The sequence below is a fragment of the Mesorhizobium sp. B2-3-15 genome, from assembly GCF_006442875.1.
Taxonomy (GTDB): Bacteria; Pseudomonadota; Alphaproteobacteria; order Rhizobiales; family Rhizobiaceae; genus Mesorhizobium; species Mesorhizobium australicum.
In genome coordinates this window covers 1-52,040 of the sequence record NZ_VFVO01000022.1, presented here as the reverse complement: position 1 = coordinate 52,040, position 52,040 = coordinate 1, and the positions used below count along the sequence as shown (strand labels likewise).

At 62.8% G+C, this 52,040-nt stretch carries 66 protein-coding genes, 1 tRNA gene, 4 pseudogenes and 1 riboswitch (1 of these 72 running past the window's edge); of the genes and pseudogenes, 23 read left to right on the top strand and 48 right to left on the bottom strand.

What is annotated here, in order from left to right; translation table 11 throughout:
* On the bottom strand, window positions 1–323 hold the beginning of the coding sequence (locus tag FJ954_RS30860) for a carbohydrate ABC transporter permease (protein ID WP_015317068.1). Its footprint begins 538 nt before the window's first position; the window shows 323 of its 861 coding nt (coding positions 1–323); it begins with the start codon at window positions 321–323; its stop codon lies off the left edge, out of view.
* Between the two features lie 73 nt (window positions 324–396).
* On the bottom strand, window positions 397–2,010 hold the full coding sequence (locus FJ954_RS30855) for an extracellular solute-binding protein (RefSeq protein ID WP_140665836.1): 1,614 nt from the start codon (window positions 2,008–2,010) through the stop codon (window positions 397–399).
* Between the two features lie 355 nt (window positions 2,011–2,365).
* On the opposite strand from FJ954_RS30855, the gene FJ954_RS30850 reads away from it, so the two are divergent.
* Complete coding sequence (locus FJ954_RS30850; protein ID WP_140665834.1) at window positions 2,366–3,394, top strand: LacI family DNA-binding transcriptional regulator; 1,029 nt, start codon at window positions 2,366–2,368, stop codon at window positions 3,392–3,394.
* Between the two features lie 156 nt (window positions 3,395–3,550).
* On the opposite strand, the gene FJ954_RS30845 is transcribed toward FJ954_RS30850, so the two are convergent.
* The 11 genes and pseudogenes from FJ954_RS30845 to FJ954_RS30795 form a co-directional block, all read right to left on the bottom strand.
* Window positions 3,551–3,997: a DUF126 domain-containing protein gene (locus FJ954_RS30845; RefSeq protein ID WP_140665831.1), complete on the bottom strand. Its 447-nt coding sequence runs from the start codon at window positions 3,995–3,997 to the stop codon at window positions 3,551–3,553.
* Window positions 3,994–5,244: an aconitase X gene (locus FJ954_RS30840; RefSeq protein WP_140665828.1), complete on the bottom strand. Its 1,251-nt coding sequence runs from the start codon at window positions 5,242–5,244 to the stop codon at window positions 3,994–3,996. Before FJ954_RS30840 ends, FJ954_RS30845 begins: the two co-directional genes overlap by 4 nt.
* Before the next feature lie 77 nt (window positions 5,245–5,321).
* A pseudogene (locus FJ954_RS32405) lies at window positions 5,322–5,438 on the bottom strand (spermidine/putrescine ABC transporter ATP-binding protein); the annotation flags it as partial.
* A 57-nt stretch (window positions 5,439–5,495) separates the two neighbouring features.
* A pseudogene (locus tag FJ954_RS32400) lies at window positions 5,496–5,664 on the bottom strand (ABC transporter permease); the annotation flags it as partial.
* Window positions 5,665–5,901: 237 nt separating this feature from the next.
* Window positions 5,902–6,066: a DUF3309 family protein gene (locus FJ954_RS30825; RefSeq protein WP_023769518.1), complete on the bottom strand. Its 165-nt coding sequence runs from the start codon at window positions 6,064–6,066 to the stop codon at window positions 5,902–5,904.
* 230 nt (window positions 6,067–6,296) lie between these two features.
* Window positions 6,297–6,941, bottom strand: coding sequence for a hypothetical protein (locus FJ954_RS30820; RefSeq protein WP_015317055.1), 645 nt, complete (start codon window positions 6,939–6,941; stop codon window positions 6,297–6,299).
* 405 nt (window positions 6,942–7,346) lie between these two features.
* A complete protein-coding gene (locus tag FJ954_RS30815; protein WP_224531680.1) occupies window positions 7,347–8,033 on the bottom strand; it encodes an isoprenylcysteine carboxylmethyltransferase family protein in 687 nt (228 codons plus the stop codon).
* A gap of 204 nt (window positions 8,034–8,237) precedes the next feature.
* Window positions 8,238–9,254, bottom strand: coding sequence for an ABC transporter substrate-binding protein (locus FJ954_RS30810; protein WP_015317053.1), 1,017 nt, complete (start codon window positions 9,252–9,254; stop codon window positions 8,238–8,240).
* Window positions 9,247–10,014 carry an ABC transporter ATP-binding protein gene (locus FJ954_RS30805; protein WP_140665825.1) on the bottom strand — a complete coding sequence of 256 codons (768 nt, stop codon included), beginning with the start codon at window positions 10,012–10,014 and terminating at the stop codon, window positions 9,247–9,249. Before FJ954_RS30805 ends, FJ954_RS30810 begins: the two co-directional genes overlap by 8 nt.
* Window positions 10,011–10,874 carry an ABC transporter permease gene (locus tag FJ954_RS30800; protein WP_181171275.1) on the bottom strand — a complete coding sequence of 288 codons (864 nt, stop codon included), beginning with the start codon at window positions 10,872–10,874 and terminating at the stop codon, window positions 10,011–10,013. Before FJ954_RS30800 ends, FJ954_RS30805 begins: the two co-directional genes overlap by 4 nt.
* Window positions 10,837–11,445 carry a YkoF family thiamine/hydroxymethylpyrimidine-binding protein gene (locus FJ954_RS30795; RefSeq protein ID WP_140665822.1) on the bottom strand — a complete coding sequence of 203 codons (609 nt, stop codon included), beginning with the start codon at window positions 11,443–11,445 and terminating at the stop codon, window positions 10,837–10,839. Before FJ954_RS30795 ends, FJ954_RS30800 begins: the two co-directional genes overlap by 38 nt.
* Window positions 11,436–11,549, bottom strand: a riboswitch (TPP riboswitch). (Overlaps the previous gene by 10 nt.)
* Before the next feature lie 273 nt (window positions 11,550–11,822).
* On the opposite strand from FJ954_RS30795, the gene FJ954_RS30790 reads away from it, so the two are divergent.
* Window positions 11,823–12,128: a hypothetical protein gene (locus FJ954_RS30790; RefSeq protein ID WP_140665819.1), complete on the top strand. Its 306-nt coding sequence runs from the start codon at window positions 11,823–11,825 to the stop codon at window positions 12,126–12,128.
* A gap of 58 nt (window positions 12,129–12,186) precedes the next feature.
* On the opposite strand, the gene FJ954_RS30785 is transcribed toward FJ954_RS30790, so the two are convergent.
* The 4 genes from FJ954_RS30785 to FJ954_RS30775 form a co-directional block, all read right to left on the bottom strand.
* Entirely contained in the window at window positions 12,187–13,239 is a 1,053-nt protein-coding gene (locus FJ954_RS30785; RefSeq protein WP_140665816.1) for a formyltransferase family protein, read from the bottom strand.
* 98 nt (window positions 13,240–13,337) lie between these two features.
* Entirely contained in the window at window positions 13,338–13,427 is a 90-nt protein-coding gene (locus tag FJ954_RS31875) for a putative RiPP precursor (RefSeq protein WP_210161496.1), read from the bottom strand.
* A 150-nt stretch (window positions 13,428–13,577) separates the two neighbouring features.
* Window positions 13,578–14,096: a peptide-methionine (S)-S-oxide reductase MsrA gene (gene msrA / locus FJ954_RS30780; RefSeq protein WP_140665813.1), complete on the bottom strand. Its 519-nt coding sequence runs from the start codon at window positions 14,094–14,096 to the stop codon at window positions 13,578–13,580.
* Window positions 14,097–14,269: 173 nt separating this feature from the next.
* Window positions 14,270–15,817, bottom strand: a complete 1,548-nt coding sequence (locus FJ954_RS30775) for a glycosyltransferase family 39 protein (RefSeq protein WP_246681179.1) — start codon at window positions 15,815–15,817, stop codon at window positions 14,270–14,272.
* Between the two features lie 197 nt (window positions 15,818–16,014).
* Here FJ954_RS30775 and FJ954_RS30770 point away from each other — a divergent pair, with 197 nt between their 5' ends.
* Window positions 16,015–16,647, top strand: coding sequence for a hypothetical protein (locus tag FJ954_RS30770; RefSeq protein ID WP_246681178.1), 633 nt, complete (start codon window positions 16,015–16,017; stop codon window positions 16,645–16,647).
* Window positions 16,648–16,879: 232 nt separating this feature from the next.
* Here the strand turns inward: FJ954_RS30770 and FJ954_RS30765 are convergent, their stop codons facing one another.
* Genes FJ954_RS30765 through FJ954_RS30745 form a run of 5 tightly spaced genes read right to left on the bottom strand, consistent with a single transcriptional unit; the run spans window position 16,880 to window position 18,575 of the window.
* Window positions 16,880–17,197: a hypothetical protein gene (locus tag FJ954_RS30765; protein ID WP_140620677.1), complete on the bottom strand. Its 318-nt coding sequence runs from the start codon at window positions 17,195–17,197 to the stop codon at window positions 16,880–16,882.
* A gap of 25 nt (window positions 17,198–17,222) precedes the next feature.
* Window positions 17,223–17,417, bottom strand: coding sequence for a hypothetical protein (locus tag FJ954_RS30760; RefSeq protein ID WP_140665807.1), 195 nt, complete (start codon window positions 17,415–17,417; stop codon window positions 17,223–17,225).
* Window positions 17,402–17,641, bottom strand: a complete 240-nt coding sequence (locus FJ954_RS30755; RefSeq protein ID WP_023769504.1) for a hypothetical protein — start codon at window positions 17,639–17,641, stop codon at window positions 17,402–17,404. The genes FJ954_RS30760 and FJ954_RS30755 overlap by 16 nt, the downstream gene beginning before the upstream one ends.
* Entirely contained in the window at window positions 17,638–17,838 is a 201-nt protein-coding gene (locus tag FJ954_RS30750) for a hypothetical protein (RefSeq protein WP_140665804.1), read from the bottom strand. The genes FJ954_RS30755 and FJ954_RS30750 overlap by 4 nt, the downstream gene beginning before the upstream one ends.
* A gap of 2 nt (window positions 17,839–17,840) precedes the next feature.
* A complete protein-coding gene (locus FJ954_RS30745) occupies window positions 17,841–18,575 on the bottom strand; it encodes a glycosyl hydrolase 108 family protein (RefSeq protein ID WP_140665801.1) in 735 nt (244 codons plus the stop codon).
* Between the two features lie 186 nt (window positions 18,576–18,761).
* On the opposite strand from FJ954_RS30745, the gene FJ954_RS30740 reads away from it, so the two are divergent.
* Genes FJ954_RS30740 through FJ954_RS31780 form a run of 3 tightly spaced genes read left to right on the top strand, consistent with a single transcriptional unit; the run spans window position 18,762 to window position 20,760 of the window.
* The gene (locus tag FJ954_RS30740) at window positions 18,762–19,592 is read left to right on the top strand and encodes a class I SAM-dependent methyltransferase (protein ID WP_140665798.1); all 831 of its coding nucleotides are present in this window, start codon (window positions 18,762–18,764) and stop codon (window positions 19,590–19,592) included.
* A complete protein-coding gene (locus FJ954_RS30735) occupies window positions 19,589–20,584 on the top strand; it encodes a hypothetical protein (protein WP_140665796.1) in 996 nt (331 codons plus the stop codon). Before FJ954_RS30740 ends, FJ954_RS30735 begins: the two co-directional genes overlap by 4 nt.
* The gene (locus tag FJ954_RS31780; RefSeq protein ID WP_181177953.1) at window positions 20,584–20,760 is read left to right on the top strand and encodes a hypothetical protein; all 177 of its coding nucleotides are present in this window, start codon (window positions 20,584–20,586) and stop codon (window positions 20,758–20,760) included. Before FJ954_RS30735 ends, FJ954_RS31780 begins: the two co-directional genes overlap by 1 nt.
* On the opposite strand, the gene FJ954_RS30730 is transcribed toward FJ954_RS31780, so the two are convergent.
* From FJ954_RS30730 to FJ954_RS32200, 6 genes and pseudogenes are all read right to left on the bottom strand, one after another.
* On the bottom strand, window positions 20,761–23,127 hold the full coding sequence (locus FJ954_RS30730) for a right-handed parallel beta-helix repeat-containing protein (RefSeq protein ID WP_140665793.1): 2,367 nt from the start codon (window positions 23,125–23,127) through the stop codon (window positions 20,761–20,763). It abuts the gene before it with no gap.
* 11 nt (window positions 23,128–23,138) lie between these two features.
* Window positions 23,139–23,426 (bottom strand): annotated as a pseudogene (locus tag FJ954_RS30725) (terminase family protein); the annotation flags it as partial.
* 131 nt (window positions 23,427–23,557) lie between these two features.
* Window positions 23,558–23,899: a hypothetical protein gene (locus tag FJ954_RS30720; protein WP_210243335.1), complete on the bottom strand. Its 342-nt coding sequence runs from the start codon at window positions 23,897–23,899 to the stop codon at window positions 23,558–23,560.
* A 126-nt stretch (window positions 23,900–24,025) separates the two neighbouring features.
* A pseudogene (locus FJ954_RS30715) lies at window positions 24,026–24,715 on the bottom strand (terminase family protein); the annotation flags it as partial.
* Entirely contained in the window at window positions 24,642–25,031 is a 390-nt protein-coding gene (locus tag FJ954_RS32205; RefSeq protein WP_246681177.1) for a hypothetical protein, read from the bottom strand. The pseudogene FJ954_RS30715 and the gene FJ954_RS32205, both read right to left, overlap by 74 nt.
* Complete coding sequence (locus tag FJ954_RS32200) at window positions 25,024–25,398, bottom strand: hypothetical protein (RefSeq protein ID WP_246681176.1); 375 nt, start codon at window positions 25,396–25,398, stop codon at window positions 25,024–25,026. Before FJ954_RS32200 ends, FJ954_RS32205 begins: the two co-directional genes overlap by 8 nt.
* A gap of 305 nt (window positions 25,399–25,703) precedes the next feature.
* Here FJ954_RS32200 and FJ954_RS30705 point away from each other — a divergent pair, with 305 nt between their 5' ends.
* Window positions 25,704–25,973, top strand: a complete 270-nt coding sequence (locus tag FJ954_RS30705; protein ID WP_015317042.1) for a hypothetical protein — start codon at window positions 25,704–25,706, stop codon at window positions 25,971–25,973.
* A 98-nt stretch (window positions 25,974–26,071) separates the two neighbouring features.
* Entirely contained in the window at window positions 26,072–26,377 is a 306-nt protein-coding gene (locus tag FJ954_RS30700; protein ID WP_015317041.1) for a hypothetical protein, read from the top strand.
* 48 nt (window positions 26,378–26,425) lie between these two features.
* Here the strand turns inward: FJ954_RS30700 and FJ954_RS30695 are convergent, their stop codons facing one another.
* Window positions 26,426–26,854, bottom strand: coding sequence for a DoxX family protein (locus tag FJ954_RS30695; RefSeq protein ID WP_140620672.1), 429 nt, complete (start codon window positions 26,852–26,854; stop codon window positions 26,426–26,428).
* A gap of 606 nt (window positions 26,855–27,460) precedes the next feature.
* Here FJ954_RS30695 and FJ954_RS30690 point away from each other — a divergent pair.
* The 4 genes from FJ954_RS30690 to FJ954_RS30675 all read left to right on the top strand — a co-directional run bounded on the left by FJ954_RS30690 (window position 27,461) and on the right by FJ954_RS30675 (window position 28,949).
* Window positions 27,461–27,640, top strand: a complete 180-nt coding sequence (locus FJ954_RS30690) for a DUF3606 domain-containing protein (RefSeq protein WP_015317039.1) — start codon at window positions 27,461–27,463, stop codon at window positions 27,638–27,640.
* Between the two features lie 247 nt (window positions 27,641–27,887).
* Window positions 27,888–28,331, top strand: a complete 444-nt coding sequence (locus FJ954_RS30685; RefSeq protein WP_140618065.1) for a GFA family protein — start codon at window positions 27,888–27,890, stop codon at window positions 28,329–28,331.
* Window positions 28,332–28,443: 112 nt separating this feature from the next.
* Window positions 28,444–28,680, top strand: coding sequence for a DUF982 domain-containing protein (locus FJ954_RS30680; RefSeq protein WP_023782817.1), 237 nt, complete (start codon window positions 28,444–28,446; stop codon window positions 28,678–28,680).
* A 23-nt stretch (window positions 28,681–28,703) separates the two neighbouring features.
* Window positions 28,704–28,949 carry a DUF982 domain-containing protein gene (locus FJ954_RS30675; protein WP_140618063.1) on the top strand — a complete coding sequence of 82 codons (246 nt, stop codon included), beginning with the start codon at window positions 28,704–28,706 and terminating at the stop codon, window positions 28,947–28,949.
* Window positions 28,950–29,016: 67 nt separating this feature from the next.
* On the opposite strand, the gene FJ954_RS32330 is transcribed toward FJ954_RS30675, so the two are convergent.
* Window positions 29,017–29,151 (bottom strand): hypothetical protein, encoded by a 135-nt coding sequence (locus tag FJ954_RS32330; RefSeq protein WP_015317035.1) that lies wholly within the window; start codon window positions 29,149–29,151, stop codon window positions 29,017–29,019.
* 92 nt (window positions 29,152–29,243) lie between these two features.
* Window positions 29,244–29,540: a hypothetical protein gene (locus tag FJ954_RS30670; protein ID WP_015317034.1), complete on the bottom strand. Its 297-nt coding sequence runs from the start codon at window positions 29,538–29,540 to the stop codon at window positions 29,244–29,246.
* Window positions 29,541–29,728: 188 nt separating this feature from the next.
* Between FJ954_RS30670 and FJ954_RS30665 the strand changes: the two genes are divergently transcribed.
* The 7 genes from FJ954_RS30665 (at window position 29,729) to FJ954_RS30635 (ending at window position 33,097) form a co-directional block, all read left to right on the top strand.
* Window positions 29,729–30,637 (top strand): alpha/beta hydrolase, encoded by a 909-nt coding sequence (locus FJ954_RS30665; protein ID WP_140665781.1) that lies wholly within the window; start codon window positions 29,729–29,731, stop codon window positions 30,635–30,637.
* 383 nt (window positions 30,638–31,020) lie between these two features.
* Window positions 31,021–31,317, top strand: a complete 297-nt coding sequence (locus tag FJ954_RS30660) for a hypothetical protein (protein ID WP_140618060.1) — start codon at window positions 31,021–31,023, stop codon at window positions 31,315–31,317.
* 35 nt (window positions 31,318–31,352) lie between these two features.
* Window positions 31,353–31,426: transfer RNA gene (locus tag FJ954_RS30655), tRNA-Gln, on the top strand.
* Window positions 31,427–31,629: 203 nt separating this feature from the next.
* On the top strand, window positions 31,630–31,875 hold the full coding sequence (locus tag FJ954_RS30650) for a hypothetical protein (RefSeq protein WP_140618058.1): 246 nt from the start codon (window positions 31,630–31,632) through the stop codon (window positions 31,873–31,875).
* 208 nt (window positions 31,876–32,083) lie between these two features.
* Window positions 32,084–32,374: a hypothetical protein gene (locus FJ954_RS30645; RefSeq protein WP_140665778.1), complete on the top strand. Its 291-nt coding sequence runs from the start codon at window positions 32,084–32,086 to the stop codon at window positions 32,372–32,374.
* A 139-nt stretch (window positions 32,375–32,513) separates the two neighbouring features.
* The gene (locus FJ954_RS30640) at window positions 32,514–32,720 is read left to right on the top strand and encodes a hypothetical protein (RefSeq protein ID WP_140665775.1); all 207 of its coding nucleotides are present in this window, start codon (window positions 32,514–32,516) and stop codon (window positions 32,718–32,720) included.
* Window positions 32,721–32,830: 110 nt separating this feature from the next.
* Window positions 32,831–33,097 carry a DUF982 domain-containing protein gene (locus FJ954_RS30635; protein ID WP_140618055.1) on the top strand — a complete coding sequence of 89 codons (267 nt, stop codon included), beginning with the start codon at window positions 32,831–32,833 and terminating at the stop codon, window positions 33,095–33,097.
* A 27-nt stretch (window positions 33,098–33,124) separates the two neighbouring features.
* Here FJ954_RS30635 and FJ954_RS30630 read toward each other — a convergent pair whose 3' ends face one another.
* Complete coding sequence (locus FJ954_RS30630; RefSeq protein ID WP_041163410.1) at window positions 33,125–34,201, bottom strand: PAS domain S-box protein; 1,077 nt, start codon at window positions 34,199–34,201, stop codon at window positions 33,125–33,127.
* 93 nt (window positions 34,202–34,294) lie between these two features.
* On the bottom strand, window positions 34,295–34,537 hold the full coding sequence (locus FJ954_RS30625) for a hypothetical protein (RefSeq protein ID WP_015317026.1): 243 nt from the start codon (window positions 34,535–34,537) through the stop codon (window positions 34,295–34,297).
* A gap of 265 nt (window positions 34,538–34,802) precedes the next feature.
* Between FJ954_RS30625 and FJ954_RS30620 the strand changes: the two genes are divergently transcribed.
* Window positions 34,803–35,111, top strand: a complete 309-nt coding sequence (locus FJ954_RS30620; RefSeq protein WP_140665772.1) for a hypothetical protein — start codon at window positions 34,803–34,805, stop codon at window positions 35,109–35,111.
* Between the two features lie 320 nt (window positions 35,112–35,431).
* Here FJ954_RS30620 and FJ954_RS30610 read toward each other — a convergent pair whose 3' ends face one another.
* The 10 genes from FJ954_RS30610 to FJ954_RS30565 form a co-directional block, all read right to left on the bottom strand.
* Window positions 35,432–37,414 (bottom strand): AI-2E family transporter, encoded by a 1,983-nt coding sequence (locus tag FJ954_RS30610; protein WP_140665769.1) that lies wholly within the window; start codon window positions 37,412–37,414, stop codon window positions 35,432–35,434.
* A 122-nt stretch (window positions 37,415–37,536) separates the two neighbouring features.
* Window positions 37,537–38,616, bottom strand: a complete 1,080-nt coding sequence (locus FJ954_RS30605) for a D-alanine--D-alanine ligase family protein (RefSeq protein WP_140665766.1) — start codon at window positions 38,614–38,616, stop codon at window positions 37,537–37,539.
* A 22-nt stretch (window positions 38,617–38,638) separates the two neighbouring features.
* Window positions 38,639–39,256, bottom strand: a complete 618-nt coding sequence (locus tag FJ954_RS30600) for a C39 family peptidase (protein ID WP_140665763.1) — start codon at window positions 39,254–39,256, stop codon at window positions 38,639–38,641.
* An 82-nt stretch (window positions 39,257–39,338) separates the two neighbouring features.
* Window positions 39,339–39,797 (bottom strand): hypothetical protein, encoded by a 459-nt coding sequence (locus FJ954_RS30595; RefSeq protein ID WP_224642243.1) that lies wholly within the window; start codon window positions 39,795–39,797, stop codon window positions 39,339–39,341.
* 509 nt (window positions 39,798–40,306) lie between these two features.
* Entirely contained in the window at window positions 40,307–41,131 is an 825-nt protein-coding gene (locus FJ954_RS30585) for a hypothetical protein (protein WP_140665760.1), read from the bottom strand.
* Window positions 41,132–41,178: 47 nt separating this feature from the next.
* Window positions 41,179–41,895, bottom strand: a complete 717-nt coding sequence (locus FJ954_RS30580; protein ID WP_140618048.1) for an outer membrane protein — start codon at window positions 41,893–41,895, stop codon at window positions 41,179–41,181.
* 228 nt (window positions 41,896–42,123) lie between these two features.
* The gene (locus FJ954_RS30575; protein ID WP_224583711.1) at window positions 42,124–42,771 is read right to left on the bottom strand and encodes an outer membrane protein; all 648 of its coding nucleotides are present in this window, start codon (window positions 42,769–42,771) and stop codon (window positions 42,124–42,126) included.
* A gap of 219 nt (window positions 42,772–42,990) precedes the next feature.
* Window positions 42,991–43,326 (bottom strand): helix-turn-helix domain-containing protein, encoded by a 336-nt coding sequence (locus tag FJ954_RS32195; RefSeq protein WP_246681175.1) that lies wholly within the window; start codon window positions 43,324–43,326, stop codon window positions 42,991–42,993.
* Window positions 43,241–44,080 carry an AraC family transcriptional regulator gene (locus FJ954_RS30570; RefSeq protein ID WP_246681174.1) on the bottom strand — a complete coding sequence of 280 codons (840 nt, stop codon included), beginning with the start codon at window positions 44,078–44,080 and terminating at the stop codon, window positions 43,241–43,243. Before FJ954_RS30570 ends, FJ954_RS32195 begins: the two co-directional genes overlap by 86 nt.
* Before the next feature lie 226 nt (window positions 44,081–44,306).
* A complete protein-coding gene (locus tag FJ954_RS30565; RefSeq protein WP_015317017.1) occupies window positions 44,307–44,735 on the bottom strand; it encodes a VOC family protein in 429 nt (142 codons plus the stop codon).
* A 155-nt stretch (window positions 44,736–44,890) separates the two neighbouring features.
* Here FJ954_RS30565 and FJ954_RS30560 point away from each other — a divergent pair, with 155 nt between their 5' ends.
* Complete coding sequence (locus FJ954_RS30560; protein WP_224683893.1) at window positions 44,891–45,145, top strand: hypothetical protein; 255 nt, start codon at window positions 44,891–44,893, stop codon at window positions 45,143–45,145.
* Window positions 45,146–45,237: 92 nt separating this feature from the next.
* Here the strand turns inward: FJ954_RS30560 and FJ954_RS30555 are convergent, their stop codons facing one another.
* From FJ954_RS30555 to FJ954_RS30545, 3 genes are all read right to left on the bottom strand, one after another.
* Window positions 45,238–46,407: a PLP-dependent aminotransferase family protein gene (locus FJ954_RS30555; RefSeq protein WP_181171350.1), complete on the bottom strand. Its 1,170-nt coding sequence runs from the start codon at window positions 46,405–46,407 to the stop codon at window positions 45,238–45,240.
* Window positions 46,408–46,583: 176 nt separating this feature from the next.
* On the bottom strand, window positions 46,584–47,042 hold the full coding sequence (locus tag FJ954_RS30550; RefSeq protein WP_140618044.1) for a GNAT family N-acetyltransferase: 459 nt from the start codon (window positions 47,040–47,042) through the stop codon (window positions 46,584–46,586).
* Window positions 47,043–47,139: 97 nt separating this feature from the next.
* Complete coding sequence (locus FJ954_RS30545) at window positions 47,140–47,634, bottom strand: hypothetical protein (RefSeq protein WP_246681173.1); 495 nt, start codon at window positions 47,632–47,634, stop codon at window positions 47,140–47,142.
* A 106-nt stretch (window positions 47,635–47,740) separates the two neighbouring features.
* On the opposite strand from FJ954_RS30545, the gene FJ954_RS30540 reads away from it, so the two are divergent.
* A complete protein-coding gene (locus tag FJ954_RS30540) occupies window positions 47,741–48,337 on the top strand; it encodes a DUF922 domain-containing Zn-dependent protease (RefSeq protein ID WP_140665861.1) in 597 nt (198 codons plus the stop codon).
* A 52-nt stretch (window positions 48,338–48,389) separates the two neighbouring features.
* On the opposite strand, the gene FJ954_RS30535 is transcribed toward FJ954_RS30540, so the two are convergent.
* Window positions 48,390–49,925 carry an acid phosphatase gene (locus FJ954_RS30535; protein WP_140665752.1) on the bottom strand — a complete coding sequence of 512 codons (1,536 nt, stop codon included), beginning with the start codon at window positions 49,923–49,925 and terminating at the stop codon, window positions 48,390–48,392.
* Between the two features lie 195 nt (window positions 49,926–50,120).
* Here FJ954_RS30535 and FJ954_RS30530 point away from each other — a divergent pair, with 195 nt between their 5' ends.
* The gene (locus FJ954_RS30530; protein WP_140665749.1) at window positions 50,121–51,389 is read left to right on the top strand and encodes a cytochrome-c peroxidase; all 1,269 of its coding nucleotides are present in this window, start codon (window positions 50,121–50,123) and stop codon (window positions 51,387–51,389) included.
* Window positions 51,390–51,500: 111 nt separating this feature from the next.
* Here the strand turns inward: FJ954_RS30530 and FJ954_RS30525 are convergent.
* Window positions 51,501–52,040 (bottom strand): integrase core domain-containing protein (locus tag FJ954_RS30525; RefSeq protein WP_140665747.1); only part of this gene is annotated, 540 nt, incomplete at its 5' end.

The window sequence follows — 52,040 nt, the reverse complement described above, 5'->3', positions numbered from 1 at the left end:
GACAGGCCATAGGCGGCGGCGGTGCCCGCCGACATGGCGATCGCGGTGCCGAATACCGCCGACAGAAGCGACGATAGGATCGGCTTCAGCGCGGTGCGGTCGAGCGCGACGATCAGATTGTTGGTGGACTCGCCGAACACGAACTGGAAATTGCTGAGCGTCGGGTTCTTCGGCCACCATGTCAGGTCCGCTCCCGTCGCCGACCATTCGGCGATCGGCTTGAAGGCCATCGACACCATCCACAGGATCGGCACCAGCGTGACGGCCATCGCCGCGAGGATCGCGGCGTAGCGGAATATCTCGAAGGGGACGGAACGCTTCATCTGGCTGCTTTTGCTGGTGGCGCCGGGGAAGAGCGGATGCTCCTCCCCTCCGGCTTTGATCCAGGGAGATGGATCAGCTGATCGGATCGAGAACGGTCGGCCATGCCTCCTTGTTGGTCCTGATGGCTTCGAGCAATTTGTCCTCGCCAATGCGCCGGGCGATCTTCTTCCACTCGGCTTCCGTGTCGGCCATCGCCTGCTCCGACGTCTTGGCCTTGGTCAGCGAAGCCATCAGGTTTTCGTCCAGCGCATTGTGGAAGGCGGTGGCGCCGGGATAGTTGATGGTCGGCACCGTACGGGCGACCGTCTCGCGCACCACGTCCATGTGGTAGGCGTGGTAGGTCTGGCGCACCAGCGGATCGGAAAAGTCCGAAAGCCGGAACGGATCGAGATAGCCGCCGGGGTTGGCGCTCATCCAGGCATAGATGCGGGCCGAGCCCAGCCATTGCAGCAGGAGATAGGCGACCTCCTGGTTTTTCGACTGCGACGAGACCATGCCGGTCAGCGAGAACCACAACACGGAGCGGCTGATGAGTTTGCCGTCGATCTCGCGGCCGGGCGGCAGCATCGTGCCGATCTTGCCGGTGACCTTGGAGTCCTTGTTGCTGGCATTGTCGAGGAATTTCGGCAGGTTGGAGAACGCACAGGTCATCGCCGCGCCCCCCTTGGCGAAATTGCCGTACTGCTCCGGCCAGCCCCACGAGATCGCGTCCGGCGAATGATGGACCAGCGATTCGACATATTCGTTGGTGGCGGCGATGCCATGCTCGGAATTGATCAGCGGCTTGCCGTCGTCGCCGAACAGGAACTGGTTGGGCGAGGCCATCGACACATAGCGCTGGTACCAGTTGGTATAGCCCCAGCCCTGGTTGCGCAGGTCGGTGGAGCCGAACAGGCCCTTGTCCGGACGCTGGAAGAAGGCGGCGATATCGCCGTGCTGCTTCCAGGTTTTCGGCGGCGCCAGATCGTAGCCGTATTTGTCCTTGAAGGCCTTCTTCTCGGCTTCGTCACCAAACAGATCGGTCCGATAGACCCAGGTTTGGAAGTCGCCGTCCAACGACACGCCATAGTTGGAGCCGCGATATTTGTTGAGCAGCGATACACCCTTGGCGCCGTCGACATAGCCGGTCTTGGGATCGTCCCATTCGGGTTTGTACTGGGCGACGAAGTCGTCGAGCTTGGCGATGCCGCCGGTCTCGGCGAGATCGCCAAGGCGATTCCACTCGGTCGAATAGATGTCGTAGGCCCCACCCTTGGTGGAGATGTCCTGCATGGTTTTGGTGAATTCCTGGCCGTTCGGCAGACCGACGATCTCGATCGGGATCCCGGTTTCCTTTTCCCACAGCTCCTTGATCGACGGCGCCCCGGCCGGAAAAGGCTGGGTGAGCTGGCCGATCGAGCCGTCCGACAGGCCAAGCACGATCTTGGCCGGCGCCTTGCCGGCGCCCTTCAAAGCCTTGGCGGCCTCGATGGCGCGGCCCTCCGGTGTGTCGGGACCGTATTGATAGCGTTCGGCTCCGTCGAAGCCCGTCGGGCCGCCGATCATGCCAGGCGCGAGCGCATCGGCCGCGAAGGCGCGGCCGGGACGAATGAATTGCGGAGCGATACCTGCGGCGGCCACGAACACCGCCGCCTTTCCTCCGGACGCCAGCAACCGGCGCCGCGAGATGCGGATCAAATCAGACATTGGAATTCCTCCCTCAGGCCCAATGTTTCCTCCACGAGCCCATGAGGGATATTGACGGCAGGATCAGAAGGCTGTCAACATCATTAATAATCAAAATACATCACAACATCGCATAGAGTGAGGAAATGCGTCATACCAGGGTTCATAGACCCCTCCGAATGCGCCGATTTGATGGGAAATGTGATCTCCCTTTCCGACGCGATCGTGCCGGACGAGTTGATTTAGCTTGGCGGCTTGCGCATCGGCCAAGGCCGGATACATCATTTCCCATCAGAATCGCGGATCGCGGGGCGTTGGGCGCAATCAGCCGCCAGCCGGCACTGCGTCATCCCTGATGCATTGAGGAGATGAGACGGTGCGTTCCACCCTGACCGACATAGCCCGGGAAGCCGGCGTCTCCGCCGCCACCGTCGACCGCGTGCTCAACAATCGCCCCGGCGTGCGGGCGCGCACACGCGAGATCGTGCTCGAAATGGCGCAGCGCCTCGGCTACATCGCCGAAGGCCCGAACGGGGCTCCGCCCAGGCCGGTGCCCGGCGAGGTCATCCGGCTCGACTTCGCGCTGCCGGCCGGCACCAATTCCTTCATCAAGATGCTGCACCGCCACATCGAGGCACAAGCCCTGGCGCGCGCCGATCTCGACGTCCATATCGCCACCATAGAGGGCTTCAATCCCGACCGGCTCGCCCGCCTGCTGCAGGATTTGCGCGGCCAGACGCAAGGCGTCGGTGTCATCGCGCTCGACCATCCGACGGTGCGCGAGGCGATCCGCTCGCTATCGGCCAACGACGTCAAGGTGGTGACCATCGCCTCCGACATCCTGCATGTGCCAAGGGTTGCCTATATCGGCATCGACAACCGCGCCGCCGGGCGGCTGGCCGGCTATCTGCTCAACCGTTTCATGGGACCGGGGCGCCCCGGCAAGGTGGCGCTGTTTGCAGGCTCGCTGTCCTATCGTGGCCACGAGGAACGCGAGATGGGCTTCCGGCACATATTGACCGAGGAATCCCCCAATCTGGAGATCGTCGAGATGCGCGAAATGCTCGACGACCGCGAAAAGGCCTATTCGGAGGCGTCAGCCCTTCTGGAACGCCACCCCGACCTTGCCGCGATCTACAATGTCGGCGCCGGCAACACCGGCATAGCGCGTGCGCTGAAGGAACGCGGCCGTGCGCAATCCATGGTTTTCCTCGGCCACGAGGCGACGGACGGCACCAAGGAACTGCTGCTCGACGGCACGCTCGACGCCGTCATCGACCAGAACCCGCGCGTCGAAGCCCGTGAGGCGCTCAACATCCTGACCCACGCCGTCCGGGGCCTCCCCTATGAATTGCACCAGCCGAGGCTGCAGGTGATCTTCAAGGAGAACATCCCGGAGATTTGAGGCGCGCGCAGCACTTGGCTCGGCACGCACAAAACAAGGATTTAGGCGGTGTCGGTTAGATCATTTGGAGTAATGACAGGCCTGATCGGCCGGTAGGTTGGCGCGTCCTAGAGGCAGGCGGCAGCCGGATGCAGCGCTCACCCTATCAGCGCGTGCTCATTTCCTGACCTTGCGGACAATCGCCCCGCCATCACCGCCCACATCGATCGCGATCCGCTCGCCGGAAACAATGCCCCCAATGTCGCAAACCACCAGCGGCATGCTGATCGCGTAGAGGAACTCGGCGACGATGGCGCCAACGGCAAGGATCGGGTCCGGCCGTTCCAGAAGAATGCCGGCCGGCGCCGTGCCCCTGCGGATTGCCTCGGCCAAGACAGAGGAAGAAGACGAGGACCCTCGCCCGCTCGGCATGACCAGTATCTTGCCGGAGACATTCTGGCCAAGGCCTGGGTGCGAATGATCCGTTATGTCGCCGGTCTCGGCGTCTATGCCGCCCCAGAAGCTGAGCGGTTGCGAGAACACCAGCGCCTCGCCCTCGGCGGCACCGGCCAGTTGGAGTGTGCCGGCTCTTTCAACGACCTTCACTTCAATCGACCGCGTCATGAGCCGCTCCGCACGACGTGCCCTGCGGCGGCGGAGCGGATGCAATCCTTCATTTCGGCGAAGGCGACGGTCACGCCGATATTGCCCGGCGCATAATGCGCCCATTTGCCGGAATTGGTCATCACCACGCCGTCGAGACGCTCGAGAATCGAGGTGACATAGGTGCAGGTGTCAGCGACCGGGACCAGGCCGAACGCCTCCATGCCAGCCAATGCCCCCTCCTCCTGCAATTGTGTCAGCGTCGCGCGGCCGGTGTTGACATAGATCGGGATGCCCCTGCCCGGCGCCACCGCACGCAGCAGCGGCAACAGGCGCATCCATTCCTGGTGGGAAAAGTGCGGCGTGCCCAGTGACACGGCTGAAAGCAGCGCGCCGTCGGGCACTCCAGACAGTCTGGCCAGCGCATGGTCGATATCGGCGCGGCTGATGCGGATCGTCTCTTCCGGCGCATGGCCATGGAACGCCTCGTCGAGCGTCCGCGCTTCCGGCGTGATCGCGACCGCATGGAACAGCGCCACCGCGCCGGTCGTTGCCGCCGCCGCGCCCAGCGCCTTCAACTGGTCCTCGTCGCGCGGTTGCGGCAGACCGACGATCACAGGAATGCGGTCCCCACTGGCTTGCCCGATGATCAGCCCGACGCCGACGAACAGGCTGTCGCTCGGCTCCCCGTCGGCAACATCCAGCTCGAACAGGATGCGGCCGCGCCGGTTCTCGCTGAGATGCAGGCCCCAGCCCGGTGCGCGACCCGTCATGGCACAGCACAGGTCGATGAAATCGCCATAGCGGTTGGTGCGAGCGCCGATCACCGAATTGGCGAAAACGATGGCATTGGACTCGCCCCAGGCGATCTGCTGGCCGAATTCAGGCCGGAACCGCGTCTGGTAGGGGGCACAGGTGAATGTGGCCTGGCAGCCAAGTTCCAGATGCGCCGTCATCAACCGCCGCGCCGGCATCTCTTCAGCCGCCGGCATCTTGACCATGCCGGGATGAATAAGGTCGAACGACCCGACATTGAGCGTCGTCGGCACCCGGACACGTCCGCTTCCCTCGACCAGCCGCTCGACGAAATCGAGCCCTGCCTTGCCGTGATAGAGACAGCCATCGATATGGGCGCCTGAGATGTCGAGCAGGCTGCCGGCCCCAACCGCGTTCGAGAAGGCGACGAGGATTTTCATGGCGGCGGCCGCGGCTGGGCCTTGCTCGCCATCGAGCATGGATTGGTCGCGGGCCGTCAGGTCAAGCGTCATCAAGGTGCTCCGGGCTTAACTTGGGCCCGGCTATGCGTTCCTCATTGTCAGCGGTCTGGCAAGAGCCGAAACGACGATCAGCCCGCCGCCGCAATCAGCACTGTGCTCTCCGGCGACCAGCGCAGCACCACATCCTGACCTTCCACCAGCCTGTCGGCGCCAGTATTTTGGACGATGACTTTCAACGTCTGGCCGGCGCAGCCGCGAGGCCGAGCGAGCGCCCGGCTTCGATCAGCGAGTCGTCGATAGCCCGTCACCTCGAGGCCGAGGCGGAGTGAAGCCGGCAGCAGCGTCAGATAGAGATTCTGCGAGAAGAAGGCGGCGTAATTGCCCAGCGTGAACGCCCACGGCTTTCCCGTCAGCGGCAGGTCGGTCATGACGGAGAAAAAAGACCGTGGCCGAGAGCGGCAGAAAGACCGAAGGCAATCGCTTTGCAGAAGAACGAAAGCCCGCTCCGGGAACCGGGGCGGGCCTTGGAGGAGGATGAAGGGGTGGGACCCTCTCCTCTTGTTTCCACGGGGGGTGTGGACCGCAATCACCATACAGCCGTCCTGCGGGGCGCATGATCACAAGCCGGCCTGCTTCCATCACATTCCAGTGCACGCCGGCGCGGGTTCGCTCACGGGACCGCGACGCCGGCGACACAAGAGGAGCCGGCTAGATGCGTCCCAGGACGACAAGGATGATGACGATGATCAACACAAGTCCGAGACCGCCACCGCCATAGTAACCGGTTCCGTAGAACGGGCCACCGCCCAGACCGCTGAAGCCGCCGAGCAGCGCGAGGATTAGAATAATGATAAGTATCGTTCCGAGACCCATGGCCTTCCCTGCTCCTGAATGCGCGCTTTCGCGCTGGTTCAACATCGCGCCATTTCGGATGTCGCAAGGTATGAACGTTTTAGAGGGGCTGGCGTTCCGCTGGACTATTGCGGCTACGGAACACACAGCCCGCAACGCAGAAAGCCCGCCTGGACGGCGGGCTTACCAACCGGCCGGAGGCCAGGAGAGTGCGGTCAGGCCTACGGCTGGTTCCGCAACCTCCCTCAGCCTCAGCGGCGTGCGATCAGCAGGCAGAGCTGCCGCAAGTCGCGGTCATAGGTCCCTTCGCTGCTGAGGACATCGACGCAGCGCTTCTTCATGCGCGTCACCTGCGAGCTTGACATCTGGGCCACGACACCAGGAACGTTGGGGTGATTGGGATTGGATGGGTTGTTCGGGTTGGACGGATTGCTGGGATTGGTGCCGTTGCCGATGCCCGCGCCGACACCAATGCCACCGGCGCCGCCAACACTGGCGCCAAGCCCCGCATTGATGCCACCCGTTCCGCCAACATTGGCACCGAGCCCGGCGTTGATGCCGCCCGAACCACCGATATTGGCGCCGGCTCCTGCATTGACGCCATTGCTGCCGCCGACCGACGCGCCGAGCCCGGCGCTGACGCCCCTCGAGCCGCCGACATTGGCGCCGGCTCCGGCATTGACGCCACCGCTGCCGCCGACCGAGGCACCGACGCCGGCATTGATGCCGCCACCGCCGCCGACCGAGGCGCCGACACCGGCATTGACACCGCCGCTACCGCCAACCGAGGCGCCGACACCGACGCCAAGACCTGCTGCGTTTGCTGGCACGGACAGAACCAAGACTATTGCACTACCCGCCAACACACTGGCGACTGTCTTGATGGTAAAGGCCATAACACTCTCCTGTTGTCGTTGCGCTAGGCAGTCGGCATGCAGCCGATTGCGATGGCAACTACGTCGAAGAGAGTTTTGAGTTTCAATTCACGCTATACATGTGAGCGGCATGGTATTAACTGTCGAAACAAGAAAGCGGTAATGATAATAAAAATATAATATACTTGTAGAAAATATCTAATGGCAGACGTTTGCAATGTCTATATTTTGAGAAGTTTACGAGAAAAAACGATTTAGAGCCAGCTGTTGGAGAGCCGATGATTTGGTGCCAGGCTGCTTGCTACCGAACAGCCAGGATACAGCACCTCACCTGCGGAGCAGTTCCGGACCACTAGCCGCTAAGGAGCCCTGTTGGCCAACTCTGGATCAAACAGGACCGGCCACTCTCGCGTGACAGTCTGGCCTTCAGAATATCCGGTAAAACAGCCTATAGCGCACGCGCTCCATATAAGAGCGGTACTCCGGTTCCGCGGCAAGCAAGGCCTCCTCGCGCAGAATGCGGTACACCTGCAGATAGGTGATAACCGCATAGACGGCGAGATTGTAGAAGGAAAAGGCCGACAGCAGGTAAAGGACATGGCCGGTAAGGTAACCGGCATAGATCGGATGCCGCACCAGGCGGTAGGCGCCGCCGGTCATCACGCCGCGATTGGCGGGCAGGATGGCAAAGGAACGACCCAGCGACAGCTTTCCCCAGATGACGAACCACAGTGCCAGGAACTGCAGCGGCGCGGCGACATAGATGGGGATGATGGGGATGCCCGGTTCCATGGTGATCAAGGCGACACCAAAACTGGCGGTCACCGAAGCGACTACCGCAAGCGGGCTCCAGTCACGCGTCACCGGCCGCCGCGATAGCAGCAGCCAGGTAAAGGTGAGCGTCTCGGAGACCGCCACGAGCGCGATATTGAACCGGGTGGGATCCTGCACGAAGTGATACACGCCCCGGTACACAAACAGCGCGGCGCATGCGAGCGCACAAATGCGAAAGAAGCCTTCGCGCAAGTCGGCCAGGATCTCGCGCTTGCGCGCTTCGGATATCATCCCGCCCTGGTTGACGCGCGGAAGCGTTTCGCTTTTTGGTGCAAGCAAGGCAAGAACCCCGATCATCCCTCGGAGGGACCTTTGCACGCAACCATTGCTGTGCGGTTAACCGAGAAGATCATATCGGCATCAGAAACGGCGACGGCGCCGCCGAAAGAGACACAAGGCACGGCCGTGCAGATTGTCTCCGCTTCGAGGATCGCCAGGAATGGGTTTCGCCCGAGTTGATCCTCTCCTTAAGGGATTGGCCAGCTACCCCAGAAATGCGTTGCTGAAATACCTGGCGAAATCCGGGCTCTGCGGCAGAACCTTACCGTCGGCGTCGCGCAGAATGCCGGCGGCGAAGAGGTAGTTGCCGATCGCTTCCATCTTGGCAGGGTCCAACGTCCCGATGGCACCATTTTGCCCGCGTAGATAATTGCCCTCGAGCAGTGCCTTCAGCGAGGCGTGGACCAAGGCCGGATTCGTCAGGGCATCCTTGTTGGCGGCTATCAGCAGCGTGGCGGCCTCCCCTGGATGATCGACGGCGAATTGGTAACCGCGCCGCGTTGCCTGGATGAAGGATGACGACAATTCGGGGTTCGCCTGGAGATACGCTTCGCTCGAAGAGATAAGCGTGGTGTGCTCATCGGGGACGCCATGGTCGGCATAGACGAAACTGCGCTGCTTAACGCCCCTGAGTTCGGCTTCGACGCCCTCCCAGGTCGACACTTCCAGCGTGAAGTCGACCGAACCGTTGGCCAGCGCCTCGTAGGCGGAAGTGCCCAGCGTCACCGTCTCGAAATCGCCCTTGCCGCCGTCGTGACGGATGATGGTCGAGATCAGCGCGGTCTCCCAGGCGCTGCCGAAACCGCCATAGGTCAGGCCATCCAGATCTTTCGGGCTTTTGATTTCGCTGCGCGCGGCATTGAACACCAGCCGGCCTGTCTCGGACTGCACGACGGCATAGACGCCCTTCAGATCGGCCCCCGCGGTCTTCTGGGTGAACAGGCTGATGGTGCCGTTGATCCCGAAATCGGCGACATGGTTGGCGACAAGCGTGCCGGCACCGGTATCGCTGTAGGGCAGGATGTCGACCTCGATGCCGGCTTCCCGATAAAATCCCTTATCGCGGGCGACGAACAGGCCGATGTGGTTGGTGTTGACCGTCCAGTCGAGGGCGACTGTGACCGTCCGCGTTGCCGCGAAGGAACGGCTCGATCCGGTGATCAGCGGTACGCTGCCGGCAAGGGTGAGCAGCAGGGCTTGCCTGCGCGTCAAGTCAATCATGGTCATGTCCTTTGGATGGCTGGGGGTTGAGCAAAATGTCGAGAATCTCGGCCTCGAGTGCCCCGGCCCGCCGCGTGGCCGCGCTGGCGGAATCGCGCGGGCGCGGCAGCGGCACCTTGATCTCACGCACGACCCGGGCAGGCCGCGCGGACAGCACATAGATGCGGTCGGACAGGAACAGGGCTTCGCGCACGTCATGAGTGATCAGCAACGCCGTCCAGTGGTGGTGCCGCCACATCTGTTCGAGCCAGCGCTGCAGGGCCGCACGGGTCAGTGCGTCGAGCGCGCCGAACGGCTCGTCGAGCAGCAACATATCGCGTTCCTGCACCACGGTACGTAAAAGCGCCGTGCGCTGGCGCATGCCGCCCGAGATCTGCGCTGGAAAGTGCCACTCGAAGCCGGCAAGGCCGAATTCGGCAAACAGCGGAGCCACACGCTTCCGTGCCGCCTTGCGGCTGACGCCTTGCACCTCGAGTCCGAGCGTGGTGTTGTCGAGGATGCGCCGCCACGGCATCAGCGCGTCGCGCTGCGGCATGAAGGCGAAATGCCTGCCGTGATCGTCGAGCGGCACGCCGTCGAAGAACATCTCACCCTCGCCATGCTCGGCGCCGGTCAGAAGCTGGAACAGCGTCGACTTGCCGGCTCCCGAAGGTCCAAGGATCGAGACGAATTCGCCGGCATCGACACGAAGCGAAATGTCGGCGAGCACATCGAGCCCGCCAAACGCCTTGCGAACATGCCGCAATTCGAGCCGGCTCATGCTTCTGGACCTTTTCCAGGGCCTTGCCTGCCAGCAGCTCGTTCCCAGGGCATGGCAAGACGCTGCAGCAGCATCGTCAGCCCGAACAGGACAAGGGTGAGCGCTGCGCTGACGCAGACGGCGGCGAGCACCAGGTCGGGACGGAAATTGTTCTTGGCGTTGAGCATGTAGATGCCCAGCCCTTTGGCCGCGCCCGCATATTCGGCGAAAATGGCGCCGACGACGGCATAGGTGATGGATATCCTGAGGCCAGCGAAGAAATAAGGCAGCGCCGAAGGCAATCGTGCCAGCATGAAGACACGCCAACGCCCTGCTCCCATGGCACGCAGCATCTGACCGATCTCCACCTCGGTAGCCTCGTAGCCCTGCACCAGCGCGACCAGCATCGGGAAGAAGGTGACCAGCGCCACCAGCATGATCTTGGGCGTCAGCCCGAAGCCGAACCACAGCACCACCAATGGCGCGATGGCGACCAGCGGCAAAGTCTGGCTGACTATGAAGATGGGAAACAGCGCTCGCCGCAAAGGCTGGAAGAAGTCGACCAGCATCGACAGGGCGAAGGCGGCACTGAGCGAACAGGCAAAACCGATCAGCGTGGCGCGGACCGTGGGAATGGCGTTGTCGACCAAGGCTTCCCGATTGAGCATCGCCTGTTCGAAGACGCGCGAGGGCGCCGGCAGAACCGTCGGCTTAATGCCGGAAATGTTTGCGTACAGTTCCCAGGCCACGAGCACCAAACCGATCGATATCACGGCCGGCGCTGTTTTTGCGAAGAAGCCCGCGACGTTACGCGGGTTGAATGACGATGAGACCACGAGCGGTTCAGACGGCGGTGGGACTGTTGGCCGAGACCGTGACATCGAGGGTTACATGGCCGGCGCCGGGCCCGAAGCGGCAGAAGGCTTCATCGAGGGCAGAGAAGATCGCGCCGGCATCGCCGCGCAGCTTGGTGCAGAAATTCTTGGAGCGATCGTAGACGCCGGACTGCTTCAGGAAATCTATGCAGCCATAGATTTCGTCCATGTGGTCGTCAGTGCCCATCACATAGAGCGAGAACTGCGCCGCCGCCGGCTGGCCAGTGGCCGGCGCGCCGCGCACCGCGGTGATGGCGGCTTGCTTGCGCGGGCCGAGTGGCCCGGCAGGTCCGCCGAACGTGTCGGAGCGGCAGATCAGGTCATCCGGCTCGCCTGGGCAGCCACGCGAAATGGTGGCTGACAGCACGCAATGCCTGCCGCTGCCAGACACGGCCACGAAAAGGTCGCGCAGCGCAGGGAATAACACCTCGGGGGGCCCGACCAGCAAGGTCGAAATGTCGTCGGTCTCGATCCTGAGCTTATCGCGGTACGGATCGAGCGCGCCGAGCGCGCCCAGAATGATGTCGACGAAATCGTCGGCCATTGGATATAGGGAAACCTGTGCGCCTGAAAACATCGCCCGCCTCGCTCCGCTGGTATTACCCAGATCAGCTTCTAGGGTCTGTGGGCTTGCCGCCCCCGTCTCAGCCCCGACCGTACGGAGCACCCCTGTGGATAGGCGCGTTAAAGCATCATTAGGACGGTTGGGAAAGCTGTTTTTTGGCAAGCCGCGCCAAAGCATTGCCCGAGCTCCAGGACAATTGGGCATCGCCGGCGGGGAAATTTGTCGGAACCTTCGCCATTCCGAGGGGTTGTCCCACCAGTCGCTGGACGCGATTCCAGGATCAATTTTCCGTTCGGGATTGTGTCAAAGCAAGAGATAGAGCGGTTCATGATTTCCGCGAAACCGTGCACCGTTCCCGGCGACGAGTTCACAGAAAATGGAGACAAATCATGTTCACGAAAATCCTCGCGGCTTCGGCCTTGACCATTGCCGTTGCAACATCCGCCATGGCGCAAAGCAATAGCGCGGCGGGCGCGGATGGGTCCGGCGGCAGCGGCAAGTCCGTCACTGTGGACCCAAGCACCCCGGCGCCCAGTACGATCGATCCGGGCGCGACCAACAGCACGACCACCACGCCGGGCGACATGAATTCCAATGCGGACAAGAATTGCCCGACCAACCCGCAGGGTGCACAGACGGACGCCAACGGCAACGCCACCGCGCCGACCGTGAATGACAACAACTGCGGAAAGTAGTTTGCCATCGCGATATGGGAACCGCGGACGCAGTTTCCGCGGTTCCCACTATTGGGATTCAGTGTCCGCGACTACTCGCTGGCGGCTGTGGTGCCGCTTCACTGCCCACCCGGCCAAAGACCCTTAATTCAGCGTACGGTTTGCCGGCCCGGGGGCGTGGGAACGAGGCGTATATTTTCATCAGCCGTTTGAGCAGGCGCCCGTAGGTGAGGTGCCGAACCCGGCCGTTGGCAAGATCGAACTCCACCGTCCCCCATCGCCTTACCGGACCCTTTCCGGTTGGCGGACCCAGTCGCCTGACCTGGAAGGCCAGCCTGACCTGGCGGTCGGCGACATCCAGATAGATACCGGGTTTAGCGCCCAATACGTGCCACATCCGGGCAACGTGCCCGATCGACATGTCGGACGAAATCGCCATGTGGTCCCGCTCAAGTCGAGCCCAGACGAAATCACCGGCTGGCTGCCGCATCCCCGACACCAGATTCTTGCAATAGGCTGGCGCCACCTCGCGCACCAACCGGCGCATAGCGCTCGCCACGCTGTCCACCATATCCCGCCGCGATGCCCAGTCTGCTTCGGTGAACGGCACTTGTCCGAGGATGTCGCCGTCGTCGAAATTGGCCGACATCCTATGCAGTGTCACGCCACCATGGACGGCATGCTGGCCATCCGCGACAAGACGATGGAGAGGATGCGGCCCCCGGTAGTTGGGCAGCAGCGCCGGATGAAAATTAAGCCCGCCCTTGGGAAAGAGGTCGAGCAGCTGCTGCGGGATCAAGGTCGGGAAAGCGAAGCAGATCAGCACATCCGCGGCGATGTCAGGCAATTGCCGGGCAAGCTCGTTCCAGTCGTAAGGCCGGCGGAATTCGATCAGCTTTACCGGCGTGTTGCCGAGATGGCGCCTGAGCAAAAGCCGGCGCCTCAGCCTGCGCCGAAAATTGCCAATGCTGAAGCCTCTGGATGGGCGTTGAAAACCAGGCACGATGATCGCACCAACACGGTTTCCCGCCTCGATCCATCCGGAAAGCAGCGGCCCGGTATAAGCAGAAACATCCAGGATGAAAATTGCATTGAGTTGCCCGGCGCGGGCCGCGGGTTCGGAAGAAATCATCTTCTCAAGCCCAGCGGGGCAAGACGTAGCCTGCCCGCACCAGCAATTCGATCACCGTTACAACTCGGCCAGCCAGGCCCGAAAGCCGGCCTGGCCGGTCAGGCTGCCTTGGAAGAAAGCGGTCCCGCCGCAACACTTGAGAGTCTTTCCCGCTTCACCAACACCGGCTTTTCGTAGATCTTCTTCATGCTCATCCCCGATGATCGATCAACCCACACAGTTGGCCAGCAACGCAACGAACTGTCAACCGCCACGGCGGCTAACAGCCCCTATGCGTATGATCCTTGGCAATCGACGGGCGTTTATACCCCACCTGCTGCCAAAACGGCTGGTGAACCTTATGAAACCGCCTTTTCACGAACCGGCAGCTTCCAGCCTGGTCTGACGAAATGGCAGGTGTAGCCGTTGGGATATTTCTCGAGATAGTCCTGGTGCTCGGGTTCGGCCTCCCAGAACGCTCCGGCCGGCGCAAGTTCGGTGACGACCTTGCCGGGCCACAGGCCGGAGGCGTCGACATCGGCGATGGTGTCCTCCGCCACACGCTTCTGCTCCTCATCGGTGTAGTAGATTGCGGAGCGATAGCTCATGCCGACATCGTTTCCCTGGCGATTGCGCGTCGTCGGATCATGTATCTGGAAGAAGAATTCCAGAAGCTGGCGAAAGCTGATTCTCGCCGGGTCGAAGGTGATCTCGATGGCTTCGGCATGCGTGCCATGATTGCGATAGGTAGCGTTCGGCACGTCGCCGCCACTGTAGCCGACACGCGTGGCAAGGACGCCCGGAAAGCGCCGGATCAAATCCTGCATGCCCCAGAAGCAGCCGCCGGCAAGCACTGCACGTTCACTCGAAGTCGCCATGTCACGTCTCCTCAAAAGGCAATTCCGGGGAAGTGTAGCGGCTCTCCGTCGGGAATTGCGCGGCGACAAACTTGGATAGCGCCATAAATGGGCATTGTTGCCTGGTTCGTCCAGTCAGACGAGCGGCCGTCCGCTTATATTATAGGGAATGGGATCGCACGTCGCCGCTCACCCTAGCTGCGCGGATGCCGGGTCCGGCTGCTAGCGGCAGCCGGCAGATATCGCGTGCCGGGCGGAATGACGGCAAAGCTGATCGCCACCGGCGGTGCCTCGCGCGACCAGTTGAAAAGAACGGTCTTGACCGGGATATTGTCCACCCACGCCAGAAATCTTGACGGCACGTGACGACCCGACCAGACCATCAGCATGCCGTGATCGCGCAACCGCTGCCTCGTGATCCAGGGTGCGAACCGCATATCGAGATCGGTGAAGATAGACGGCTTGTCATAGGCGTTGAGGCCAGCCAGCATGGCAAGATTGGTGTCGCCACCGACGATGTCGAGCCTGCCCGGCGCCGCCGCGTGCCAGATTGCCTCGGCCTCGTCCGAGATCGGCCGCGCCGGCCAGCAGACGGCGTCCATGCGTCCCCGCACATTGCAGTCCGTCCATCGGATCGCCCCATAGGCGCCCGACATGGCGACGATGCAGATGAAGGCGCAGATCGCCAACCTCCTCATCTCGACGGCACCGAGCCGGTGACCGAGAAAGGCGAGCGCGACGACGCCGACAAGATTGTACATCGGTGCGCCCCAGGCTTCGCCGGTGCCGGTGAACAACGAGACCACCATGATCAGCGCCGCCGGCCCAAGCCCCATCCAGCAGAGATAGACGATCGTGTCGCGCTCGACCGGCACTTGCGGGGCTGGTGAGCGCCGCAATAGCCCTGATAGCGCCAACACCAGGAGAAAGCCGGAAAGGCCGGCCATCTGGACGCCGATATAATAGAGCCGCGCCCGGTGCTCGCTCACCCATGCATCGCGGCCGGCGAAATAGGTCAAAGGCAGGAAATCGATGCGGTAGAGTGCGATGGCAAGCGGCGCGGCGACGGCGAGAAACACAGCCAGGCCAAGCCATGGCCAGGGTGTCGCCAGCCGGCTGCGCGCACGTGGGTCGCACAGCAGCCAGAGGCCGCCGAAGGCAAGCAGCAAGCCGGTGGAGAACTTGGCGTAGAGCCCAACGCCCGACACCAATCCGAGCGCCAGCCACCAGCCCGGCCCGCCGCCGCGGCTGGCGCGCCACAGCAACCAGCAGATCGCCGCCCAGAACGGCATCTGCGCATAGTCGTGATTGAATTGCGGCGTCGGCCAGCCGAAGAAATAGACCGACGGCATCAAAAGCACGGCGGCCAGCGCTTTGTCGCGGCCGAGCGTGTCGCGAGCCAGCAGGCAGACCAGGACGAAAGTGGCCGAGATCGTCAGCTGGGCCAGCAGATATTGCGGCCAGCGGAACGATCCGGTCAGGAGATGACTGGTCTCGAGCAGCCAGCCGGGGAGTTGCGGATGCTTGTAGGTCAAAAGCACCCATTCGCGGCCCCACATGAAGCCTTCCACGACGTCGCCGGGCGGTGCGGGATCGATGAGTGTTGGCACCAGGGTCCAGCACAGGATCTGCACCAGGCACAAAAGTGCCAGCAAACCCCAAGGGTGCCGAAGCAGCGCGGACCAGACCAATGACGAGTCCAGGCCCACGGCAGGCAGTGCTGCCGGCACCCAACGATCCATGGAGTCGTCAATTCCCGCCATGCCGCGCTTAAATCACATCGCCCGGTTTGCCGAATAGCCCCAAGGTCAAAGCTTACAAAAAAGTATACTTGGGTGCCATTGCAATACCAAGATTGAGCGGGAATCTCGGCATTCTATTGCCCTCCCCGGCAAAACAGCCCGCACACCTGATCCCACTTCAGCATCCCGGACATTCGATGCGTCACCAGCATGCCGTCATCCACCACCCGCGCGCTCGACTTCTGGCTGGCGCGCGCGGCTGTCCTCGTCATCATCTGCCTGCAGCTTCTGGCATCAACGATCTTTCGTTCGGCCCGCGCTGGCTGGCGCCGTCGCTGGAGGCCGCCCTGCTCGTGCCCCTGTCCGTGGCCACCCCCTGGACGCAGGTCGCCACCCAGAAAGCGGTCGAGGAAGAGCACTGGTATCTCGTCGGCCGTTTTCGCGTCATGATCCGCAGAACGGCCCTGGTAATGACCGGCGTCGTCAGTGTCATGAACTGCGGCTCGCTGGTGCTGCTGGTGCGCGCATTGCTGGCGGGACATGCCGGCAGCAGCGGCCAGACACTGCTGGTCGACGCGCTCAATATCTGGCTCACCAACATCATCGTTTTCGCCTTGTGGTTCTGGAGCACCGACCGCGGCGGGCCGCCGACCTGCGGACTGGTCAAACGCGCCCATGCCGATTTTCTGTTTCCGCAAATGACCCTGGACGATCGCGAGGTCCGCGACTGGCTGCCTGGCTTCGTTGATTATTTCTTCCTCGCCTTCACCAATGCGACGGCGTTTTCACCAACCGACACCTTGCCCTTTCCCAGCGCGCCAAGCTTTTGATGATGGCGGAGGCGATGATCTCGCTGCTCACGATCGCGCTGGTCGCGGCCCGCGCCGTCAACATCCTGGCCTGAGTACGGTTTTCCGACCTTGCGCCGAAGAGGAGCCGGGCCTCGTATCCGTGAAACGATGAGCGGCCCGAAAACGCAAGAAAGCCCGCCCCGGCGTGAGCCAAGGCGGGCTTTTGGTTCGATCGAGGCCTCAGGTGCCGGTCCCAAAGCAGGGCCGGCGGTCAGTCCTCCGGGGCTGGCCCGAACTTCCGCACGATCACCTCGAACAGAATATCCGAGATCCACATGGCGCAGACGCCGATGAGAAAGGCAGCCGCCAGCGTCGTGGTGTCGTCACTGGCCAGCGGCAGCCCGGTGGCGCGGGCATACTGGACCACCGGCAGCGTCAAATAGGCGGCGGCAAGCGCGCCGCAGATTGGTGACGCGACCATTTCGCGCAGCTTGTAGCGATGACGCGACAAAGCTCGCAGGACGCCGCCGGCGAGACCGGCGGCAACGACAGGCCCCTTGATGCCGAGCAGGTCAAAGAGATCGTGCATCATTTGACCGTCCTCGCGACCATCGTCATGGCTTCCATCCGCACAGTCTTTCGCCCTTTCGGTTGTGCGCCAGCAATGCCTTGACCTCGCCATCCGACAGCGCATCGACCGCTGCCACCGACAGGCGCAGCGGGCTCGACACCGCGCAAAATCCGCCCTTGGCAGTGGTACAGCCTGATATCACGGCCACGACCGAGGCGAGCATCAGTCCCTTGCCCATGATTTGAGCTCCTTTCGGGCGGCGGCGGACGGCAGCGCACCGATATCGTTCTGGACCTGGTCGGCTATGGCGCGCGCCTCGGCCTCGGTGGCAGCCTGTCGCGCGCGCTCCGCGCGTTCGCCGGCCAGCCGCTGGCGAACGCCCCAGCCGAATGCCGCCAGGATAGCGGCGCCCACGCCCAGAATGGTCGGATTGGTGAGCAGGAAAGACATTAGCGCGCTCATCGGTTTGGCTCATCCTTGGCGAGATAGCCGACGGCAAAGACCGCTATCGGCAAAAGCGATGCCCATGTCTCGGCGTCGTACCAGGATGGCCAGAAATTGCGCACGACGACGCCCGCAACGGAGACGGCCGCGGCGGCGATCGTGGCGGCCGTCAGCTTGTTGGTTGGACGGCTGGTCGGCTGGGTAACTGTGGCCATGGTCAGAACATCCCTTCAAGGGCATCGGCGATATGGTGCCAGGCGGCGAGGGTGACGAGCACGCAGGCGGCGATGATACCGCCGGTCTTCGCGGCCATCGGCATCCCGGAATTGTCGGGCGCTGGCGACGCCGGCTCGGCCGCCGGCACGGCATCGACGGGCGTTTCAGCCTTTGGCGGAGCTGCTTGCGGCGACGGTTTTGCAGGCCGCGCGGGTACAGCCGCCGGCGCCGACATCAGCAGGGCCTGCGCCCGCACCAACTTGACCCGATCCGACCAGCCGCGCCCGAATGTCGCCCATGTCGGCAAGCGTTGCAGGAACGCCAGCCGCGCATCGCAGAGCCCGTCGATCACGACGCCGGCCGGCTTTGCCCTGGCCGCGGCGAGCGTGGCCGGCCCGATGCGCCCGTCCTGGGCAGCTCCCACCACCGCTTGCAGATACTTCGCTGCCCTGCCCGGTCCGCTGTTCACCGCGAAATCGAACACGGCGCAGTCGACGCCATCTGGCAACTCGGCCCCCAGCACGGCATCCCAATAGAACCGGCGAAAAACCGTTGCCACCTGGTCATCCCCGATCTTGCGCAGATCGGCCTTGCTGGCGCCGGCCTTCACGTAGCGGCGGAAGTTCGCCAGCGTGACACCCTTCATCGTGGCGCCGCCCGGATCGGCCGGATTGTCCGACCAGCCACCTTCGGATCTCAGAACGAGCGCAAGCGCCCGCGCGAAATTGCGGTCCATGGGTATTTCCCTTTCGCGTTGTGATGGTTTTGGTCGACGCAGGAAGTCGGCCATGCCCTCGCCCAGGATCCCAATCCCAACGACAAGCGCACCAGCCCTCGGTAACTGTGCGTTGTCTGGCATGCCGCCTTGCACGCAGGCCGGCACGTGATAGAAAAATTCAATTCCAGGACGAACGGGTTTCGGATGAGAAACTATATTGGCGCCGCGCAACGCCTGGTCTTCAACCGGCTGGCGGCCGCCATCGATCGTCGGCACAATATCGATCCTTTGGGTGCGGCACCGCGTGCACCGAAGGCAGACTACCTGCAGTTGTTCGAAGCGGCGCGACAGGTGCCGTTTCCGGAGATCGACAGGCTGGAGGCGGAAACCGGATTCGCCATTGACCGCGACTGGCTCGACGAGCTGGCCCTGCACACCCAGATCACCATCAAGACGAGCGCGCTCGCCTATCCGCACGGGCGCGTGCTTTACAGCTTGCTTCGCCGCCGGTTGGCGGACAAACCCGAGCCGTTCACGATCGTCGTCGAGACCGGCACGGCGCGCGGTTTTTCAGCGATCTGCATGGCCAAGGCGATGGCTGACGCCGGAACCGCCGGCCATGTGATCACGCTCGACGTCCTCCCCCATCAACGCCGCATCTATTGGAACTGCATTGACGATCACGAAGGCAGGAAGACACGTGCCGAGTTGCTTCAGCCCTGGCAGGGGCTGGCCGACCGGATCGTCTTCCTGCAGGGCGATTCATTGTTTCAGCTGCCGAACGTGGGCGTGAACCGCATCCACTTCGCCTTCATCGATGCCCAACACACAAAGAAAAACGTCTTGCTCGAATACCAGGCAGTTGCCGCCCTTCAGCAGGCTGGGGACATGATCGTCTTCGACGACGTCACGCCGGGTCAATTTGAGGGTGTGGTCAAAGCGGTCGAGCAGATCGAACGGCAGGAGTTGTACGAAATTCGCCGACTCGTGGCGTCGGACTCAAGAGCCTATGCCTGGGGGGGCAGACGCCAATGAGCCAGCTATACGCGTCATCGCCCGGAATACAGCACACACATGGTGGACGAGCCCAATTATTTATAAAGCTCGCAATCGGAACAATTTTTGCACTTGCTGTTTGGATGGTTGACTGGGTGGCAATTCGAGGCGCACCTTTCCCAGATCTGCAAAATTACATCATGAATTTCGACAAAGGCGCCTACTACGTGTCTGCAGACGCGGCCTCTGTCGTCGAGTGGTATGCCCAGGAATATTTGTGGCGAAAAAGCATCTATGCGCTCAAGGAAAGCTTCGAGCTGCGCAGCATCTTTTCAGCACTGGCACTCGTTTCACTTCTGATTTTTAGCATATATGTGGCGGTTAAGGCTTCTGTTCCTGCCTATCTTCTTTTGTTAGTTCACCCCCAGCTAGTCGATCTCTCTTTTTCACAAGTGCGATCCGCCACGGCAATGGCTGCGATCTATCTAGCACTCCTATTACCGTGGCGCCTTCTCAAGTATGGTTTCGTTGCGGTTGCCGCGTTCATTCATTCGGCCGTTCTGGTCTTTGTCGGAGCGTTTGCGGTCGGTCAATTGATCACTCGTTTCAATGTGGCTCGACGGCATCACATCCTGATCTCGGCCGGGTACATCGGCACTGTTGTCGTCGCTGCAACCCTCCTCAAAAGTTACCTACTCGGCTCTATCGGTGACAGGCGCGCGATGATCGAGGTTAACACAAGCGGATTCTTACTAACGATTATGGTCACGGCTTATGCTGTGCCGTTCATTTTTTTCAATCAGATGTTCAGTCGGAAGTTTGCGGCTTTCATAGTCCTACTTGCATCGTCGCTCTGCTTTGCGATGTATCTTTACAATCAGAACGGTATTCGGTTCGTCGCCCTTGCCCTACCTGCCTTAGCGGTGGCTATCTCTGGGATCCCCGATGTTCAATGGCGCCGACTCACACTCACGGCAGCCGTAGCCTCTCAGGTGATTTTCTTCGGTTACTGGGCCAAAGGCGTTTTGTGATGAAGTCAATCCGCTGGATGGCCGAGAAATATCTTGCGGAGATCGACAGTTGGCGGGTCGCTTTCGTAGAGGTTTTCGGCTCAATCTGGGGCAACGCCTTCTTCCAAGCGTTCTTCTGGCTGATGGTGGTCGGCAATATCGTAGCGATGTGCTTTGGCGACACTCTACTACGATGATCAACCGCCGAACTGCCACTTACGAACGACAATCGTCATCACACCGCTACCGGGATCCTTGGTAACTCCTGTGTCGTTGGCGATGATGATGTCCACGCTATCGGCCGTGATGACGCGAGCATCTCGGATCGTACAGCCGAGGAGATCGGCCGTAAAGCCAATACCTGTCACTATATCACCACGCGCCACCCCTGGTACTGCGACCTGAACCGTTAGCGTCGTGCCGGTTGGGATGCTGGGCGTTGGATTGACAAATATCTGCCCAACGGTGCGCAACTCACTTTCAGTGATGCCGCTGAAGGCGGTCATGATCGCGCCGCCACTGACGTTCATCGTGTTCCCACCGAGCCAGTTCTTCCCACCATCGGTGACGTTTGTGAAGCGGAGGCCATTGGTGAATGTCACTCCTGTCGTGGCGTCGAAAACATTGTTGGCTAAACGGCAGCCGACGAGTTTTGCATTCTGGACAAGAATTCCGTCATCGACCGTGCAGCCCGAGCTTGGCGCGAGGAAGCCGCCAAACACGTTGTTCTCGACCACTAAACCCCCAAAAAGGCGATTGCCCGATGGCGCGCCGATCCGAATGAACGACGAAATCCCCATACCAGGAGAAAATCGGAACTGGTTACCACTCACCGAGCCGCTGACCGGGTCGTTGGCCTGATCATTGGTGATCTGAATGCCCTGGTTTTTCTGGGTCGCCAAGTACGGCGACTGCGACATGTCAAACATGTTGTCATCCACCGCGAAACCAGTGCTACGATGGACGATAATGCCGTTGTGGGGCACGTCCGCGAGCATGTAGACTTGGAGCCAGCATTTCCGGATTTTCACGCCAGCTCCATCACGAATATAAATCTGGCAATTGCCGCCGGCGCCCTTGGTCTTCACACCTTCAATGACTGTTCCATTGCCGAAGTACGAGACTATGTTGCCCGTAGGGATCGCCGCCGGCACTGTCAGATCCGCTCCATCTCCACAGCAATCCTGAACGTCACCATTGATGATGCGCAACGAGGCAGAGCGATAATCGAGAATGCCAAACCGGTCTATTTGCGAGAACAGTGGATTCTCGATCAAGCAGTTTTGAGTGTTGCCCATATAGATACCGCCGCCGCAGCGTAGGATCTCGACATCGCGGAAGACGCAGCCTAAACCGCCTTTGTTGTTGACGCCGCATGCTGGTATCGATCCGAGGCTGTCCAGTGCCCCCCCCTCTGGGCCAGTGCCGCGAAAGCCGTCGATGACAACTCGCTCGATGATCACCGATTGCGGAAGCGCAGAGCCGGCGCCAACGCCATCAGTGTCCCAAAGCGCAAATGCGTGGCCGTTACCGGTGACGCCGGTCAGTTGATTGCCAACCGCCTTGAAATCATGAAAGCCAAGCCGCAGAGTATGGCCGACAAGCCGGAAGAGCGGCGCTCCATTGACCATCGCGCTGGTAACGGTTGATATGTTGCGGCCGAAGCCTTCAATATTGAACTGGCCGAACATGATGTCGATCGTCTGGTTGACCGTGATGGCAGTGGGCGGCAGTCGAATGTTGCCGCAGTTCTTTCCGTCGACGATCTGGACAGCAGCAATAATCGCCGCCGTGTCAGCGTTGGCGTTTCCCAGCCCAGCGCCGAGCATACGAAGATCGAGGACACTCTCCCTCAGCACCCAATACCCTCCACTCCCCGTATCCACGGTCCCATCCGGCATGAAGCGATCGGTGGAGCGGAAATATGCCAGCGCCGGGTAGCCGCCGGCGGTGATTGCCGCCAGCGACATGCGGGCGTAGTTGGCGCCGCCGACGAGGGTTGCCGGCGTGGTGAAGACCGGGGCGTAGAACTGCGTGCGGATGGCTTTGACGCTGGCGGCGATGGCGGCGCCGGCAGCTGCCGCCACGGACACGTAGATCGGCACGTTGACGCCCGACACCATGGCAGCGTCGGCGGCATATTGCTGGGCGAGGTCGCGGGCGCGCTCCGCCTCGGCGATGACGCCGGCCAGTTCGTCCCTCATCGCCGCCATCGCGTCGCCGACAAGATCGTCGGAGCTGAAGAAGGCAAGCGCGATGTCGTCGCGCCCGACGGCCGGCGCCAGCGTCTGGAACGCATAGACGAAACCGGCCGACACCGCGCCTTCCTGCACATGCACCGTCGTGCCCTTCTGCATGGTGCGGCTGGTGCGGGCGTCGGCTGCGCGATACCAGAAACCTTGCGAGGCCGTGTAGATGCCGTTCAGCCTGGCGTCGTTCTGGTCCTTGACCAACACTCGGTCGCCAACCGCGGTCTGGGTGCCGTCGATGGGCTTGAGGCCTTCTATCCACGCCACGCCGTCGACGAGTACCGTCTCCAGGTTCGCCGTGGTTGCCAGGCGCACGGGTTCGCGCTGGTGACATAGACGACATCGGCCTCCGTATCCCAGGCGAGCTCGACCGCGGCCGAAGGATGGTCCCAGCCGAAATCGAGCGCCCCGAGGCGCGGCCAATAGCGCGGCAGCCGGAACGGCTCGCAGGCGATCAGCGCCTCGGCCACCGGAAAGATGCGGCCGGAACCCAGCACCGGAATGCCCTTGGCGCGGGCCTCGCGCTCATGTTCGGGATAGGCGGCGACGATCGCCGCGCGTTCCCCGGGCGAATAGTGCGCCGCATCGTCGATGGTCATGAAGGTGACGTGACGGCTCATTGCGCTGTCCTTGAATCATCTTGCGAGGCGCCGGTCGTATGGTGTTGTTCGCACTGGGTTCTGGCAGCCGTCGCCGGCGGCCACGTCCCCCTGGCGAGTGACCTCGCGAGGATCGGATCAGTCCCTCAGGACTTGTATCCTTCGTTCAGGCAGTCGTTCTGCCAGGCCCAGTCGAAGTCGGCCCGTGACATGGACTGGCCCATGCCCGGCTCGACAAACGGGCCGGCGGTGTTGTCGATATAGACGATGAAGCGCGCCTCCTTGGTGAAGGCGCCAACCTTGGCGGTGATGACGCCGCAGGTCTGGCCGGTCGAACTGTCGCCGGTAAGCTGGACATGCGAGAAGGTGGCCGAAGCATCGCCTGCCAGGCCACGCATCTTGCCTTGGGCGGCGGCGATCGCATCGGCGCGCCAATCGCCGCTGCCGCTGCAGGCTGAAAGCAGTGCAGGCAGGAAGAGCAATTTCATGAGGTGGCGCATGTCGGTTCCCGAACGTCGCGCCGCAAGCTACTCGACCTCCGGTTGCCGCGAAAGCGGTGTTGCAAATCATGGTTTCGGAGCTGTTTCACCCAACCGCTCCACCTCCCCCGCCGACAGAAACAACATCACCACATCGCTCATGCCCAGCAGCGGCGTGAAGGTGACGATGGTGATGCCGCCGGTGGCGTTGGTGCGGGTCAGGCCTTCGGAATAGATGTCGATCGGCGGCTCCTCGTCGAACCAGACGCCATGCAGCGTCTCGCCCTGCCATTTCTCGCGACCTTTTTCGTAGCTCTTGAACGACAGCACGCTCTCGCCGGCCTGCACATCGCCGCCGCCGCCATGGCGCACCACGACGCTGTCGAGCGCACCGGGCGCGCCGCGCCCCATGATGGTGTCCAAAATGGCGTCGGCCGGGATCATGCCGGTGCCCCATGCCGCCTGCTGCTGCGGCGGGCCGACCAGCACGCGCTGCGGGTTGTCGCGCGTGCCCTCGCCGGTGACGCCGGCCGCCCACAGCCGCACCGGCGTGTCGAACACCTTGCCTTGCCACCACGCGGGGTAGCGGCCGGTGAGGTGCATCGCCCATTCGGCGGCGCCTGCTTTTGTCTTGCCGAGCTGGTTGCCGGCCATGAACAGGCGTTCGCGGTTGGCCCCGCCAGCGGCATGGAATTCAGCCTGGCGCTGATATGGCTTGTAAGAAGCCAGTTGGTTGGTGCGCTTTCTGCGGTCAAGCTCCGCCAGCAGCGCCAGATATTCGGTTCGGGCCGAGATCAGACGGCTCCTCGAGGAACGGTTTGACAACGGCTTCAAGGGTGCGGATGCGGTTGCGGATCTCGTCATCGCTCAGGGCGTCCAGTTGGGTGACGGCGACACCGAAATCCTTGGGCAGCACCGACAGCACGATCTTCAGATACTGGTCCGGCTTGTCGGTCCGCACCTCGGCGAGGACACCGGCGCCATGCGCCTGAAAATCGGCCCGCACGGCGGCCAGGAAATCGTCGCCCAATGTTTTCTTGGTCCGCTTCGGCCGGGGTGTCTTCGCGGCTGCCGGACTGGCAGCGGGCTTGCGCCTTGCCGCCCTGGCCTTGCGGCGCGCCGGCCCGGTTTCATCAGTCATGGGTCGGCGCCCCGACATCGACATCATCGGCGGCGGCCTTCGGCGGCGCCTGCCTGGCCCGCTTTTTCGAGCGGGCGGATTTCTTCCTGGCCTTTCCGCGCTTCGGCTTCGCGGCCTGTGCGGACTTCGCCACGGGCCTTGCAGCCTTGAGCCGCGCCATGGCGAGATCTATGAGCTGTGCGCCGATACCGGGCTGCGGAAAGCAGAAGCCACCGGCCGCATCGCGCACCATGCCGATCAGCACGCCGGCGGGAACCTCCTCGACGCGGCCGAGGCGCGCCACAGGGCCGGCGCCCTCGAATTCGCCGATGGCGCTGACGATCTCGCGGCCGTCATCGCCGGTGATGATGCTGGCATAGCGGGGCATGGGATTCTCGCATCTCGCGGAAGCAGCGCTCTACGGCGCCACCGCATCGGCAGGCAGCCCAACCAGGGCCAGAAACAGAAAACCCGCCTCGGCGGCGGGTCGGTGGCGCAAATCAGCACCATGGATGGATTTATAGCATCGCTGCCCTCACCGGTCAATGCTAAATAGGAAAAAATTCACATTTTCCGAGAGGGCATGATCCCGGCGGCTGACATTTATCCGGCTGTTCATGAACCGGCTCCTGTGAAATCATCAGCGCCAGCTCATGGAATGATTCCCGTCGCACGGCCTTGTAGGAGAGGACGATGGACAGACCAGCCATGGCATCCGTCTTCAGGATGCGGCACGCTCCGGCCACGGTTTCCGGTGTGCGCAGCACCGGCCAGGGCCAGGCCGATCCGGTCATCCGGGTGCACTCGCTTGGCGAAGCGATCCGCTTCGTCGCCAACGCTTACCCCAATTACGACATCGGCACCGTCGCCATAGACTGCGGCGACCCTTCGATCCCGCGCCTCGGCAGCCTGGAAGTCAGGGCGCTTTGGCGCGAGTATGGCGAGCGCCTGACGCAGGAGTAGCGCCCGACCGCTCACGATCGGCGCGCTGGTTCCCGCACGCCGGCCGGATCGGAAACGCCGCTGATGCGTTCCACTGCGATCAACGGAGGGAGAAATCCATGAACGTCGCCAACCTGCAACTCGAAGGCCTGCTGATGGCCGTCGCCTCGATCAACCACGTCCTGGTCAAAAAGGGGGTGCTGACGTCGGAGGAGATCGACATCGCGCTTCGCAAGGCCGAGGCGTCGGAAACCGGCGAGGAGCGATCGGACGGCATGTCGGCGTCGAACCGCGACGCCGTCAATTTTCCGATCCGGCTGCTGGAACTCGCCAACCAGTGCCAGCCGGAGGCCGACATGCCGTCTTTCTCGAAGCTGGCCCGCATGGTCGGCCAGATGAAGGAGCCCTACAACGATCAGATGTGAGATCCCTGCCCCTGGCGGACTCCTCGTGCCCTGCCCCCGGCATGCTCATTACGCCCTGCCCGGCCATCCCAGGTTCAGCGCCAGAATTCTTCCAGGTCCGTGGACCGCCGCGAACAGCAGTCCGGCCAGGAACGAAAAATGGTCGACGAAGAAACCGAACTCGGCCTGGTTGCCGGCCCAGTGGCTGGGTCCGTGGAAGGCAAAGGCAAGGAACAGCACATAGGCGGCGGCGACCAGGGCGGCTTGGGTGAAGAAGGCGCCGCTGAGGAAACACAGCACCAGGGCCACCTCCAGGATTGCCGCGCACCATGCCAGGAAGAGCGGGAACGGAAAGCCCGCGGCCGCGATATAGCCCGCCGTGGCCTCCATGCCCAGGAACTTGAAGGTCACCGCCATCAGGAAGACGGCGGCGAAGATCAGGCGGGCGACGAGAAGGGCCGCGGTCTGCCACGGCGATTGTGCGATTTGGGGCGACATGGTTGTTCTCCAGCTTCATCAGCCCCAAGGACGCACCGCCATGTGCCGATCCGACATGCCGGGCAAAAATTTTCACCGGTTCCGGTTTGACGCCCGATGCTATGGCAGCGCACCGCTCGAAGGAAGAAGCAAGACCGCTTACCGGCAGGCACAGCTTTAGAAATTCTTAATGATCCTGAAACTTGTCCGTAACCCTGATCGTGATATTGTTAGCCGGGGCTAATGCACAGCTATGTCTGGTGCACGATATGGGTGGGTGGGTTTTGGGCGCAAGCGTCAGGCTGGGGACGAAGTCCTATCTGGTCCGGACACCGGTTCTGGAGTGCGAAGGCTGCGGCGGCACTGGACAGGTTTTCCAATGCCCGCGCTGGACGAGTTCCAGCGGCCTTTGCTGCCCCGCCGGCACGCATCGCCGCGGCTGTCCCGGCGCCAGCGCGCGCTGCGCCCAATGCAGCGACACCGACAGCACCGGCCCGACCTCTTCATCGGCCTAGGCTGAACTGGCGTTGCTCCGCGATGGAACCAGCATCGCCGATCCGTGTTATGTGTGACCGCGACATATAGGCGTCCGCGCGACCATGCGGCTTACAGAAAGTGAGGCCCGACATGCCTGACGACAAATCCAAGACCAAACAGGACCGCAAGCTGGTCTCGAGCGAGGAAACTTACGAGGTCGCGGCCTTCGCGCGCAAATACGGCATTCCGCAGAGCGAGGCCCAGACCATCATCAAGCGCTACGGACCCTCGCGCAAGAAGCTCGACAACCACATGGCCGCCCGCGGATAGAAGGAGCGGCCGCAAGGCGGCAACCAATTCGCCGGCATGGCGTTGAAGAATGCTGCGGGCCGCGTCAACCGGGCTCGGCGGTACGGTGAACAGGATGTCTTTTTCCCGGTTTCTCATCCTGGCCAACGAAATGGCAGACGAGCATCTGTCCCGCCCGGCCCGCGGCATGCCAAACTGACGGAGCCGGCCATGGCTGGAGCAGCCCCATGGCAGGCAAAGCCAGGCTGGCGAAACGGAGGGCGCAACCATGTCCGACACAACACGCAGGACCGGCAGTTGCCTGTGCGGTGGCGTGCATTTCGTCGTCAACGGCCAGCCGTCGCGGGTTGGCCTTTGCCATTGCAAGGATTGCCGCAAGGCGGGTGGTTCGGTCTATTCGGCCTTTGCCATCTGGCCGCGCGATGCGTTCGAGACATCGGGCGAGGTCGCCAGCTACGGCACACGCAGCTTCTGCCCGACCTGCGGCAGCCGCGTCGCCTGGGTCGACGACAACGAGGCCGAGGTGATGCTCGGCAGCCTCGACGTCGCACCGACGGATTTGGCACCGCAATATGAATTGTGGACCGGCCGGCGCGAGACCTGGCTGCATGCCTTGCCCGACGCCGAGCAGTTCGAACATGACCGGCCGCAAGCACAGGATGTCGATCTGCCGGCGGCCAAGCCCTCTTCGGACGCCGTCGCGCGCGACTGAAAGCATGGTTAAAAATTGATTGTCCGGGCTTGGAACCCTCCCCTGTCGTCGACGTTATCCGGCGCTTCCTCGGTGCATGTCGGCCGATGTGCATGATTCATGGAGACGACCGTTGAACGACAAGATGTTTCCCCGACCGATCCGCCTGAAATTCGCTCCCGAGCGGGAGCGCGTGGTGCGCAGCGCCTGGGAGGGGCTGGAATGCCTTGGCGACTGGCCGGCCGGCCAAGGCCGCCGATACCGGGCGGCACTGCGCAGCTGCCGCGATGCGCTGGACGGCTGGACGCCGGCGGAAAAGGCGATGCGGGCGATGATCGACGCCGCGCGCGAGGCGCGCATCCTGCAATGAGGACCCAGTAGCGGGAGAAACCAATGGCCGGTTTGATGCTGTCGACAGCGCTGCGGGTCAAGCCCCATGGCTCGGACACGATCCGCGAGGTGGCCACGCTTCAGGACGCCAGTGAAATCCTGATCGACTGGCCACAAGCCAGGCGCGGCCCCTTCTACCAGACCGCGCGCGAAAAGATCGAGTCGGCGCTGGCCAACAATGAGGGCGCGGCACAGGCGCAGGAAGCCTTCACCGCGCTCTGCGATCACGCGGGCCTTCTGGTCAGGTAAGTCAAGGCACCATGGAAACGAAAAGCAGGCGAACTCGCCTGCTTTCTTGTTGCGGAACCGCTTTCGGTCATTCCACTGGCAGATCGCCGTCCACGATCGGGTGGGAGGCCTCGAAGCCGAAGCTCTTCGGCGCCGTCAGCATCAGGACGATGACGATGGCAATAGAGGCAAGCAACGCGGCGGTACTGGCAACATCTCTCACGGCTCCATCCTTTCCAGATCCGGTTTTGTCACAGAAACGTTTCCTGATCCGCGAAGTTCCTCCGCCGTCATGACAATGCTGCTGAACGATCTCTACTGCTTTGGCGGCTGGGGCGGCACCTCGCCCGGCTTGATGACCGGCGTCTTGCCTTCATCGGGCGCCGGCGCGGCCATGCCCTGGTCGCCTGTGGGGGGCGGTTTCAGCACGCCGCCGCAATCATTGAGCTTCTCGCTCAGATCGCCGTTGCCGGGCTGCTGCTTGCCGCCCTGATCCGTTTGTGCCCGGCATTTGTCGGCCTGCTGGTTCGGCGACTGCTGGGCCGTCTGTGCCGCTGCCGGCAATGCCAGGGCCAGCATCGCGGCGCATGACGCAATGACGAGGGATTTCATCTCGGCCTCCTTCGTTGAAGCCGCCCCACGGCGGCCTTCCGTTCACGGGGACAACGTCCGCCGGCCCAAAAGGTTGGCCCAAGGGATTGGGGGAGAGCTTGCGCGGGATCGGCCCGTTGCGGCCGGCGCTTGCGAAGGCGCCGCAACCAATCCCGTTCTCCAGCCGTTGCCTGTGCCGGAGGCCAGCCATGTTCGAGCATTTCCAGCCTATCGACGTCGACATCGAGGACGCCGGCATCTTCGTGCGCCGCGCCGGTGCCGGACCGGCGGTGCTTTTGCTGCACGGCTTTCCGCAAACCCATCTGATGTGGCGCGATATTGCGCCGCTGCTTGCCGATCGTTTCACCGTCATCTGCGCCGACCTGCGTGGCTATGGGCGCAGCGCCTGCCCGGCCTCGAGCGCCGATCATGCTCCCTATGCCAAGCGGGCCATGGCATCGGAGATGGTGGCGATGATGGCCAGGCTCGGCTTTACCAGCTTCATGGTCGCCGGCCATGATCGCGGCGGGCGCGTCGCCTACCGCATGGCGCTCGACCATCCCGGCCGTATCGAAAAACTCGCCGTGCTCGACATCGTCCCCACGGCCGACGCCTGGGATCGGGCCGACGCCCGGCTGGCCCTCGGCTTCTGGCCGTGGTCCTTGCTGGCACAGCCCGAACCCTTGCCGGAAAAGATCCTGGCGGGCGCCGCCGACGCCATCGTCGACAATGCGTTGGGTGGCTGGGGGTCGTCGCCCGATGTCTTTCCGGCCGGCATCCGCCAGGCCTATGTCGAAGCCTTGCGCGACCCCGCCCACATCCACGCGATCTGCGAGGAATACCGGGCCGCGGCAACGCTGGACCGCGATCACGACCGGGCGGACAAAGCCGCCGGCCGGCGCATCGCCTGCCCGGTGCTGGCCTTGTGGAGCGGGCAAGGCGCGCTCGCCCAATGGTATGCCGGCGAAGGTGGGCCGTTGGCGCTCTGGCGGAACTGGGCCGACGACGTGCGCGGCCGCGCGATCTCGGGCGGACATTTCTTCCCGGAGGAGGCGCCCGCGCAAACGGCAGGTGCGCTGATCGATTTCTTCGGCGGGCTCAAGTCGGATGCCGGTTAGCCACCCGCCACCGGGCACCTCGGATCAGCCGGCTGGTTCCTCCGCTATATCCTCGCCCTCGGGCTCGCCGGGCCGGAAAGGATCGGGCATTCGCGGACATTCCTCGAACCGATGGTCGCGGCCGCCGCAGAAGGAGCAGCACATCGCCTCGCGGCCCTCGTTTCCGGGCCGCCATTGCGGTGTTTCGTAAGGTTTCCTGCCGTCCATGCCCAGCAATGCGCGACGCCTGATTTGGTTGCGCGGCGCGCCAACGCGCGCCCGGCAAGGCCCGTCGCGGAACCAACGGACACGATAGGGGGTTATGTGCGACAATGCATGCGGCCATTCCCCGGCGAATCCGGGCCAGCCGCGTTCGCAATTCCGTCAAACCGAAGAGAACCATCATGTCCGCTCGCGTTCCGACCCTGTTGATGGCCATGGCCGTCGTGCTCGCGGCGACCGGTCTGGCCGATGCCCGGCCCGACAGCCGCTCCATGGGCTGCGCTCAGATCCGGGCCATGATCCAGAACCACCGCGCCGTGGTGCTGACCACTGGCCCCAACACCTACGATCGCTATGTCAGGCAGTTCGGCAACGAGTGCGACTGGCCTGAAGTGCCGATGTCGGCCTATGTCCCGTCCCGCGACGGGGACTGCCCGGTCTATCGTTGCGAAGAGCCGGTCAACAATTTCCCGAATTGACCGCAAGCTGCCTGGGCGCCATAACGTGCCGGCTTTCCCGCTTCGTCTAATGGTAGGACAGCGCCCTTTGAAGGCGTGAATCGTGGTTCGAGCCCATGAGCGGGAACCAGGCAGCTGCAAGCCAACGAGTAGCCGGAACCAGGTCGGGTAGCTCCCGATCCTCTCCGATCAATGATGCCGTGATCCGGGACAGGAACCGGCCGGTATCCGGGCAGGAGGAAGGTGGCTTCCTCCCTGGACCTCCGTCGCGATTGACGGCCAGGTAACGTTACGTTAACTTTAATTTAGCTTAAGCTAAACTAGGGGGATCTAATGAAGATGGTTTTCATTTGCCTGGCGATTGTCCTCGCCGGCTCAAATGTCGCTGCGGCACACGAAAAGAAGGCGACCGTCACCGCCTCGAAGGCATGCGCTGGTCTGTCGATCAAGGCGGCGGTGGCAGCAAAATTGGACTGCACAGCAACCGGAACAGCAACGTCGACCCCGACCGACGCAGCGAATGCCAAGCCGCGCCTTGGGTACCAAAACCCTTGGACCATGTCCTCGTTTGGCCTTTGATGTTCCCGGAATTCTGGCTGCCCAGAGGCGCGGAGACCGAAGCCGCCGGGCTTTTGATAAGGCGTGAGTGCGCCGTCAGATCTCGGTCCTGGCCTGTTCCCGCCTGAGCTTCTCGACAATCAGACCATCTGATTGGGGTCACTTCCTCCCGTCAGCATGAAACCTTGCGGCCTGTTGGACGTTCATCGTCGGCCAACAGGAGAGTTTCATGGATCCGGCAACCGCGGCGGTGATGATCATGCTGTCGTGCAACGCATCGCTCTGTCGGCCCATGGAGTCGCGCCCGGTCGTCTATTCATCGATGGCGGAGTGCCAAGCGGCGCTTGAAATCAGATTGGCACCGTGGCCGAGCGGCGAAATGGTCGGCCGGTGCAAGCAGGTCGACCGGATGGCGACCGGCTCGATTGCCCCGGAAGGCTATGCCTCGGTTCAAGTCACGCGTGGAATCGGCGGCGATGCGGTCACCACCAGCTATTTCGTTCCGAGAGCCGACGACTGAATCAGAGGCCGGACGCCGGGGCTACCGGGCAGTTGGTGATTTCGCCCGCGGTCGGCAGGTGTTTGAAGCGAACCTCCTGAAACCATTTCATGGACCCCGCGTTGACGACCGGGGCATCGCCAGACACCGGAGAGAGTCCATGACCGTCAATTGCCGCATATCCATCGACAACAGGCCCGACGCCACCAATGTTACTTTCCAGGCGGTGCCGCGCATTGGCGAGAGCGTGTCCCTGTCGGTCGACGGAAACCCACAGGATCTGCGGGTCTCGCGCGTCGTGCACGTTCCCAACGGTGGACGGGAAGGCGCCGCGATCATTGTCGAAGTGACGACCAGCATCCTCTAGGGATTGGTTCGCGTGGAGATGCCCGGAAAGCCTCACGCTACAGTGATCGGCGGCGATGAAACCTCATGCCGCCCAACGCGTTCCACGGGCTAAACATGGTCTAGGTTCCAATGCAAACTGCATGGTTCTCCAAGCCCGTCGTCGTTTCGGTAGGCGTTGCCGGAGCCATCCGCAACCTGTCCAACACACAACAGGCGATCGAACTCCTGACGACACATTGGCGCGATGCCGGCAGCCTGAAACATCAGTCCGCGCTGCGCGCCTGCCGCAGGGCAATGAGCGGCGACTTGCCCCCCGAAATCGCCAGGGAGGCCTTTGTCGAGGCCGCGCGCGAGGCGCATATCCTGGTCGAGCAGGTGCAGCCCGACAGGGAATAGGGGCGGTGTCCAGACCGGCGGATCGCCCTAGATGCCGAAACCCGGCGAAACACCATCGGCCTCGCTGCCGGCCTGCGCCACGATGATGGAGGCCAGCGGCGCGCTCAGCTGCCATTTGAGATGGCCGGGCGACCGCTCCAGAATGGCGGAGCCACCCAGCGACTGCGGCGCCACACGCTGCAGCACGACAGTGCCGAACCCCTTGCGCGTGGTCTGATCGCGCCGGTCGCCGGGATGCGGTTCGCAGTTTTCCTCCCAGGTCAGCTGGAATTCCCGTTCGCCCGCGGAGCCCGGAGCATGCGCTCCGGAGCCGATGGTCCAGGTAATCTCGACCCGGCCGCCTTCGCTGCCCAGCGCGCCATACTTTGATGAGTTGGTGCCCAGTTCGTGAAAGGCCATGCCGAGGTTCTGCACCGCGTTCGACTGCAGCGTCAGGACCGGGCCGGAGAGCAGGATCTGCTCCTCGAGGCCGAAGGGCTTGAGATGTTCCTGGATAAGATCGAACAGGCTCGCCCCCGCCCACTCCGAGGTGACGAGCAGATCGTGCGACCGCGACAGTGCCATGATGCGGGCGCGGATCAATTCCTCGAACTCGCCTGGACCATTCGAACGCTTGCTGGTCTCCCTGACCATCGACAGGATGACCGCGAACTGGTTCTTGACCCGATGGTTGACCTCCCGCATCAGCAGCCTGATCCGGCGCTCGCTCTCCTTGGCGGCGGAAATATCGCGGGCGATTTTCGAGGCGCCGATGATTTCGCCATCGCCGTTCTTGATCGGCGAAATCGTCAGTGAGACCGAAATCAGCGCTCCGTCCTTGCGCTTGCGCGTCGTCTCATAGCTCGCCACGCGGTCGCCGCTGCGAATCTTGCTGATGATCTCGGTCTCCTCGCTCTTGAGGTGATCGGGAATGAGCATGAGGACGGATTGGCCGATCGCCTCCTCGGCGGTGTAGCCGAACATGCGCTCCGCCGCCTGGTTCCAGCTTTGGATGACGCTGTTCAGGTCCTTGCTGATGATGGCATCGAAGGAGGAATCGACAATTGCCGCGAGCCGGGCGTCGGCAGTCGCCCCCTGTCTGTCGCTGCCATCGATGTCGTTCATCGCCACCCGCAATTGCATCTTTCCCGATCAGATAAGGCGCAAACGGATCAAGGCAATCGCCGGCGCGAGAATGGAAGGCTTACCGCGAAAATTTTACTCCGCCTGTTCCGGCGGGGCCTTGCCGTCGCCATTGGGCAGGAGCACGCCGAATTCCTGCGACTTGGCGCCCACTTCGGCCGTCAGGAAGCCATCGGAGGCAAGGCCACGGCGCAGCAATTCGCGTACCGCCGCCGAGCGGCTGGGCATGCGTTTGTCGAAACGCCAGTTTTCCAGTGCGGCCAGTTCATCCTGGGTCAACATGATCTGCAGTCGTTCCGGGCGTTCCAGGTCAGCCATGTGCGCCTCCAAGCGCAAAGATCAGGCGAGTTAGTAACCGTCTCATTCTACTTACAGTTAGGAATTTCGGCATCCTGCGTCAAGCGCGGTCAGTGGGTGAATGCAGCGTCGTACCAAAGATGATCATCCAACGCAGGTTGCCCATTCGTGTAACTATGCTAACTACCTGATTTTGTTCACACTTTTTTCACTTTTAACTTGCCATGCGCCGCCATGGGGCGCATCCTGCCAGCTTGAGGAAACCAACTCGCTTTGGGAGGTTTCAATGCGATACGATTATTCCACGCGACTGCGTGAAGACGTCTATGCGAGCGTCCGCGCAGCGTTCAAGACCGCGGGCATCATCAACGTGTCGGTGGTGGCGGAAAGGATCAGGATCAGGAACCTGGCCGAGAACGTCGCCCTCGAGGACATTGAACATCTGGTCCTGCAGGCGGCCCAACTGGTTGGCGCTGCGATCGAATTCGACGCTTTGGGCAACGGATTGGCCCCGCCTGGAACCGGACTCGTCGAGAACCGTGATGAGAGCTCGATGATCCCTCTCGGTCTGCATCGATCAGGCTCGATGCAATAGCCAAAAGCGCCAAGGTGCGCCGGCTCCATGCGCCATGGAACCAGCCCGGCCTTCGGAGATTACCGCATCGTCCAGCAGAGGAGGATGTCGTGAAGGCCCTGCGCAGTCTGCTTGCCGAACTGTCGTCGAACTGGCTCCAGCGCCGCAAGGTGCAGAAATCACTCGCTGGAAATTCAGTCAAACCCGTTTCCCGCGTCCCCCGCCAGGCCGCGAGGATCCGGCCGGCGCACAAGTCAAGGTCGCCCTCCTCCCGCGATGTCGCTTCCAATATGTGAACGACCGAGATCGACCCAGTCTCGGAGATCAACCGGCACCCACGGCTAGGTCGAGGCCGCCGAGGCCTTTCGGGAGGTGGCGCGCTGTCGCCGCATCCGGCGTTTGGCGACGAGCTTGAGGGCAATTGGCGGCTCGTTCGACAGCGCGCCGACCACTGCGTCCACCATGCCATGCGCCACGAAATCCGCGTTGATGTCACGGGCGAGCTTTTCGGCCGCTTCCTTGTCCTCGTTGGCGGCTTGCGACCAGAATACGATTCCCACCCTCAACGCCGCTTTTGCCCGCTTCAGCCGGCGAACCAGAAACCGGGCGTGCTTGATGGAATCCCGGTTCAGGAAGCCGACCACCACGGTATCGATGGTTTCGAGCTCGAGACGGCGGATGTTGGCGGGTTCCATATCGGCAAAGCCGGCCTTCGACACCGTCGTCCCCTGGACTTCCAGCACCTGTGCCAGCATCGCGGCGGCGGCATCGTCCAGTTCACCGCGGCCGCCTGTGCAAAGCACCGACAGATCCGTGCCGTCGGGCAGTTCGGTCTCGTCTTCGCCGGAAGGATCCTTGTCATCCGGCTCCTCTTCGGCCGCCGGCGGGGCATCCTCTTCCTCTGCTTCCTCATGCGCGCTGTCGTCGAGGTTTGCCACCATCACCAGGGCGCTCTCGGCCACCTGACGCCTTTGCTGGTCGCCCATGACACCGCGCGCACGGTCCTGCTCGCCCAGCAGCAGGGCGGGAATGGCCACCTTGTCGTAGAACTCGACCAGATATTTCTCTTCCAGCATCTCCTCGGCGTGATCCGTGGCTTCGTCAGGGTCACCGGCCAGCAGACGCTGGTAGAGGCGTGCGTGGGGTTCGAGCACGGGCTCGTTGCCAAACAGGACATCGAGGAACTCAAACTGCGGCACGTGCCTGCCCAGCACCACCAGGCACACGGTGAGCGGTGTTGACAAAACCAGCCCGAGCGGGCCCCAGAGCCACGTCCAGAAGATAGCCGCAACGATGATGGCCAGCGATGACAGCCCGGTTCGCGAGCCATAAAGCCAAGGTTCCACGACATTGCCGGTGATCAGTTCCATCACCACGAACAGGGCGGCTGTCCACAGCACGAGCGACCAGCCTGGCGCCACGGCCAGCGCCAGGAACAGCGGCAGCAGCATGCCGATGGCCGGGCCGATATAGGGAACGAAACGCAGGCCAAGTGCCAGCAACCCCCACAGCAAGGCATTCGGAATGCCCAGGACCCACAGGCCGGCCGCGATTGGTACGGCATACACGATGTTGACGACCAATTGCATCAGCAGGTACCGGCCAACACGCTTGCCGGCATCCTGAAGCGCCTCGGTGGTACGGTGAAGGTCGCCATACCCGACAAGGCGAATGAAGCGGTCGCGCAAATCCTCCCGCTCCAGCAGCATGAAGATGACGACGACGATGATCAGCCCGGCCGATCCGAGCGGGCTGATCAGCGGCCCGACTATGTTCTGCAGAACCTCCAGGGGTCTTTCGCGCGAGACGATCTCGACCGGCACCGGTTCACGCGGCTTTTCCGGGGTGGCGGCCGGCGGCGGCGTCTCCTGCCTGTCGATCTCCTGGCCGACACGTTCGACCACCTTGCTCAACCTGGCAATGATCCCTCCCCCAACGCCAGTCTCCTTGAGCGAGCGGACCTTGGTCAGGATGTTGGCCTGGTAGACCGGGATGTTTTGCGCCAGTTCGCTGACCTGCGTGGCGACGATGAAGCTGAACAGGGCAAGTGCGGCGAAAGCCCCCAATACGCTGACGATGACGGCGGCAATCCGGGGAATACCGGCCCGTTTGAGCGCGGACACAAGGGGGGCGAGCGCGAAAGTCAGCAACAGCGCGATCGCTATCGGCAGGAAAACCTCACGCCCGAAATACAACGCTGCCACCGTGGTGACGATGGTGGCTACATTGGGCAACGACGTTCGGGGGTGCGGGGCGGCGGGCGAAAGAATATCCTCCAAGCCATGCGCGGGCGACGCCATCCCGTTTCGACGATTGGCCGCCATTCCATGCCTCCCCTGCCAGTCCCATGATCGGGCATATAGAGCCGGCCAGCAACATTAGCCAGAGGTGGAAAGACACGCCGTCCAAAGGGCGGTTTATCCGATACGGCGGCCGCTGACTCGGATCAGCGCGCGCCGTGCCGCGCCAGCGCATGCTCGATCAAGATATCGATGACCTCGCTGTAGCCGATGCCGATCGCGGCCAGCGCCTTGGCGTACATCGATATGTCGGTGAAACCGGGCAGCGTGTTGACCTCGTTGACCAGCAGGGAGCCGTCGGCGCGCAGGAAGAAGTCGACGCGCGCCATCGCCTCGCAGCCGAGTGCCTTGAAGGCTTGCCCAGCCATTTCCCTCGCCCGGTCGATCACCGCTGCCGGCACATCGGCGGGCACTTTGACCACCGCGCCGTCGGCGTCGAGATATTTGGCCTCATAGGTGTAGAAGCCGTGCTTGCCGGCCGGGATGATCTCGCCGGGCAGCGACACCGTGAGCGAGCCGTCGGCCCGTTGCAGCACCGAGCACTCGATCTCGCGGCCTTCGACGAATTCCTCGATCAACGCCTTGCCGTCATAGCGGAAAGCCGTTTCGACGGCCTGATCGAAACCATCCCTGTCGTTCACCTTGCTCACTCCGAACGACGAGCCCTGGCGCGCCGGCTTGGCGAAGAATGGCAGCCCCAGCGCCCCGGCGATCTCCTGGAAGGAACCGACGTCGTTACGATGGACGGTGACCGAGCGGGCGACGGCAAGCCCGGCTCCGTGCATGAGCCGCTTGGCGACATCCTTGTCCATGGCGGCGGCCGAGGCCAGGATGCCGCAGCCGACATAGGCGACGTCGGCAACCTCCGCATAGCCCTGCACCGAGCCGTCCTCCCCGAAAGGACCGTGCAGCACGGGGAAGACGACATCGACCGGCGCCAGGTCAGCCCGCGTTCCCATAGGCGACGCTGAGATCAGCCGGCCCTTGCCGCCGGGCAGCAGGGCTATCTCCATGCCATCCTGCGACACTGGAGCTCCCGCCCCTTCGCCGATGGCCTCGGACGCCGGCTGCAGCAGCCATCTGCCCTCCCTGGAAATGGCGATCGGCACCACCTCGTAGCGCGTCCGGTCGATCGCCTTCAGCACATTGGCGGCCGAAAGCCGCGACACGTCATGCTCGGCCGAGCGCCCGCCATAGAGGATCGCAACCCTGATCTTTCCGGTCATCGAAATCCCTCAACTGTCAAAATCAAATGGCGACGGCAATGCCGCGATTGGCAAAGAAGCGATCGAAAGCGGCTGGCGCCAACACTGCGTTGGCCTGTGTGGCACTGGTATGGCCGGATGGGTTGTGAAAGCGGAACCCTTCATCCGAGGCGGCGGTGACCAGAACCAAATGTCCGCCCTTCGACGGCGGCTCGCGCTCGGGCCAGCGGATCGAACTGCTGACCGAAGCGATGAAGAACCGCGACCGGCCGAGGATCGACGGAATGTCAGCCGTCGCGACATCGGTCATCACCTCGGCATCGAGGCCGAATTCCGCCTTCACGAAGGTGACGAAGGGCGCATAGATCAGCCCCTTGATCGAGCCTTCATTGACGACATAGCCGCCATATGGAGTGCATCGCCTGGCCAGTTCGATCGTCGGCACGATCTCGCCGCGCGTCGCCAGGATCATCTTGAGACACGCCATGCCGCAGACATTGGCGGCCCAGGCCGTGTATTCATCGAGCGTGGCAGCGCCTGATCCCTGCCATAGCGGATCCCGCCGCAACGCGGCTTCGGCGCCGTCGGCGAGCACTGCCAGCGTCATGTCAGGCGTCTCCCACTGACTGAAAAACGGCACGGTTTCAGGCAATGGACTCATGCGAACTCCCCGGGTCTTCAACTCGTATACGAGCATACAAGATTGGAGAAAAGCCGCTCGGACCTGTCGAGGCGCGCGGCGTCTACTCGACCTTCGTCCAGCCAAAAACCAGCCAGGCGTATTTCGATTTTTCGTCGGGTTCGGCGGTATAGGTCATCTGGATGTCGCCGCCCTTGGCGTAGATATCAAGCCGGGGTGCCGTGTCCAGCTCCAGCCATAGCGAACTCTTGTTGAAGAACCAGGTTCCGCACCAGATGCAGGAACCTGATGCCGGGTCACCGGGCTGATGGAAATTGTAGCGGCCGTCCGCCGTGATCTCCAGATAATCGAACGCGCCGTAAAACGCGGTCACCGTCTGCTGGAACTCATTGGCGGCCGCTTCCTGTTCCGGCGTTGCCGCATCCTTCATGTCGCGCGGCGGCCGGATGGTCGCGCCGCTGAGTTGCCATTTGCCGACAAAGTCCTTCTGGGTCGGAAGATATTCCTCCTGAGCCTGCGCCGAAGATATATGAGAAATTGTTAATATGAATGGTGTGGCCATGCCCAAAATCGTAAGCAACGGCGCGGCGACACGGATCGCCCTGGCTGATTTTTGCATAAAAATTGTTTCTCCACGGTGGGCAAGAGATGGTCTGTTCGGGATGTTATTGGGAAAGACCTCGCGCATTGCTTTGAGGTCGATTCCCGTCAGCCATTTCCCGGTTAGCACCGCGGCCACCAATCTGGCAACGCAAGGCACGGCTCAACAAGGCTGATCGGCGCCAGTCTCCACTGTCTCGTGCCGCTTGCGAAGGTGCCGGCGCGAGAAAGCCCGCTTGCGGCTGGCAGCCCTGTCATTGACCGGATGTGCCGGTTGTTTCCCGCCTTCTTTCGAGAGCGAAGAGGTCGGTCGGCGCACCGTGCGGCGTCACCTCGCCTTCGAAGCGAAAAACGTGTTTTTCCAGGACGCGCCGCGAAGGCGGCATCGGCCGTGCGACCAGTCCGATAACCCGCTCGGCATGCAGGTCGAAGGCAAAAGCCAGGCCGCGCCTTTCCAGTCGTGCCGCCGGCTCACTTCGTGTTGATCACCGAAGCGGCCCGATAGGTGTCCATGGTCGCGCCGTTGCGGTCCTCGTCGAACAGCGTATCGCTGCCGAAGCTGGCGCGCAGGCCGATGACGACCTTGTTGGCCCTGGTGTCCTGCGTAGACGTTTCGAACTTCCTCCGCTCGAATTCATAGCGTCCGAACACCGCCCATGGCGTTTCGTCGAACCGGTACATGGCCTGCACGGCGGCACCGACCACGTCTTCGTTGGTGCCGTTATAGTCGGTTCGGTTGAAGTCGAGCTCCGCATCGAGGCGAAGGTTCTTCCGGACGAAGTAGCGCGCCACCGCGCGTACGCCCCATTGGTCGCCATGAAAGTCGCTGATGGTGAGCTGGCCGAAACTGGCTTGGCCATAGAGGGTCAGATTGCCGAAATAGAGTTGTGCTTCCGGGCCGACCGCATAGTTGTTTACGGTCACGCCGCTTTCGCCGACAGATGTGTAGGCGGCGAAAATGCCGGCGGCGAAACGGTCGGAATCGCGGTAGAAGCCATGGACCGCACCGCGCGTGTCATCCAGGGGATCGTAATGGCCCCAGATGCGGTCGTAGGTCAGGTCGCCCTGCAAATTCCAGCGCTCGGCAAACGGAATGTTGACGCGCACGGCGCCGCCGCCGGCCCGGGTCGTGTAGTCGTCGCCGACGAAGCGAAGCCCGCCGAGATAGAGTTCGCCGTAGCCCGAAACATGCGGCGTCACCACCGTCTCCGCTGCCAGCGGCTGCTGCGTATCGGCGGCGTAAGCGGAGGTCGCGGCGACCAGCGACGACGCGGCGAAGATTGAAAAGCGATGCATTAGAGCCCTCGAATGCGAATTTCCGGACCAGCGTCCGGCCGTGGAGATCAGAATTTGTAGGCCACGCCGATCCGCAGATCCTGTGTCGTCAGTTCGATGGCATCCCGATTGAGGGGAGCGCCATTGGAGAAGGCGTGGCGCACGGAGGTGTGGCGGCCGAAATCGGCGAACCTGTATTCGCCCCGAACCACCCAATTGTCGGTGACGGCGTATTCGCCGCCCGCACCCAGCGTATAACCCGCGACGGTATCTCGGACGTCGGCATAGGGACCGCCCGGAATGTTGGTGGTCGTGTGTTTGTAGCTTGCCACCGCCAGGCCGCCGGTGACGAAAGGAAGCCAGCGATCGATCGCATAACCGGCTCTGAGGCGCACGGTGCCTACCGCCTCAAGCTCGAGCTCGCCACCAAAGGCGGGGTCGTCGACGCCGAGCGCCCGGTAGAGCGTCGTGTCGTTCACGCTTGCAAAGCTGTAGTCTCCCTCGACGCCAACAACCAATCCGCTGTCGAACTGCTTGTTGTAGCCGGCAAACACACCGCCGAAACCGCCGGACGGGCTGTAACCCCAGCCGTAATTGTCGAAGCTGCCCGGCGCGAAAGTCTGTCCGACCCTGGCGTCGCTCCGGGCATATCCGGCCTGTGCTCCGAAATAGCCGCCGGACCAGTTGTAGCTGGCCGCGACCGGCAAGGTCTCGGTGGGGTCGGCGGCCAACGCCATGCCGGCGGGAACGAAAAGAAAGGCAGTGGCGAGAAGAATCGTTTTCATTGCTTGTCTGCTGTCCCCGGGATGCTGCACCACGACCGACATGGTCAGTGGCGGTCAGTCGAAGCTACGGTGTTGCATTGATCGCCGGCGGCGTCTTGGGCTGGACAGCATCGGAATTGTCTTGGAGCGCGCCGCCGCACCCCGCCCGGCCGGTGTGGCCGTTCAGCATCAGCCGCGGCGCAGGCAAAACCCCGGCGCGGACGCCAGGGTTTTGTTCGAACCGGCGTGTCAGAACTTATAGCTGAGGCCGACGCGTAAATCGTGCGTCTTGAGATCGATGTTCGAAACCGTGCCAAGACCAAAAATCGGCACCGAGAGATCCTCTTTGCCAAAGTCGGAATAGCGATATTCGACGCGGGCGATCCATTTGTCGGTGAAAGCGTGCTCGACGCCGGCCCCAACCGTCCAGCCAAGATGGGTTTCGTCGTGGATTGTTACTGTACCGAGGGGACCACTGCTGACCACACTCATTTCATACTTGGCCGCTGCCACGCCGGCACTGATATAAGGCAACGTCCGATCGAACGCATAGCCGGCCCGCAGCCGGGCCGAACCCGACCACTTGAGTTCGCTCGACAACAACGCGCCGGCACCGGCGAAGGTCCCCACCGCATCGACATTGCTGTAGGCAAGGTCAGCTTCGGCGCCGAGCACGAAACGGTTCGCCAATTCCTGATTGACGCCGATATGGATGCCACCAATAAAACCGTCCGGATCGAAGGCAGCATTGACGTCGGTGCCCCCAATGCCGGCGCCGCCGATGAAGAGATTGGATTTCCCGGCTACGTAACCGAAGTGAACGCCGGCATAGAGGCCGGACCAGTCATAGCCGGCAGCAACCGGCAAGGTTTCGTTGACGTCCGCCGCGGACGCCATGCCGGCTGGCGCAAGCACGAGGATGGTGGCGAGAAGAATCGTTTTCACTGTTTGCTACCCCAATGATGTTGCTTTCCCCGGCCGTGGAAAATACTCCGCGGCGACCCGGGTATCGTCGAGGTTTTGCATTGTTCGCGGGCGGCGTCTTGGGCTGAGCCGCATTGGAATTGTCGTGGAGAGCGCTGCGGCACTCGGGCCGATCAGTGTGGCCGTTCGGCATCAGTCGATCGGTTCGAAGACAACTGATCCGACTCGCTTCGAGTCCTTGTCTTTGGTGCCGCGCTTCCGCCCGGAATTGCGAAAACAAGGAGTTAGAGCGGCCATCGATTCTGTGAGACGATGATTCGCTCTAACGGGCGGCGTTCGGCGTCGAGCCGAAGCGGCGGCGGAACAGCGATTGAAGTAGGAGACGTCGGAAAAGCCGCTCAACAGCGCGATCTCGCTGACCCGCATGCGGTCGTTGCGCCGGTCACGCAGCATGCGGTGGGCCCTCTGCAGGCGCAGTTCGAGAATATGCTCGGCGAAACTCGAGCCCGTTTTCCTGCAGGAGATCATGGACGTAGCGCGCGGAAAGCCGCAAACGCTGGGCGATGTGCTGGGCCGAGATGCCGGGATCGGCGAAATTGTCCCGCATCGTCTGCAGGATGGCTTGCAGCCTTGCCGCGCGCAGGCCTCGCACGCCCGCCAGCTCGGCGATCTCGCCCTTGGCGCCCGTCGCCAATCCGATCAGGTCGACGATCGTTTCGGTGGCATGGGCGACAAGATCGGGCAAGAGCAATGCCGGCCCCGCTTCCAGGAAGCCGCAATAGCGCTTGAGCATGTCGAGCGCTTCATTGTCGACGCCGATGGTCAGCGCCAGGCGGTCCTCGACATGGGCGAAGGCATTTTCCATGATTTCGCGGGGCACCACGACATTGGTCCAGACATTGCGGTCGCCGCCGGTCATTTCCAGCGCTTCCGAAGCCGAGACCAGCGCGCCTTCGCCCCTGCCGATGCTGTAGTCGCGGCCGGTCTGCACACCGCTCAGCCTGGTGTCGCCATCGTTGACCAGCAGCAGATAGCCGTCGCGGCCGTCGTCGGCGATGTTGCGCGTCTTGCGGCTCGCATGCTTGATCGTCCCGGCCATCCGCCCGAGCACCAGCGGCCCGATGGCGGTGGCTTCGATATCCGCCTGGAACGGCACATTGCCGGAGATGGCATATTCGACCGACCAGATCTCGGCGACATGAATGTCCTGCCAGAGCGCGAAGCGCGCGCGGTCGTCGAGATGCGACGGCAGATCGAGCGAAGAGAAGACGTTCTTTTTCAACGAGCAACCGGCCTTTCCCGCGCACGCGTCTTCCCTGAAACCGCACCGTATGGGACCGATTTGCCTCTTGTCCAGAGACGGCGCCATCCATGCTCCGCAGGACAATTTCAGTGCCGCCCAGGTCAAGAATCCGATCGGATTGGCCGGTGTGGCGTCCGAGTCTCCGAAATACCCCGGAAATGCGGCATCGGAATCACCTCGCCTCGACGCGGTCGATCGATTGCTCCTAGAACGTGATCTTCACCGACGCGGCGCTGCGGTTGGCCGGGCCGTGGTGGACGGCCTCGATGTTGTTGCCGTCCGGGTCGAGCAGGAAGGCGGCATAATAGCCGGGATGATAGGACCGCTCGCCAGGCGCGCCATTGTCCGTGCCGCCGGCTTCGAGCCCGGCCTTGTAGAAGGCATCGACCATGGCGTGATCCCTGGCCTGGAAGGCCAGATGATGACGTCCGGTCAGCTTTCCCAGCGCGGCCCGGCTGTCGGCGCTGGAAATGAACAATTCGTCGGCCCAGAAATAATCCTCGCCGGTGCCGCCGATCGGGACACCAAGGACTTGGAAAACCGCCTCGTAGAAACGCCGGCTGGCGGGGAGATCCCGGACCACGAGCTGGAGGTGGTCGATGAGCCGGCCGCGATGCAATTCCTGGGTTTCCATGAAAGCGCCTCCTCGCAAGGCCTCGAATTTAGGCGCGGTTGGCAGGGCGTCAACGCGGGGCGCGAGCCTCTGCTGACAGCCAGCGACAATTTTTCGAGCCCGATGGAACTTTTGCACCGATGGCAAGTTTGGAGGCGCGGCGGGAGAATTTTCGGTTGGATTGTTTTCAGAAGCTTGAAGCGCTGGTCGACGGCGCCAATGCCGATGCCATCGAGGAAGCGAACGCATTGCTGCGCCGGTTCAAGGACAGGTCCGAACAGACGACGCGGGCCATCGACGAGTTCATGCTGGACTTCAAGACATTGGTCTTCGTCGTCGAAGCCGGCGAAGAGGGTTTCGAAAAGCCGATCCGCAAGCTCGCCCGCGCCAGGCTTGCAAAGCTCAAGCAGCTGGTGAACGTGCCGGCTTAGGCGCATGCCGCTCTTTGCTATTACGCAATTCCTAGGGAAAGCGCTGGGCGCTTTCCCGGGAAAACCGTTTCACACTTTTCCTGGAATTTGCTCTACCCCTTGAGCAGCGCCGCCAGCCGGGGAATGCCTTCGCTCACCGCGCTGCGGGTGGCCAGCGTGAACGACAGCCGCAGCGTGTTGCGCCCGGTGCCGTCGGCGTAAAAGGCGTTGCCCGGCACGAAGGCGACCCGCGCCTCCTTCACCGACCGTGCCAGGAGATCCGTGGCGTCGGTGCCCTCCGGCAGCGTCACCCAGACGAACATGCCGCCTTCCGGACGGCTCCAGGTCACCCCCTCCGGCATGTTGGCTTCAAGCGCGCCGAGCAGGCCGTCGCGGCGCTCGCGGTAGGCGCCGATGAGTTTTTCCACCTGGCCGTCGAACACGGCTTCGGCGACGCGGTGCATCACCATCTGGTTGACGGACGGGCTGTGCAGGTCCGAAGCCTGCTTCATCAGCACCAGTTTTTCCACCACGTGGCGCGGCGCGCAAACCCAGCCGACACGCATGCCCGGCGACAGAATTTTCGAGAACGAGCCGCAATAGAGCGTGCGCGCCTTGTCGATGCCGCCGGACCTGATGCAGTCGAGCGCCAGGATCGGCGGCACACCCTCGCCGTCATAGCGCAGCGCCCGGTAGGCGGCATCCTCGATGACGGCGATGTCGAGCTCGCCGGCAAGGTCGAGCACCGCCTCGCGCTGCTTTCGGTCCAGCGTGTTGCCGGTCGGGTTTGCGAAATCGGGCACCAGATAGGCGAATTTCACCTTGCCGCCATGAGCGGCGGCAGCAGTGTGGTAGGCATCGGGCGTCATGTTGCCGCCCTCGGGCCGCAGCCGGTCATAGCGCGGCTCGTAGGCGTTGAAGGCCTGCAGCGCGCCGAGATATGTCGGCCATGTCACCAGCGCGGTATCGCCTGGCGACAGGAACAGCTTGCCGAGATAATCCAGCGCCTGCTGCGAGCCGGAAGTGATGAAGATGTTGGCTTCGTCGCAGGCCACGCCGAGCTTGCCCATTTGCCCGGCGAGCCAGCGCCGCAGCGGCAGATAGCCTTCCGAAACCTGGTATTGCAGTGCTGCCCCCGCTTCCGGGCCGCCGAGCACGTCGGCATAGGCATCGCGGATGGCGTCCGCCGGAAACAGCGACGGATCGGGAATGCCGCCGGCGAAGGAGATGATGTCGGGCTGGTCGAGCAGCTTCAACAGCTCGCGGATTTCGGAGGCCTTCATGCGCGATGAGCGCGAGGCCAGAAGCTTCAAAAGGGTCACGACACGCCTCCCCGGACGTTTTTACAATAGGTCAACCTGACTGACCTATATCCGCTTTGCCAGGCGATTTGAATAGTGCCTGAAGGGCTTCCGCTATACGCCAGTCACCGCCAGGCCCGAACCGGCACGGGTTTCCGCTAAAGGCTCTTCTTGTAACCAATATGGCTGGCACTGAAGCCGAGCCCTTCATAGAAGCGGTGCGCATCCGCTCGCCCCTTGTCGGTGGTGAGCTGCACAAGGCCGCAGCCCCGCGCCCGGCACTCGTCGATCGCCCATTCGAACATCTTCTTGCCGACGCCGTCGGAGCGCCTGCCGCTGACAACGCGAACCGCCTCGATCTGCCCGCGCCAGCCGCCCTTGCGCGAAATACCGGCAAGGAAGCTGATCTGCAAGGTGCCGATTACCTCCGCGCCATCCACGGCCACGGCAAGCAGCTGATTGGGATCGGCATCGATGGCGTCGAAGGCATCGATATAACCCCGCGCCAACGGCAACGAGGCGTCTTCGCGGGCGGCACCCAGCGGATCGTCGGCGAGCATGGCGACGATGGCTGCCAAGTCGGAGGCTTGCGCCTTGCGGAATTGGATGTCGGTCATGGACGTGAGATACGGCCGCCCGGCGCTGGCGGCAAGCCGCTGATGGAATGGATCAATGGGCGGCAGGACAATGAGGGGCGGCGCAACCTCTCGAGGTTCAATCCCCGTCGCCCGCGGGCTTCGCCTTGCCGCACTGCGCCAGCACCTTGCCGATTGCGCCACTGGAACCCTTCAGCGCAAAACTGATCGAACCATATTTGGCAGTGCTGACCGACACGTCTCCCTTGGACCGCAACAGGTCGAGCAGCGGGTCCCCCTTCTCCAGATCGACCACGAAATAATTGTACATCGCCTCCAGCTGCAGGGTCTTCGTCACCGTCTTGCCGTCGACCTTGAAGTCGAAAGCGCCGCTGATGCCCGGCTCCAGTTGTTGGCCCATGGCGCCCAAATCGTAGCTCAGCACCGGTTTGTCGTAGCAATTGAGCATCAGATAGGCGTCGCCCTTCGGCCCGCCGCAGACCGAAGCGGTCAGCACGCTGCCGCCCTCGTCTTCCTCCATCTTGGCGCTCCAGCCGCCGCAGGATGCCGCGAAGGCCGATTGCGCGCCAAGCACCGCCGCCAGGGCAGCGGCGGCAACGAGATTTCTTCTCATGACTTCCCCCTCCGGGCCATTTGCAGCGCCCGCCGGCAGCATATAGGAAAAGCCGTTGAATAGCGTTGCCTGAACGGCAGGGCCGCGCGCCTCGGAGAGAGCAGTGTTGAGAGCCTGTGTTCGCCTGTATCTTCCGACCGCCGCCCTGGTGGCCTTCCCGCTTGCGGCGCATGCCGAGTGGAAGCCTGTCGAGAAGGTCGAGACCTACGCCATTTCAGGCCAGTCCGGGCTCGAGCTCTACCGGTCGATCGGCGAGAACGGGCCGAATGTCGGCATTACCCGCGCCATCGCCCACACCAATTTCAAGCTGACCTGGACCAGGGATTATCAGCCGCGTGCCGGAGCCTGCGTGCTGGTCTCGGCCAAGCCAAAGCTCATCATCACCTACACCTTGCCAAGCCCCTCCTCGCCGCTGCCGTCCGCCATCCAGAAGAACTGGGAGGTTTTCCTCGCAGGCGTCAGCGCCCACGAAAAAGTGCATGGCGCGACCATTGTCGACATGGCGCGCAAGATCGAGGCGGCGACGGTCGGCCTCACCGTTCCCAACGATCCCAAATGCAGCAAGATCCGGGTCGAGATGACCAAACGCCTGTCCGCCCTTTCGCAGGCGCAGCGGCAGGCAAGCCGCGATTTCGACCGCATCGAACTCGGCCAGGGCGGCAATCTGCAAAAGCTCATTCTGGCGCTTGTGAATGGCGGCTGAGAAGGCCACCGCGCGCTGCGGCGCGGCGGCGTATCGGCGTTTCGCCCGCTCCCTATCGGCTCAGATCCAGCGCGGCTGACAAATCCCCCATCGGCGGCTCGCCATTGGCGGCCAGCGCCTTGTCGCGGGCGACGATGCCCGTCAGCACCGGCAGATCGTAGCGCGCGGTGATGAAGCGCAGGATCGACGTCGTATCGTATTGCGTGTGGTCGACCGTGCCCATCCTGGCATAGGGCGAGACGATGAAGGCCGGGATGCGGTTGCCCGGGCCCCAGCGGTCGGCCTTGGGCGGCGCGACGTGATCCCAGAAGCCGCCATTCTCGTCATAGGTGACGACGACCAGCATGTGACTCCATTGCGGGCTCTTCTCCAGATGCGCGACGAGGTCGGCCAGATGCCGATCGCCCGATGTCACGTCGGCATAGCCTGAGTGCTCGTTGAGATTGCCCTGCGGCTTGTAGAAGGCGACCTGCGGCAGCTTGCCGTCGTCGATCGCCTTGATGAACGCGGCGCCATCCAGGCCGCCATCCCTGAGATGCTCGGTGCGCGCTGCCGTGCCGGGCGCGTAGGCGGCGAAATAGTTGAACGGCTGGTGGTGGAACTGGAAGTTCGGCACCGGCGTGGCGTTCTTGCCGTCGAGCGCCGTCTGCCAGGCGCCGGCGTACCAGGCCCAGTCGACCCCCTTCAGCGACAGGAGATCGCCGATGGTGATGTCGTGCTGCGGCGGCAGCGTGGTGGGCGCGGCCGGATCGGCCAGCGCCTTGTCGCCGCCCTCGGCAGGCTTGTTGGCGCTCGGCTGATAGGGCGGCTGCATGGTGTTGACGGCGTAAAAATCGGGCGTGATGGCGCCGTCATTGACGAATTTCGGCACGCCGCCCAGCGCCGACGGCGGCGAATTGTCGGCCACCTTCAAGGTCGTTCCGTCGGCCTCGACCACGGCGATCTGGCCCTTGATCGGACCGGTATCGGCATGCGGATAGACCGGCGTACAGGCGCAGGCGAGTTGGAAATGGTTGAGGAAGGAACCGCCAAAGGCGCCCTGGAAGAAATTGTCCGCCAGCACGTATTTCTTGGCTATCTGCCACATCGGCAGGATCGAGCCGTCATAATGGCCCATGACCAGCCCGCCGGAATCCGCCCAGGCGACGAATTTATCGTTCTTGCCGCCGTCGATCTGCATCTGCTCCTGGTAGAAACGGTGCCACAAATCGTGGGTGATGACATTGGTGCCTTCGTTGAAGCCCTTGGGATCGTCGATGGCGAAGGCCGCGTTGGCGAGATGCGCGGTCTGCGCCTCCGTCACCACGGGCGTGACGCCCTTTCCGGTCAGCCCGCCCCAGGCCGGCGGCAGTTCGGTCAGCGGCTTGCCGTCGCGGTCGAGCTGGCGCGCCTGGTCGGCCGAGACATTGGCCAGCCCATTGGCGCCGGGGAAGCCACCATAAAGATTATCGAAGCTGCGGTTCTCTGCATAGATGACGACGACGGTGTCGATCTTGTCGAAGCCGGGAGGGGCGGCATTGGCGGCCGCAAGGGGAAACAAGGCCGAACCGGCCAGACAGAAGGAAGTGAGGAACTTGGGCCTCGTCATGGAAAGACCTCGTGGCTTGACTGTGGCTATGGGGCTTATGCGGCTATGGCGCGGGAACCATGGGCAGCTAACGTGGATGCCTTGTCACCTTTGTGACATCCGCCGCCGCGGCGAACACGGTTTCGTGAGCACTGGGACCGGTCATCAATCCGTTGCACTGCGTTCTTATTTCCGGGCCAAAGCGGACCGTGCCCCATGATGACGAGACGATGGAAAAGCCTGGTGATCGCGAGTGCCGCGATCTCGGCATTTGGCTTTGCCGCGCCCGCGAATACGGCGGGGCCGGACGGCGTCCATCCCGGTCCGCTGTCGCGTGCGCAAGCCTTCGCACGCGCCGAGGCGCTGACTGCCTTGGGGCGAAAGATGTTCTTCGACCCGGCGCTCTCGGCTTCGGGAAAACAGGCCTGTTCCTCCTGCCACGATCCGCGCCATGCCTTCGGTCCGGCCTCGGCATCTCCGGTCGAGATGGGTGGCCCGAACCTCGACCTGCCTGGCGTGCGCGCGGTTCCGTCGCTGCGCTACCTCGAGGCGGCACCCGCCTTCACCGAGCATTTCCACGATTCCGAGGACGAGGGCGACGAGAGCGTCGACAATGGCCCGACCGGCGGTCTGACCTGGGACGGCCGCGCCGATCACGGTGTGGACCAGGCGAAAATCCCCCTGCTCTCGCCCTTCGAGATGGCAAACAAGGATGCCGTGGCGGTCTCCGCCGCCTTGCGCAAGTCAGCCTATGCCGATGACTTCAAGGCAACCTTCGGCAACGATGTCTTCGACCGCCCGGACGATGCCTTCGACGCCGCCGCCGAGGCGCTTGGCACGTTCGAGCAGAGCGCGGTCGACTTCTACCCCTATTCCAGCCGCTACGACGCCTTCCTCGCCGGCAAGGCGACGCTATCGGCGCGGGAACTGCATGGCCGCGCCCTGTTCGAGGACGAGGCGAAAGGCAATTGCGCCTCCTGCCACCTCAGCGAACCGGCCAATGACGGTGAGCCGCCGCAATTCACCGATTTCGGCCTGATCGCCATCGCCGTGCCGCGCAATCCGTCCATTCCGGCCAACGCCGACCCGGCCTATGTCGATCTCGGCCTGTGCGGTCCCCTGCGCACCGATTTCCGTGGCCGCACCGACTATTGCGGCCTGTTCAAGACACCGACCCTGCGCAACGTCGCGCTGCGCAAGAGCTTCTTCCACAACGGATATTTCCACACGCTGCGCGAAGCGGTGGCCTTCTACGCCAGCCGCGAGACCGACCCCGGCCGCTGGTACCCGAAAAACGCTTACGGTACGGTCGATAAATATGACGATTTGCCAAAGGCTTACTGGCCGAACTTGAATCAAGACCCGCCCTTCGACGGCAAGAAACCCGGCGACAAGCCGGCGCTCAACGATGCCGAGATCGACGATATCGTGGCGTTTCTGCAGACGCTGACGGATGCGGATCAGGCGGCGAAGCGGTCGCAGTGAACTGGGAAGCCACGTCGTAAGGGTCGCTAGTTGACGTGGGGATTAGCCGAAGCCCTCCCTCGCTTCGTCATCCTAGGGCGGAGCAAGGAGCGAAGCGACGCGGCGCAGACCCTAGGTGTTCAGTCCCGAGGTCAAGTGGACCGGATCGAGCCGGAACCGCTCTGGCTGTTTGACCCATGCCATACAGATAGCTTCGTAGGGTGTGAGGCCGTGAAGGGTCTTGAGCCGCCTGGCGAAGTTGTATCCGTCGAGGAAGGCAGCAAGGTGATTTTCGAGTTGACGATGGGTCTCGTAGTGATACCGCCGGACGGTTGCCTCCTTCAGCGTTCGGTTCATCCGTTCGACCTGACCGTTGGTCCATGGATGGTTGGGTTTGGTGAGGCGGTGCTCGATGCCATGCCCCCAACAGGTTCGGTCGAAGGGATGGCCGCGCCAGCGCGCGGTAGGGCCATCCCGGTTCTTGGGTAGGTCTGCGAACTGGATACCGTTGTCGGTGAGTACGGTGTGGATTTTGTAGGGGACGGCTTCGACCAATTCGTCGAGGAAAGCTCTGGCGGTGACGGTGGTCGCCTTCTGCATCAACCGGGCGAAAGCGAACTTCGAGGTCCGGTCCACTGCTACGAATAGGTAGAGCTTACCCTCTTCGGTTCG

Excerpts from the sequence above, each read along its gene's own strand:
- FJ954_RS30555 (WP_181171350.1), bottom strand. The coding sequence starts at position 46,407 with ATGAAGGCCTCCGAAATCCGCGAGCTGTTGAAGCTGCTCGACCAGCCC.
- FJ954_RS30740 (WP_140665798.1), top strand. The coding sequence starts at position 18,762 with ATGAGAAACTATATTGGCGCCGCGCAACGCCTGGTCTTCAACCGGCTG.
- FJ954_RS30760 (WP_140665807.1), bottom strand. The coding sequence starts at position 17,417 with ATGGGCAAGGGACTGATGCTCGCCTCGGTCGTGGCCGTGATATCAGGC.
- FJ954_RS30820 (WP_015317055.1), bottom strand. The coding sequence starts at position 6,941 with ATGGCCTTTACCATCAAGACAGTCGCCAGTGTGTTGGCGGGTAGTGCA.
- FJ954_RS30720 (WP_210243335.1), bottom strand. The coding sequence starts at position 23,899 with ATGAAATTGCTCTTCCTGCCTGCACTGCTTTCAGCCTGCAGCGGCAGC.
- FJ954_RS32195 (WP_246681175.1), bottom strand. The coding sequence starts at position 43,326 with ATGATCTCCTGCAGGAAAACGGGCTCGAGTTTCGCCGAGCATATTCTC.
- FJ954_RS30810 (WP_015317053.1), bottom strand. The coding sequence starts at position 9,254 with ATGATTGACTTGACGCGCAGGCAAGCCCTGCTGCTCACCCTTGCCGGC.
- FJ954_RS30855 (WP_140665836.1), bottom strand. The coding sequence starts at position 2,010 with ATGTCTGATTTGATCCGCATCTCGCGGCGCCGGTTGCTGGCGTCCGGA.
- FJ954_RS30800 (WP_181171275.1), bottom strand. The coding sequence starts at position 10,874 with ATGTCACGGTCTCGGCCAACAGTCCCACCGCCGTCTGAACCGCTCGTG.
- FJ954_RS30605 (WP_140665766.1), bottom strand. The coding sequence starts at position 38,616 with ATGACCGGAAAGATCAGGGTTGCGATCCTCTATGGCGGGCGCTCGGCC.
- FJ954_RS32200 (WP_246681176.1), bottom strand. The coding sequence starts at position 25,398 with ATGCCCCGCTATGCCAGCATCATCACCGGCGATGACGGCCGCGAGATC.
- FJ954_RS30845 (WP_140665831.1), bottom strand. The coding sequence starts at position 3,997 with ATGACGCGGTCGATTGAAGTGAAGGTCGTTGAAAGAGCCGGCACACTC.
- FJ954_RS30640 (WP_140665775.1), top strand. The coding sequence starts at position 32,514 with ATGACCGTCAATTGCCGCATATCCATCGACAACAGGCCCGACGCCACC.
- FJ954_RS30700 (WP_015317041.1), top strand. The coding sequence starts at position 26,072 with ATGAACGTCGCCAACCTGCAACTCGAAGGCCTGCTGATGGCCGTCGCC.
- FJ954_RS30705 (WP_015317042.1), top strand. The coding sequence starts at position 25,704 with ATGGACAGACCAGCCATGGCATCCGTCTTCAGGATGCGGCACGCTCCG.
- FJ954_RS30635 (WP_140618055.1), top strand. The coding sequence starts at position 32,831 with ATGCAAACTGCATGGTTCTCCAAGCCCGTCGTCGTTTCGGTAGGCGTT.
- FJ954_RS31780 (WP_181177953.1), top strand. The coding sequence starts at position 20,584 with ATGAAGTCAATCCGCTGGATGGCCGAGAAATATCTTGCGGAGATCGAC.
- FJ954_RS30580 (WP_140618048.1), bottom strand. The coding sequence starts at position 41,895 with ATGAAAACGATTCTTCTCGCCACTGCCTTTCTTTTCGTTCCCGCCGGC.
- FJ954_RS30745 (WP_140665801.1), bottom strand. The coding sequence starts at position 18,575 with ATGGACCGCAATTTCGCGCGGGCGCTTGCGCTCGTTCTGAGATCCGAA.
- FJ954_RS30625 (WP_015317026.1), bottom strand. The coding sequence starts at position 34,537 with ATGGCTGACCTGGAACGCCCGGAACGACTGCAGATCATGTTGACCCAG.
- FJ954_RS30620 (WP_140665772.1), top strand. The coding sequence starts at position 34,803 with ATGCGATACGATTATTCCACGCGACTGCGTGAAGACGTCTATGCGAGC.
- FJ954_RS30685 (WP_140618065.1), top strand. The coding sequence starts at position 27,888 with ATGTCCGACACAACACGCAGGACCGGCAGTTGCCTGTGCGGTGGCGTG.
- FJ954_RS30665 (WP_140665781.1), top strand. The coding sequence starts at position 29,729 with ATGTTCGAGCATTTCCAGCCTATCGACGTCGACATCGAGGACGCCGGC.
- FJ954_RS32205 (WP_246681177.1), bottom strand. The coding sequence starts at position 25,031 with ATGACTGATGAAACCGGGCCGGCGCGCCGCAAGGCCAGGGCGGCAAGG.
- FJ954_RS30550 (WP_140618044.1), bottom strand. The coding sequence starts at position 47,042 with ATGACCGACATCCAATTCCGCAAGGCGCAAGCCTCCGACTTGGCAGCC.
- FJ954_RS30670 (WP_015317034.1), bottom strand. The coding sequence starts at position 29,540 with ATGAAATCCCTCGTCATTGCGTCATGCGCCGCGATGCTGGCCCTGGCA.
- FJ954_RS30565 (WP_015317017.1), bottom strand. The coding sequence starts at position 44,735 with ATGGAAACCCAGGAATTGCATCGCGGCCGGCTCATCGACCACCTCCAG.
- FJ954_RS30840 (WP_140665828.1), bottom strand. The coding sequence starts at position 5,244 with ATGACGCTTGACCTGACGGCCCGCGACCAATCCATGCTCGATGGCGAG.
- FJ954_RS30695 (WP_140620672.1), bottom strand. The coding sequence starts at position 26,854 with ATGTCGCCCCAAATCGCACAATCGCCGTGGCAGACCGCGGCCCTTCTC.
- FJ954_RS30545 (WP_246681173.1), bottom strand. The coding sequence starts at position 47,634 with ATGAGAAGAAATCTCGTTGCCGCCGCTGCCCTGGCGGCGGTGCTTGGC.
- FJ954_RS30535 (WP_140665752.1), bottom strand. The coding sequence starts at position 49,925 with ATGACGAGGCCCAAGTTCCTCACTTCCTTCTGTCTGGCCGGTTCGGCC.
- FJ954_RS30790 (WP_140665819.1), top strand. The coding sequence starts at position 11,823 with ATGTTCACGAAAATCCTCGCGGCTTCGGCCTTGACCATTGCCGTTGCA.
- FJ954_RS30750 (WP_140665804.1), bottom strand. The coding sequence starts at position 17,838 with ATGGCCACAGTTACCCAGCCGACCAGCCGTCCAACCAACAAGCTGACG.
- FJ954_RS30765 (WP_140620677.1), bottom strand. The coding sequence starts at position 17,197 with ATGCACGATCTCTTTGACCTGCTCGGCATCAAGGGGCCTGTCGTTGCC.
- FJ954_RS30610 (WP_140665769.1), bottom strand. The coding sequence starts at position 37,414 with ATGGCGGCCAATCGTCGAAACGGGATGGCGTCGCCCGCGCATGGCTTG.
- FJ954_RS30785 (WP_140665816.1), bottom strand. The coding sequence starts at position 13,239 with ATGATTTCTTCCGAACCCGCGGCCCGCGCCGGGCAACTCAATGCAATT.
- FJ954_RS30735 (WP_140665796.1), top strand. The coding sequence starts at position 19,589 with ATGAGCCAGCTATACGCGTCATCGCCCGGAATACAGCACACACATGGT.
- FJ954_RS30795 (WP_140665822.1), bottom strand. The coding sequence starts at position 11,445 with ATGTTTTCAGGCGCACAGGTTTCCCTATATCCAATGGCCGACGATTTC.
- FJ954_RS30630 (WP_041163410.1), bottom strand. The coding sequence starts at position 34,201 with ATGAACGACATCGATGGCAGCGACAGACAGGGGGCGACTGCCGACGCC.
- FJ954_RS30660 (WP_140618060.1), top strand. The coding sequence starts at position 31,021 with ATGTCCGCTCGCGTTCCGACCCTGTTGATGGCCATGGCCGTCGTGCTC.
- FJ954_RS30775 (WP_246681179.1), bottom strand. The coding sequence starts at position 15,817 with ATGGATCGTTGGGTGCCGGCAGCACTGCCTGCCGTGGGCCTGGACTCG.
- FJ954_RS30585 (WP_140665760.1), bottom strand. The coding sequence starts at position 41,131 with ATGCATCGCTTTTCAATCTTCGCCGCGTCGTCGCTGGTCGCCGCGACC.
- FJ954_RS30650 (WP_140618058.1), top strand. The coding sequence starts at position 31,630 with ATGAAGATGGTTTTCATTTGCCTGGCGATTGTCCTCGCCGGCTCAAAT.
- FJ954_RS30770 (WP_246681178.1), top strand. The coding sequence starts at position 16,015 with ATGCGTCACCAGCATGCCGTCATCCACCACCCGCGCGCTCGACTTCTG.
- FJ954_RS30645 (WP_140665778.1), top strand. The coding sequence starts at position 32,084 with ATGGATCCGGCAACCGCGGCGGTGATGATCATGCTGTCGTGCAACGCA.
- FJ954_RS30755 (WP_023769504.1), bottom strand. The coding sequence starts at position 17,641 with ATGAGCGCGCTAATGTCTTTCCTGCTCACCAATCCGACCATTCTGGGC.
- FJ954_RS31875 (WP_210161496.1), bottom strand. The coding sequence starts at position 13,427 with ATGAAGAAGATCTACGAAAAGCCGGTGTTGGTGAAGCGGGAAAGACTC.
- FJ954_RS30675 (WP_140618063.1), top strand. The coding sequence starts at position 28,704 with ATGGCCGGTTTGATGCTGTCGACAGCGCTGCGGGTCAAGCCCCATGGC.
- FJ954_RS30690 (WP_015317039.1), top strand. The coding sequence starts at position 27,461 with ATGCCTGACGACAAATCCAAGACCAAACAGGACCGCAAGCTGGTCTCG.
- FJ954_RS30805 (WP_140665825.1), bottom strand. The coding sequence starts at position 10,014 with ATGAGCCGGCTCGAATTGCGGCATGTTCGCAAGGCGTTTGGCGGGCTC.
- FJ954_RS30575 (WP_224583711.1), bottom strand. The coding sequence starts at position 42,771 with ATGGCGTCCGCGGCGGACGTCAACGAAACCTTGCCGGTTGCTGCCGGC.
- FJ954_RS30825 (WP_023769518.1), bottom strand. The coding sequence starts at position 6,066 with ATGGGTCTCGGAACGATACTTATCATTATTCTAATCCTCGCGCTGCTC.
- msrA (WP_140665813.1), bottom strand. The coding sequence starts at position 14,096 with ATGGCGACTTCGAGTGAACGTGCAGTGCTTGCCGGCGGCTGCTTCTGG.
- FJ954_RS30600 (WP_140665763.1), bottom strand. The coding sequence starts at position 39,256 with ATGAGTCCATTGCCTGAAACCGTGCCGTTTTTCAGTCAGTGGGAGACG.
- FJ954_RS30595 (WP_224642243.1), bottom strand. The coding sequence starts at position 39,797 with ATGGCCACACCATTCATATTAACAATTTCTCATATATCTTCGGCGCAG.
- FJ954_RS30530 (WP_140665749.1), top strand. The coding sequence starts at position 50,121 with ATGATGACGAGACGATGGAAAAGCCTGGTGATCGCGAGTGCCGCGATC.